General features: G+C 72.5%; 54 protein-coding genes and 1 pseudogene (1 of these 55 cut by a window edge). 26 read left to right on the top strand and 29 right to left on the bottom strand.

Going from position 1 to position 55,990, the window contains the following annotated elements; genetic code table 11:
* The 6 genes from ACTOQ3_RS39110 to ACTOQ3_RS39085 form a co-directional block, all read left to right on the top strand.
* A protein-coding gene (locus ACTOQ3_RS39110; RefSeq protein ID WP_440088774.1) for a cation transporter dimerization domain-containing protein crosses the window boundary here: on the top strand, positions 1-238 show its 3' portion. It extends 56 nt beyond the left edge of the window; 238 of the gene's 294 nt are visible here — the last part of the coding sequence; the start codon falls outside the window, past its left edge; it ends in the stop codon at positions 236-238.
* Positions 239-419: 181 nt separating this feature from the next.
* Entirely contained in the window at positions 420-1,019 is a 600-nt protein-coding gene (locus tag ACTOQ3_RS39105; RefSeq protein ID WP_440088772.1) for a hypothetical protein, read from the top strand.
* A gap of 71 nt (positions 1,020-1,090) precedes the next feature.
* Entirely contained in the window at positions 1,091-1,318 is a 228-nt protein-coding gene (locus tag ACTOQ3_RS39100) for a hypothetical protein (RefSeq protein ID WP_350974245.1), read from the top strand.
* A gap of 40 nt (positions 1,319-1,358) precedes the next feature.
* Positions 1,359-1,901, top strand: a complete 543-nt coding sequence (locus ACTOQ3_RS39095; RefSeq protein ID WP_440088771.1) for a hypothetical protein — start codon at positions 1,359-1,361, stop codon at positions 1,899-1,901.
* A gap of 161 nt (positions 1,902-2,062) precedes the next feature.
* On the top strand, positions 2,063-2,392 hold the full coding sequence (locus ACTOQ3_RS39090) for a CGNR zinc finger domain-containing protein (protein WP_440088769.1): 330 nt from the start codon (positions 2,063-2,065) through the stop codon (positions 2,390-2,392).
* 279 nt (positions 2,393-2,671) lie between these two features.
* Positions 2,672-3,250, top strand: coding sequence for an HAD-IA family hydrolase (locus ACTOQ3_RS39085; RefSeq protein ID WP_440088767.1), 579 nt, complete (start codon positions 2,672-2,674; stop codon positions 3,248-3,250).
* Here ACTOQ3_RS39085 and ACTOQ3_RS39080 read toward each other — a convergent pair.
* The 10 genes from ACTOQ3_RS39080 to ACTOQ3_RS39035 all read right to left on the bottom strand — a co-directional run bounded on the left by ACTOQ3_RS39080 (position 3,201) and on the right by ACTOQ3_RS39035 (position 13,039).
* On the bottom strand, positions 3,201-4,499 hold the full coding sequence (locus ACTOQ3_RS39080; protein WP_440088765.1) for an MSMEG_0565 family glycosyltransferase: 1,299 nt from the start codon (positions 4,497-4,499) through the stop codon (positions 3,201-3,203). The genes ACTOQ3_RS39085 and ACTOQ3_RS39080 overlap by 50 nt on opposite strands.
* Positions 4,496-5,323, bottom strand: coding sequence for a carbon-nitrogen hydrolase family protein (locus ACTOQ3_RS39075; RefSeq protein WP_440088764.1), 828 nt, complete (start codon positions 5,321-5,323; stop codon positions 4,496-4,498). The genes ACTOQ3_RS39080 and ACTOQ3_RS39075 overlap by 4 nt, the downstream gene beginning before the upstream one ends.
* Before the next feature lie 3 nt (positions 5,324-5,326).
* A complete protein-coding gene (locus ACTOQ3_RS39070) occupies positions 5,327-6,169 on the bottom strand; it encodes a carbon-nitrogen hydrolase family protein (RefSeq protein WP_362691360.1) in 843 nt (280 codons plus the stop codon).
* A gap of 91 nt (positions 6,170-6,260) precedes the next feature.
* Entirely contained in the window at positions 6,261-7,796 is a 1,536-nt protein-coding gene (locus ACTOQ3_RS39065; RefSeq protein ID WP_440088762.1) for an MSMEG_0567/sll0787 family protein, read from the bottom strand.
* 7 nt (positions 7,797-7,803) lie between these two features.
* Entirely contained in the window at positions 7,804-8,856 is a 1,053-nt protein-coding gene (locus ACTOQ3_RS39060) for an MSMEG_0568 family radical SAM protein (protein WP_440088760.1), read from the bottom strand.
* A gap of 10 nt (positions 8,857-8,866) precedes the next feature.
* Positions 8,867-9,379, bottom strand: a complete 513-nt coding sequence (locus ACTOQ3_RS39055; protein WP_362691351.1) for an MSMEG_0572/Sll0783 family nitrogen starvation response protein — start codon at positions 9,377-9,379, stop codon at positions 8,867-8,869.
* Positions 9,380-9,392: 13 nt separating this feature from the next.
* The gene (locus tag ACTOQ3_RS39050; RefSeq protein ID WP_440088759.1) at positions 9,393-10,208 is read right to left on the bottom strand and encodes an amidohydrolase family protein; all 816 of its coding nucleotides are present in this window, start codon (positions 10,206-10,208) and stop codon (positions 9,393-9,395) included.
* A gap of 1 nt (position 10,209) precedes the next feature.
* Entirely contained in the window at positions 10,210-11,517 is a 1,308-nt protein-coding gene (locus ACTOQ3_RS39045) for an MSMEG_0569 family flavin-dependent oxidoreductase (protein WP_440088757.1), read from the bottom strand.
* The gene (locus ACTOQ3_RS39040; protein WP_440088756.1) at positions 11,514-11,795 is read right to left on the bottom strand and encodes an MSMEG_0570 family nitrogen starvation response protein; all 282 of its coding nucleotides are present in this window, start codon (positions 11,793-11,795) and stop codon (positions 11,514-11,516) included. Before ACTOQ3_RS39040 ends, ACTOQ3_RS39045 begins: the two co-directional genes overlap by 4 nt.
* 317 nt (positions 11,796-12,112) lie before the next feature.
* Positions 12,113-13,039, bottom strand: a complete 927-nt coding sequence (locus ACTOQ3_RS39035) for a sugar phosphate isomerase/epimerase family protein (protein WP_440088755.1) — start codon at positions 13,037-13,039, stop codon at positions 12,113-12,115.
* 245 nt (positions 13,040-13,284) lie between these two features.
* Here ACTOQ3_RS39035 and ACTOQ3_RS39030 point away from each other — a divergent pair, with 245 nt between their 5' ends.
* Positions 13,285-13,959 (top strand): pyridoxamine 5'-phosphate oxidase family protein, encoded by a 675-nt coding sequence (locus ACTOQ3_RS39030; RefSeq protein WP_440088753.1) that lies wholly within the window; start codon positions 13,285-13,287, stop codon positions 13,957-13,959.
* Between the two features lie 135 nt (positions 13,960-14,094).
* Here the strand turns inward: ACTOQ3_RS39030 and ACTOQ3_RS39025 are convergent, their stop codons facing one another.
* Positions 14,095-14,982 carry a helix-turn-helix domain-containing protein gene (locus ACTOQ3_RS39025; protein ID WP_440088752.1) on the bottom strand — a complete coding sequence of 296 codons (888 nt, stop codon included), beginning with the start codon at positions 14,980-14,982 and terminating at the stop codon, positions 14,095-14,097.
* Between the two features lie 313 nt (positions 14,983-15,295).
* Between ACTOQ3_RS39025 and ACTOQ3_RS39020 the strand changes: the two genes are divergently transcribed.
* Both ACTOQ3_RS39020 and ACTOQ3_RS39015 read left to right on the top strand, forming a co-directional pair.
* Entirely contained in the window at positions 15,296-17,284 is a 1,989-nt protein-coding gene (locus ACTOQ3_RS39020; protein ID WP_440088751.1) for a serine/threonine protein kinase, read from the top strand.
* Entirely contained in the window at positions 17,281-19,227 is a 1,947-nt protein-coding gene (locus tag ACTOQ3_RS39015) for a protein kinase domain-containing protein (protein WP_440088750.1), read from the top strand. The genes ACTOQ3_RS39020 and ACTOQ3_RS39015 overlap by 4 nt, the downstream gene beginning before the upstream one ends.
* Before the next feature lie 119 nt (positions 19,228-19,346).
* Here the strand turns inward: ACTOQ3_RS39015 and ACTOQ3_RS39010 are convergent, their stop codons facing one another.
* Positions 19,347-20,246: a LysR family transcriptional regulator gene (locus tag ACTOQ3_RS39010; RefSeq protein WP_440088749.1), complete on the bottom strand. Its 900-nt coding sequence runs from the start codon at positions 20,244-20,246 to the stop codon at positions 19,347-19,349.
* A gap of 108 nt (positions 20,247-20,354) precedes the next feature.
* Here ACTOQ3_RS39010 and ACTOQ3_RS39005 point away from each other — a divergent pair, with 108 nt between their 5' ends.
* Positions 20,355-21,215 carry an aldo/keto reductase gene (locus ACTOQ3_RS39005; protein WP_440088748.1) on the top strand — a complete coding sequence of 287 codons (861 nt, stop codon included), beginning with the start codon at positions 20,355-20,357 and terminating at the stop codon, positions 21,213-21,215.
* Between the two features lie 169 nt (positions 21,216-21,384).
* Here the strand turns inward: ACTOQ3_RS39005 and ACTOQ3_RS39000 are convergent, their stop codons facing one another.
* Positions 21,385-23,226: a discoidin domain-containing protein gene (locus tag ACTOQ3_RS39000; protein ID WP_440088746.1), complete on the bottom strand. Its 1,842-nt coding sequence runs from the start codon at positions 23,224-23,226 to the stop codon at positions 21,385-21,387.
* Between the two features lie 466 nt (positions 23,227-23,692).
* On the opposite strand from ACTOQ3_RS39000, the gene ACTOQ3_RS38995 reads away from it, so the two are divergent.
* Positions 23,693-25,279 (top strand): serine hydrolase domain-containing protein, encoded by a 1,587-nt coding sequence (locus ACTOQ3_RS38995; protein WP_440088745.1) that lies wholly within the window; start codon positions 23,693-23,695, stop codon positions 25,277-25,279.
* Here the strand turns inward: ACTOQ3_RS38995 and ACTOQ3_RS38990 are convergent.
* The gene (locus ACTOQ3_RS38990; RefSeq protein WP_440088744.1) at positions 25,264-25,908 is read right to left on the bottom strand and encodes a response regulator transcription factor; all 645 of its coding nucleotides are present in this window, start codon (positions 25,906-25,908) and stop codon (positions 25,264-25,266) included. The genes ACTOQ3_RS38995 and ACTOQ3_RS38990 overlap by 16 nt on opposite strands.
* Positions 25,905-27,164, bottom strand: coding sequence for a sensor histidine kinase (locus ACTOQ3_RS38985; RefSeq protein WP_440088743.1), 1,260 nt, complete (start codon positions 27,162-27,164; stop codon positions 25,905-25,907). Before ACTOQ3_RS38985 ends, ACTOQ3_RS38990 begins: the two co-directional genes overlap by 4 nt.
* Positions 27,165-27,455: 291 nt before the next feature.
* Here ACTOQ3_RS38985 and ACTOQ3_RS38980 point away from each other — a divergent pair, with 291 nt between their 5' ends.
* Both ACTOQ3_RS38980 and ACTOQ3_RS38975 read left to right on the top strand, forming a co-directional pair.
* Positions 27,456-27,965, top strand: coding sequence for a hypothetical protein (locus ACTOQ3_RS38980; protein WP_440088742.1), 510 nt, complete (start codon positions 27,456-27,458; stop codon positions 27,963-27,965).
* Positions 27,966-28,380: 415 nt separating this feature from the next.
* A pseudogene (locus tag ACTOQ3_RS38975) lies at positions 28,381-29,343 on the top strand (RNA polymerase sigma factor); the annotation flags it as partial.
* Positions 29,344-29,406: 63 nt separating this feature from the next.
* On the opposite strand, the gene ACTOQ3_RS38970 reads toward ACTOQ3_RS38975, so the two are convergent.
* From ACTOQ3_RS38970 to ACTOQ3_RS38960, 3 genes are all read right to left on the bottom strand, one after another.
* The gene (locus tag ACTOQ3_RS38970; protein WP_440088741.1) at positions 29,407-29,595 is read right to left on the bottom strand and encodes a hypothetical protein; all 189 of its coding nucleotides are present in this window, start codon (positions 29,593-29,595) and stop codon (positions 29,407-29,409) included.
* Positions 29,596-29,711: 116 nt separating this feature from the next.
* Positions 29,712-30,485 carry a class I SAM-dependent methyltransferase gene (locus tag ACTOQ3_RS38965; RefSeq protein ID WP_440088740.1) on the bottom strand — a complete coding sequence of 258 codons (774 nt, stop codon included), beginning with the start codon at positions 30,483-30,485 and terminating at the stop codon, positions 29,712-29,714.
* Positions 30,486-30,656: 171 nt separating this feature from the next.
* Complete coding sequence (locus tag ACTOQ3_RS38960) at positions 30,657-31,145, bottom strand: hypothetical protein (RefSeq protein ID WP_440088738.1); 489 nt, start codon at positions 31,143-31,145, stop codon at positions 30,657-30,659.
* Between the two features lie 132 nt (positions 31,146-31,277).
* Here ACTOQ3_RS38960 and ACTOQ3_RS38955 point away from each other — a divergent pair, with 132 nt between their 5' ends.
* Both ACTOQ3_RS38955 and ACTOQ3_RS38950 read left to right on the top strand, forming a co-directional pair.
* The gene (locus tag ACTOQ3_RS38955; protein ID WP_440088737.1) at positions 31,278-32,528 is read left to right on the top strand and encodes a sensor histidine kinase; all 1,251 of its coding nucleotides are present in this window, start codon (positions 31,278-31,280) and stop codon (positions 32,526-32,528) included.
* Positions 32,525-33,193, top strand: a complete 669-nt coding sequence (locus ACTOQ3_RS38950; protein ID WP_440088735.1) for a response regulator — start codon at positions 32,525-32,527, stop codon at positions 33,191-33,193. Before ACTOQ3_RS38955 ends, ACTOQ3_RS38950 begins: the two co-directional genes overlap by 4 nt.
* Positions 33,194-33,218: 25 nt before the next feature.
* Here ACTOQ3_RS38950 and ACTOQ3_RS38945 read toward each other — a convergent pair whose 3' ends face one another.
* The gene (locus tag ACTOQ3_RS38945; RefSeq protein ID WP_440088734.1) at positions 33,219-33,659 is read right to left on the bottom strand and encodes an Lrp/AsnC family transcriptional regulator; all 441 of its coding nucleotides are present in this window, start codon (positions 33,657-33,659) and stop codon (positions 33,219-33,221) included.
* A gap of 34 nt (positions 33,660-33,693) precedes the next feature.
* Here ACTOQ3_RS38945 and ACTOQ3_RS38940 point away from each other — a divergent pair, with 34 nt between their 5' ends.
* The gene (locus ACTOQ3_RS38940) at positions 33,694-34,581 is read left to right on the top strand and encodes an SMP-30/gluconolactonase/LRE family protein (RefSeq protein ID WP_440088733.1); all 888 of its coding nucleotides are present in this window, start codon (positions 33,694-33,696) and stop codon (positions 34,579-34,581) included.
* A gap of 155 nt (positions 34,582-34,736) precedes the next feature.
* Here the strand turns inward: ACTOQ3_RS38940 and ACTOQ3_RS38935 are convergent, their stop codons facing one another.
* Positions 34,737-35,153, bottom strand: coding sequence for an SRPBCC family protein (locus tag ACTOQ3_RS38935; RefSeq protein ID WP_440073599.1), 417 nt, complete (start codon positions 35,151-35,153; stop codon positions 34,737-34,739).
* Between the two features lie 341 nt (positions 35,154-35,494).
* Between ACTOQ3_RS38935 and ACTOQ3_RS38930 the strand changes: the two genes are divergently transcribed.
* The 6 genes from ACTOQ3_RS38930 to ACTOQ3_RS38905 all read left to right on the top strand — a co-directional run bounded on the left by ACTOQ3_RS38930 (position 35,495) and on the right by ACTOQ3_RS38905 (position 40,758).
* A complete protein-coding gene (locus ACTOQ3_RS38930; protein WP_440088731.1) occupies positions 35,495-36,553 on the top strand; it encodes a lysostaphin resistance A-like protein in 1,059 nt (352 codons plus the stop codon).
* Positions 36,554-36,750: 197 nt separating this feature from the next.
* Positions 36,751-37,065, top strand: a complete 315-nt coding sequence (locus ACTOQ3_RS38925; RefSeq protein WP_440088729.1) for an ArsR/SmtB family transcription factor — start codon at positions 36,751-36,753, stop codon at positions 37,063-37,065.
* Between the two features lie 43 nt (positions 37,066-37,108).
* The gene (locus ACTOQ3_RS38920) at positions 37,109-38,053 is read left to right on the top strand and encodes an SRPBCC family protein (RefSeq protein ID WP_440088727.1); all 945 of its coding nucleotides are present in this window, start codon (positions 37,109-37,111) and stop codon (positions 38,051-38,053) included.
* 287 nt (positions 38,054-38,340) lie between these two features.
* Positions 38,341-38,649 carry a hypothetical protein gene (locus ACTOQ3_RS38915; RefSeq protein WP_440088726.1) on the top strand — a complete coding sequence of 103 codons (309 nt, stop codon included), beginning with the start codon at positions 38,341-38,343 and terminating at the stop codon, positions 38,647-38,649.
* Complete coding sequence (locus ACTOQ3_RS38910) at positions 38,646-39,770, top strand: bifunctional WXG100 family type VII secretion target/C40 family peptidase (protein WP_440088725.1); 1,125 nt, start codon at positions 38,646-38,648, stop codon at positions 39,768-39,770. The genes ACTOQ3_RS38915 and ACTOQ3_RS38910 overlap by 4 nt, the downstream gene beginning before the upstream one ends.
* A gap of 223 nt (positions 39,771-39,993) precedes the next feature.
* Entirely contained in the window at positions 39,994-40,758 is a 765-nt protein-coding gene (locus ACTOQ3_RS38905; RefSeq protein ID WP_440088723.1) for a VOC family protein, read from the top strand.
* A 134-nt stretch (positions 40,759-40,892) separates the two neighbouring features.
* Here ACTOQ3_RS38905 and ACTOQ3_RS38900 read toward each other — a convergent pair whose 3' ends face one another.
* The 5 genes from ACTOQ3_RS38900 to ACTOQ3_RS38880 form a co-directional block, all read right to left on the bottom strand.
* Positions 40,893-41,066, bottom strand: coding sequence for a hypothetical protein (locus tag ACTOQ3_RS38900; protein WP_440088722.1), 174 nt, complete (start codon positions 41,064-41,066; stop codon positions 40,893-40,895).
* 55 nt (positions 41,067-41,121) lie between these two features.
* Positions 41,122-41,808: a maleylpyruvate isomerase family mycothiol-dependent enzyme gene (locus ACTOQ3_RS38895; RefSeq protein WP_440088721.1), complete on the bottom strand. Its 687-nt coding sequence runs from the start codon at positions 41,806-41,808 to the stop codon at positions 41,122-41,124.
* Between the two features lie 223 nt (positions 41,809-42,031).
* Positions 42,032-47,521, bottom strand: coding sequence for an ATP-binding protein (locus ACTOQ3_RS38890; RefSeq protein ID WP_440088719.1), 5,490 nt, complete (start codon positions 47,519-47,521; stop codon positions 42,032-42,034).
* 398 nt (positions 47,522-47,919) lie between these two features.
* The gene (locus ACTOQ3_RS38885) at positions 47,920-48,537 is read right to left on the bottom strand and encodes an SRPBCC family protein (RefSeq protein ID WP_440088718.1); all 618 of its coding nucleotides are present in this window, start codon (positions 48,535-48,537) and stop codon (positions 47,920-47,922) included.
* Positions 48,538-48,603: 66 nt separating this feature from the next.
* On the bottom strand, positions 48,604-49,107 hold the full coding sequence (locus tag ACTOQ3_RS38880) for a DinB family protein (protein ID WP_440088717.1): 504 nt from the start codon (positions 49,105-49,107) through the stop codon (positions 48,604-48,606).
* 164 nt (positions 49,108-49,271) lie between these two features.
* Between ACTOQ3_RS38880 and ACTOQ3_RS38875 the strand changes: the two genes are divergently transcribed.
* The 3 genes from ACTOQ3_RS38875 (at position 49,272) to ACTOQ3_RS38865 (ending at position 52,712) form a co-directional block, all read left to right on the top strand.
* Positions 49,272-50,489, top strand: a complete 1,218-nt coding sequence (locus ACTOQ3_RS38875) for a cytochrome P450 (RefSeq protein ID WP_440088716.1) — start codon at positions 49,272-49,274, stop codon at positions 50,487-50,489.
* 86 nt (positions 50,490-50,575) lie between these two features.
* Positions 50,576-51,238, top strand: coding sequence for a TetR/AcrR family transcriptional regulator (locus tag ACTOQ3_RS38870; RefSeq protein ID WP_440088714.1), 663 nt, complete (start codon positions 50,576-50,578; stop codon positions 51,236-51,238).
* A 121-nt stretch (positions 51,239-51,359) separates the two neighbouring features.
* Positions 51,360-52,712, top strand: coding sequence for a penicillin-binding transpeptidase domain-containing protein (locus ACTOQ3_RS38865; RefSeq protein WP_440088713.1), 1,353 nt, complete (start codon positions 51,360-51,362; stop codon positions 52,710-52,712).
* A 95-nt stretch (positions 52,713-52,807) separates the two neighbouring features.
* Here ACTOQ3_RS38865 and ACTOQ3_RS38860 read toward each other — a convergent pair whose 3' ends face one another.
* Entirely contained in the window at positions 52,808-53,467 is a 660-nt protein-coding gene (locus ACTOQ3_RS38860; protein ID WP_440088711.1) for an SRPBCC domain-containing protein, read from the bottom strand.
* On the bottom strand, positions 53,464-53,886 hold the full coding sequence (locus ACTOQ3_RS38855) for an ArsR/SmtB family transcription factor (protein ID WP_440088709.1): 423 nt from the start codon (positions 53,884-53,886) through the stop codon (positions 53,464-53,466). Before ACTOQ3_RS38855 ends, ACTOQ3_RS38860 begins: the two co-directional genes overlap by 4 nt.
* A 132-nt stretch (positions 53,887-54,018) precedes the next feature.
* Between ACTOQ3_RS38855 and ACTOQ3_RS38850 the strand changes: the two genes are divergently transcribed.
* Complete coding sequence (locus ACTOQ3_RS38850) at positions 54,019-54,477, top strand: hypothetical protein (protein WP_440088707.1); 459 nt, start codon at positions 54,019-54,021, stop codon at positions 54,475-54,477.
* Positions 54,478-54,541: 64 nt separating this feature from the next.
* Here the strand turns inward: ACTOQ3_RS38850 and soxR are convergent, their stop codons facing one another.
* Positions 54,542-54,997 (bottom strand): redox-sensitive transcriptional activator SoxR, encoded by a 456-nt coding sequence (gene soxR, locus ACTOQ3_RS38845; protein ID WP_440088706.1) that lies wholly within the window; start codon positions 54,995-54,997, stop codon positions 54,542-54,544.
* A gap of 47 nt (positions 54,998-55,044) precedes the next feature.
* The gene (locus ACTOQ3_RS38840) at positions 55,045-55,674 is read right to left on the bottom strand and encodes a TetR/AcrR family transcriptional regulator (protein ID WP_440088705.1); all 630 of its coding nucleotides are present in this window, start codon (positions 55,672-55,674) and stop codon (positions 55,045-55,047) included.
* Positions 55,675-55,990: the final 316 nt, after the last annotated feature.

Raw genomic sequence — 55,990 nt, 5'->3', positions numbered from 1 at the left:
CGGCGGCGTGCGGCGGGTGGGATCGGTGCGATTACGCTGGGTGGGCCACACGCTGCGCGCCGAGGTGGACATCGTGGTCGGCGAGGACCTGTCGCCGCTCCGGGCGCACGCCGTGGCGGTGGAGGCCGAGCACCGGCTGATCCACCACCTGCCCCGCCTGCGTGCCGCCACCGTGCACGCCGACCCCGACGGCCCGGAAGGCGCCGACCACCACGCCGTCCTGGCCGGACACCGGTAGGGCGGGGCCGTACCGGAAGGTCGCGGGACCGCCCCGCCTGCCATCGTCCGCGGACGCGTACCCGCACGGACCGGGGCGTGGGAGAGGTAGTCTCGCGTGATCACCATCGCGGCCCGCGGACCGGATCGCCCGGCCCGCAAGCCGTGGCGGATCGCCCCCCGATCCAGGAGAAGCGGCTGCGTTGGCCGACCACAGCAGAGGACGCCCCGGCTGGCTGCACGTCGGCCCACTGGAGGTGCGGCTGACGCGCACCGGGGAACCTGGCACGTTCCCACCGGCGGAGACACTCCTCGCCATACTGACGCTGGCGGCCGTGCCGCAGGCTCTCGCCACCCGCCTGACCACCCACCTGAGCGGCGGCATCGTGGTGGGGCCCGGATCGGTGCCCGACCTTCCCGGCTTCGAATGGCTGCGCGGCGTCGCGCTGCCCCTGCAGGCGGGCCTGTGGGAACGCAGCGCGGGCGTCTACGACCCCCGGCGGCGGCGGATCGGGGTGGGGAGCGCCCCCTCGCCCTCGGTGTCGGTGTGCGGGCACGAGATCGGCCACGCCACCGACCACATGGACCGGCTGCCCTCGCACTCCCCGTTCTGGACCGACCTGCACGCTCGCACCCGCGGCCGTCTCCGGCCGCCCTACCGCGACGACGTCACCGAGCTGTTCGCCGAGGCCTTCGCCTGCGTGCTCACCCGGAGGGCGACCCGGCTGCTCCACCTGATCGGCACGGAGGCGGAGGCCGAGCGGGTGTATCACCAGCTGTCCGGGCAGTACGGCATCGGCTGACCGTGGGCGTGCCACGACCCCCGGAGCTATGCTGGGCCGACAGCGGTCAGAGACGACGGAAAGGCCACGCCATGAACGTGACCATGCTGCCGGGAGGCACCCTCCGCGTCCCCGCGACGACCACGCTGGCCAACGGCACCAAGATCGACGGCACCCGCGACATAGGCCGCGACGATCCCGAATACTCCGAATGGCTCGCCCTGGCACAGGACGAGGACGAGCAGCGCCGCCGCGACGTCGAGGAGCGCGACTCCGATCGTGAGATCCTGACCCGCTGGCGCACCCGCCGGAGCGCGTGACCGCGCTCTCCTGTCGTCCGGAGCATCCTGTGACGCCGGCGTGAACGGCCACGTGCCGCGCATCTCGCGCTGGCTGCGCACCCGCCCCGCCCGGGCGGGCCGCACCCGTGTCCTGGCGGTCGAGGGACGCTCGGGGTCGGGCAAGTCCACCCTCGCCACCGCCCTGGCCGCGGAACTGGCCGCGCCCGTCGTACGGATGGACGATCTCTACCCGGGGTGGGACGGCCTGCTGGGAGGAGTCGACGCGCTGGTCGAGTGGGTCCTGCGACCGCTGAGCCTGGACCGGCCCGCGCGGTGGCGACGCTACGACTGGACGGAGGGCGCCTACGCGGAGTGGCACGAGGTCCCGGGCACCGGGGTCCTGGTCCTCGACGGCACCGGCTCCGGCGCCCTCGCCGCCGCGCCGTACCTGAGCGGCCTGCTGTGGCTGGAGGCGGCCGACGGAGTGCGCAAGGCCCGCGCCCTGGAGCGCGACGGTGATCTCTACGCCCCGCACTGGAACCGCTGGGCGGCTCAGGAGGAGCGTTTCCACGCCCGCGACGACGTCCGTGCCCGCGCGGACCTGACGATCGCCACCGGCTGAGGGCCGGACGGGGAAGGCGAGACGGCGGAGCGGGCGGGGGAACGGCCCGGGGTCGGGCGGCGGACCCGCGCGAAGCGGCCCGGTGGCTGGGCGAACGCGACCTGCCCCGCTCACCGGCCGCCGTCGCCTCGGCCCGCCGCGTCAGGGACGCGATCGCCCTCGTGGTCAGGGGCGAGGAGCCCGCCCGGACGCTGGAGACCTTCCTCGAAGGGGTGTCGCAGACCCCGTCGGTCGGCGACGACGGCGTGCGCTGGGAGCTGAACACCGGTTCCGCGGACCCTTTCGGCGTCCGGTGCGTGCTGGCCTGGGCGCATCTCCGGGAAACCCTGCCCGGCCGCCTGCGCCCGTGCGCCAACGACGACTGCCGCCTGTTCCTCGTGGACCACAGCCGGGCCAACTGCCGCCGCTGGTGTTCGATGGCCGCCTGCGGCAACCGGCTCAAGGCCCGGCGGCACCACCGGCGCGCGACGAACCGGGGCGACGACGACTGACCGGCGACGGGACCGGACAGGCGTACGAGACCGGTCAGGCGTGCGGCGGAGGCGCGCCGGGATCCGTTCCCGCCGTGGCGACCGAGATCTCCATCTTGAAATCACACACGAAGTACGATCGAATGAACACGAAAGGGTTTCGGAACGGCGTCGAACGATCGTTGATCATTCTCATCCCGCCGAGCGCGGGACGCGCCGGGGCCGGGCGTGCGAGGCCCCACCCGCCACATCGGGGGTGACACCGGAACCGTCGGCGCAGGACCGATGCGAGGAGAACCCGTGACCACGTGGATGCTGCTGGACTACGGCGAGGTCATCTCCATGCCACAGCCCTCCGACGCGACGGCCTCCATGGCGAAGCTGATCGGCCAGGACGAGGCGACCTTCCACGACCGCTACTGGCGCCACCGCGAGGCCTACGACCGCGGTCAGGCCTCCCACCTGTACTGGGGCTCGGTTCTCGGCAGGACGCTCGCCGACGACGATCCGCTCGTCGCCAAGCTCGAGGCGGCCGACGTCGAGAGCTGGTTCCACCTGAACCCGGAGACCCTGCGCGGCATCGAGGACCTCGCGGGACGTCACAGGCTCGCCCTGCTGTCGAACGCCCCCGAACCGCTGGCGGCGGCCATCGACGACGCCCCCTGGGCGGCGGCGTTCAGCCATCGCTTCTACAGCTGCCGCATGGCCCTGACCAAGCCGGACCCCGCCATCTTCGAGGAGGTCCTGCGCCGCCTCGACGCCGCCCCCGGCGACGTCACCTTCCTCGACGACCGGGCCGCCAACGTCCGCGCCGCGGCGGCGCTCGGCATCAACGCCCTCCTCTACCCGGAGTGGCCGCCTTTCCCGCGCTCGGGCTGACGGGGTCGCGTAAGGCCGCGTACAGGGCGATGTGCCGCTCGGCGGCCGACCGCCAGGTGTGGCGGGCGGCGAGCAGGCGGCCCGCGGCCAGGCGCGCGAGGTCGGTTCCGGCCAGTGCCGCGCCGATCTGGGCGGCGAAGCCCGCCGGGTCGCCGGCGAAGCGCGCGGCGGTCCCGAACACCTCGCGCAGGACCGGCAGGTCCCGGGTGACCAGCGGCACGCCCGCCGCCAGCGCCTCCATGGCGGCCAGGCCGAAGCCCTCCTTGAGCGAGGGAAAGGCGAAGACGGCCGCGGAGGCGACCAGCGACGGCAGCTCCTCGTGGCCGACGGGACCCAGGACGACCGGTTCCACGCCGAGGACCGCGGCACGCTCGGCCCACCGGGCCCGGTAGTCGCGATAGTCGAACAGGGTCTCGCCCCCGGCGATCACCAGCTTCAGGCCGGGGTCTCCGGCGGCCAGCGACGCGTACGCCTCCAGCAGGTCCAGCGAGCCCTTGCGGGGCTCGATACCGCCGACCGTGAGGACGTAGCGTCCCAGCCGGTCCCTCCAGCGGCCGTCGCCGCGCGCGGCGGCGTCCGCGAACCGGTCCGCCTCGACGCCGTTGGGGATGACCGTCGCGGTGATGCCCCATCCGGCGGCGAGCTCGGCGGCGACGGCACGCGAGACGCAGACGTGCGCGCGGGGTTCGACGATGGCGCGCTCGTGACAGGCGGCCAGCTCGGGGGTGGTGAAGTGGTCCAGGTGGTGGACGGTCCGCACGCACCGCTCGACCGCGTTGGCGCTGATGCAGTCCTGGGCGTGCACGATGTCGTAGCCGCCGGGGGTGAACGCCTCGCGCAGCGCGGAGATCGAGCGCAGCACCCGCTCCCCCACCGTCTCGCCCGCCACCTCGCCGAAGGGCACCACCACCTGCCGCACCGCGGGCGCCACGGGCCGGAAGAACCCCGCGTCACCGCCGCGGCCGAGCGTCCAGACCGTCACGTCCTGGCCCGCCTCGGCCAGCGCCTCGGCGAGGTTGAGGGTGTGCACGACCCCGCCGCGCGGCTTGGTGGAGTACGTCAGCAGCGCGATGCTCATCACCGGGAACGCCCCTGGGGCGTTTCCCGCGCCTACCGTGCCGACCGGGCCGACCGGGCCGACCGGGCCCGTAGTGCTCCCGGTGCTCCCGGTGCTCATCGCGCCCGCCGCATGCGCGGGGTGCGCAGTGCGTCCGGCGCTCACCGCGCCCGGCGTGCGCGCGTCGCTCATGAGGCTCCCCGGTAGCTGCCCGGCCTGCGCTCGCCGAGATGGCTCAGCACCCGCCGCGCGGTGGCGATCTCGGCGGCGACGTCCACCTCGGCGACCGCCAGGCCCGCCTTGGACCAGGTACGGGCGAGGATGTCACCCCCGGGACCGACCACCTTGGCCTGACCCAGGAAGCGCATGCCGCCCATCGCGCCGGTCTGGTTCGACGAGGCCAGGATGACCTGGTTCTCGGCGGCACGGGCGCAGTCGTAGAGGTCGAACAGGCGCGACTGGCGGTCCTGGGCCATCCGGGGCGCCCGGTTGGTGATGCTGGTCGGCCAGGCCGACAGGCAGGCGACGATCTGCGCCCCGTCCAGGGCGAGGCTCCGCGCCGACTCGGGGAAGGTCTTGTCGTAGTCGATGAGCATGCCCACGCGGCCCACCGGGGTGTCGAAGGCGTCGAAACGCTCGCCGGGCGCGTACGCCGCGATCTCCCCCGCGGGCAGGTGCACCTTGCGGTGGCGTCCCAGCACCCCGTCGCCGCTGACGCACGCGGCGCTGTTGTATCTGCGGGTGCCGTCGGCCTCGCAGTAGCCGACGCACACCACCATCTCGGCGGCCAGCTCGCCGACCCGCTTGATCAGCGGGTCGTCGGGGCCGAGTGCCGGGGGCAGCGCGTCGGGGTCGGGATGGCGCAGGTCGGCGAGGTAGCCGCCCAGCGCGGCGTCGGGCAGCACCAGCAGCCCCGCCCCCGCCCTGCGGGCGTCGTCGATCAGTTTCGCGATGCGCCGCAGGTCGAACTCCAGGTCCCGGCCGAAGTGCGCGGAGGCCGCGGCTATGCGGATCACGGTTCAGGATCCTCCCACGGCGAGCGCGGGACGGTAGGCGTCCGGGCGGCGGTCGCGCAGGTGGCCCATGGAGCGGCGGGCGGCCTCCAGCGCCGCCCGCACGTCCAGTTCGGCGACCGCGACACCGCCCGGCACACCGGTACGGGCCAGGATCTCCCCTCCGGGGCCGACGACCTTGGCGCTGCCGACGAACCTGAGGGCGCCGAAGACCCCCGACTGGTTGGCCGACAGCCATACCACCTGGTTCTCCAGCGCCCTGGCCTGGTCGAAGAGGTCGAACCTGCGGGTCCAGCGGTCGTCGGCGAGGTCGGGCGCGGGATCGGTCCTGCTGGCGGGCCAGGCCGACACGCACACCACGATCTCGGCACCGTCCAGCGCCAGCGCCCGCGCCGACTCGGGGAACGCCTTGTCGTAGCAGATCATCATGCCGAGACGGCCGACCGGGGTGTCGAAGGCGGAGAAGGAGTCACCGGCCGCGAACAGCGCGTTCTCGCTGAGCGGCTGGTGGACCTTGCGGTGGTGACCGAGCACGCCGTCGCCGCTGAGGCAGACCACGCTGTTGTACCTGCGGGGGCCGTCGGCCTCGCAGTAGCCCGCGCAGACGACCATGTCGCCCGCCAGAGCGGCCAGCCTGCGGATCTCGGGCCCGGCGGGGTCCAGGGCGGGCGGGGCGTCCTGCGGGTCGCCGTCCATGCTGAGCAGATAGCCGCCCAGGCATGCCTCCGGCAGGGCGAGCAGCCCGACCCCTTCGGCCCGCGCCGCGGTGATCAGCTGCTCGATGCGGGCGAAGCCGCCCTCCACGTCGCGGTCGAACGGCGCCGCGACGGCGCCCATGCGTAACTTCACGTTTCTCCTTCCCCGGGTTCTGCGGGTTCTGCGGGTCCTTTGGGTTCCCTACGGCTCCGGCGGCTCCCGGGGCTCCGTTGGATCAGGTGGCTCAGGTGACGCCGGATCTCCCCGCCGCGTACCCGCCGGCCGCTCCGACCCCGTGACGACCGCCGGGATCGGCCCTGCCCAGCCCGGTCACCGGGCCGGTGATCACCTCGGTCAGCTCCCCGTCCGGCCAGCGCAGCCGCACTCCCCCGCCGGGAACGAACTCGCCGCACGCGGCACCGGAGGCGGGCCCTGCGTCGAGGCCGGGACTGCCGGGACGCTCGGCGGTGAGCATCGCGAAGCCGGGAAAGCAGGTCAGCCAGTCGCCCATGCTGGCCGCGCCGGGCCTGGGCAGGGACGCGACGTCCAGTACGGCTCCGCAGCCGGAGGCCTCGGCGAGCATGCCGAGGGTACCCGCGACGCCCGCCATGGACACGTCCTTGGCGGCGGCCGGGCGGGCGGCGGCGACGGCTCCCAGCATGGCCCGCAGCTGCGGGGTGCGGCGGTGCGTGGTGGAATCCCACTGGCGGCCCGTGTAGCCGGGCCTCCACCCGCCGCCCAGGTCCGCGGTGAGCCACACCCGGTGTCCGGGACGCGCCCCGCCGCCGGGAACCGGCTTCCGGGCGCGGCCCAGCGCGGTGACCGACAGCGCCGCCGGTACGCCGAGCTGGGTATGACCGCCGAGCACCGGCACCCCGTACGCGTCGGCGGCGCGGCGCAGGCCCGCCAGGACCCTGGCCACCGCCGAGGTGTCGCGGGCGCCCACCGCGTCCAGCAGTCCGACCGGTTCCGCGCCCATGGCCGCCAGGTCGTTGAGGTTGACCAGTACCGAGCACCAGCCCGCCCACTCCGGGTCGCGCTCCACCATGGACGGCAGGATCGCGTCGCAGGCCGCGACCAGGTCGCTGCCCGGCACCGGGGCGCCGTCGTCGCCGACGAAACCGGGACCGCCGGGCGCGAGCCCGGCCAGCAGCGCCCCGAGGTCGCTCTTGGTGGCCGCGACCAGCGCGGCGATCCTGCCGACGGGCCAGCGCATCAGCACGTGCGGTACGCCGGACACGGCCAGGGGGCGTACGGGCCGCCAGCCGAGGCGGGTGAACATGCGCTCGGCACCGGCCCGTACGGTGGCCTCGAAGCGCAGCGCCCCGGCCGCCTCGGCCCGCGCGCACGCGGCGCGCACCAGCGCCGGGCCGATGCCCGCGCCGTTGCGTTCGGCCGGGTCGACGGCCAGCCGCCCGCCGCTCCACCACCCGATGTCGGGGCCGTCACCGGCCGGCCCGAGCCGGACGCCGCCGACCACGGCGCCGCCCCGGTCCCTGGCGACCAGGACGACGGTGCGCGGGTCGTCGTCGCGATCGTCCAGGTCGTGGCCGCTGAACACGCGCTGCTCGGTCACGAACACCCGGTGCCGCAGCGTCCGGTAGGCGGCCAGCCCGGACGTGTCCGCCTCCTCCACGATGAAGGAGGGTGCGCGGGTGCCGAGCAGCACGTCGCAGACCGGCTCGGGGAGCCGCGACCCGCGGCCGGGAGAGGTACGGCCGCCCCGCCCCGAGCCGCCGCTCAGGGCGGAGGCGACCGGGAGATCGGAGGTGAGGCTCACGGGCGCCTCACCCGCCCGCGGCCTGGAGCGCGCTGCACGCGCCGCACGCGGCGCAGCCCGCGCGCTGATCGGCGCCCGCCATGCCCGCGTCCCGCAGCAGCGCGGCGACACTCTCGGTCACCCGGCGGACCACGGCCGGGTCGGGGCCCGGCACACCGTCGCGGCCCGCGAGGGTGTCGCGCATCGGGCGGAACGGCACGACGAACGGGTACACGCCGCGCTCGACGAGCCCCGCGGCCCCGGCCACCAGCTCGTCGGGATCCTCACCGAGACCGACCAGCAGGTAGGTGGAGACGCGGTTGCGGCCGAAGACGCGCACGGCCTCGTCCCAGGCCGCCTCGTAGGCGGACATCGGCACCTCGGACTTACCCGGCATCCAGCGGCGGCGCACCTCCTCGTCGAGGGACTCCACGTGGATGCCGATCGCGGACGCGCCCGCCCGCCTGAGCTCGCCGATCCAGGCCAGGTCGGCCGGCGGCTCGCACTGCACCTGGATCGGCAGGCCGGGTACGGCCTCCAGCACGGCCCGCACCGAACGGGCCAGGACGCGCGCCCCCCGGTCGGGGCCGCCGGTGGTGCCGGTGGTCATCACCATCTGCCGCACCCCGTCCAGGCGCACCGCCGCCTCGGCGACCTCGGCGAGCTGCGCCGGGGTCTTCGCGGCGACGGTGGCGCCCGAACTCAGGGACTCCTCGATCGAGCAGAACCGGCACCGCTCCGCCTCGCCGTAGCGGACGCAGGTCTGCACCACGGTGGTGGCCAGCACGTCGGCGCCGTGCAGCCGGGCGATCCTCTCGTACGGGACGCCGTCGGCGGTCGCCAGGTCGTAGAAGCGAGGACGGCCGACCGCGTGGACGGAGGCACCCAGATCGGTCTCGCCCAGCCACAGCCTGCCGTCCCTGACGGCGTACGGGCTGGCCGGGTTGAGCGGGATCGCGGCGTTGGCGCCGTCGAGGACCAGGTGCCCGTCGTCGCTGGGTCCCGCACCGCCCGCCCGGCGCACCGGGGCGTCCACGCGGACGCCCATGATGGCCACGTCGACTCTCGTGCCGACACTCACCGGTGCCCCCTCAGAACATGTAGGTCGAGTTGATGATCGCGCCCTTGCGGCCGTAGTGGATCAGCGCGTCCTGCACGTCCAGCGGGTGCGTGGGAATGACGCCCTCGATGAGGTCCTCCTCGCGGGCGCCGTGCAGCGACAGGCCGAACCGGCAGCAGTAGACCTTGCCGCCCTCCTCGATGAACGTCTTGAGCGAGTTGTTGATGTTGTGCTCGCCGGGGAAGGCGGAGTTGCCGGTGGTCGGGAAGCCCCGGGTGGCCAGGCAGTTCAGCGAGCCGGGACCGTAGAAGTAGATCGCGGACTCGAAGCCCTTGCGCAAAGCCCGGGTCGCCTGCAGGATCGCCACGAAGCTCACCGACGACTCGTGGGCGATGCCGTGCACGAGCGTGAAGTACGACTCGCCGTTCTCCGCCTGATAGTCGGGGAAGACCTTGGTGCCGCCGTACAGGCTGGAGCCCTCCGGGAGGGAGGGGTGCGGGATCTCGGTGAGGCTCTGCTTCTCGAGGTCGGTCAGGTCGGTCATGGGTCTCTCCTTGTCAGCCGTACAGTTTCTCGAAGGTGTCGCGGAAGGCCAGGCGGGCCAGTTCCCCGTCGCCGGCCGCGGCGGCGAGGCGGGCGCGCTCGCCCGCGTAGTCGCCCCACGGCTCGTCGCTGGCGAACAACACCCGGTCGTGGCCGATGCCGCGCCGGTCGATCTCCTGGGCCAGCCAGCGCGGCGTGAATCCGATCGCCCAGGACAGGTCGGTGTAGACGCGCTTGCCGGCGGTGATCCAGTCGAAGAACCGCGCCCCGGCGAGCTTGATGTGGCCGCTCATGCCGCCGCCGAAGTGCACCAGGTGGACGGCGACCTCGTCGCCGTACCACTCGACCAGGTGGCCCACCTCGTCGATGTCGGAGGCGGCACCCGGCGAGGTGTGCACGTGCACCACCAGGCCGTGCAGGCGGGCCGCGGTGAAGATGCGGTCGAGCGCGGGCCGGCAGGCCGGGTCGGTGGGGCGCCCGCCCAGCAGGAAGCTGAGCTTCAGCGCGCGCACGCCGCTCTCGGCGGCCAGCGCCAGCGCCTCGGCCGTGCGCCGCTCGTCCTCGGGACGCGGCGAGACCCACAGGCCGCAGCGGATCCGGTCATCGCGGTCCGCCGCCTCCAGGCAGAGCTCGTTGAAGGCGAACGCGACCCCGGGATCGGGCACTCCGTAGTTGGGCATCACCAGGGCGCGCTCGGTGCCCTCGGCGTCCAGGTCGGCCAGGAGTCGTGCGACGCTCGCGCGAGCGGTCGTGTCGGGGTTGACCGGAGGGCCCCCGTAGAACGGGTGGGCGGGCAGGACCCCGAGGTGGCGGTGGGCGTCGAAGACCATGTCATGTTCCCAGCAGCTCGGGGTGGACGAAGTAGCCGAGCGGCGCCGGTCCCGCGGCGCGCGGGGCGGGTACGGGACCGCCCGCGGCGGCGATGTGCCGGGCCAGGTGCTCGGCGTCGGCCGCCACTCCGGAGAAGCGGCCCGAGCCCCAGGTGTGTTGCCAGGGCAGCCCGAGGAAGTACAGGCCGGGGACCCGGGTGACGCCGCGCTCGTGGGTGGGGTAGCCGGTGCCGTCGAAGACCGGCACCCTGATCCAGCCGTGGTCGCGGCGGAAGCCGGTGCACCAGACGACCGAGGTGATCCGTCCCAGGTCCAGGGTGTCGGGCTCGAAGGCGGGCTGCCAGGGCGGTGTGTAGCGCTTCTCGGCGGGGGCGGAGATGCGGTGGAGGTCGACGAAGGCGTCGATGGAGTCCTTGACGCTCTCGCAGACCGCGTCGGCGTGGTCGAGGTTGCGTCGCAGGTCGGGGGCGAACCGCGCTGTGCCGCTTCCGGCGCCGTTCTCGACCGTGACCAGCCTGCCGTACAGGCTCATCCCCTCCAGGGCGAAGACTCGCAGGTCGATGTCGCGTCCGCCGTCGCGGCCGGTCACGTAGTGGTTGGCGCGGGCGCGGACGGCGTCGCGGTCGTCGAAGGAGTCGATGGGCCGGTCGTAGTGGCCCATCAGGTCCAGCCAGGCCACCACGTCCCTGCCCCGGTAGAAGCGGGCCACCCGGGGCGCGCCGCCGACCGACAGGTGCACGCGCCGCCCGGACAGATGCAGGTCCTCGGCGATCTGGCACCCCGACTGGCCGGTGCCGACGACCAGCACCTCGCCCGGAGGCAGCTGCTCGGGATTGCGGTAGTCACCGGAGTGGATCTGCGTCATGTGCGACGGGAACCGCTCGGCCACCCGCGGGATCACCGGGACCTGGTAGGGGCCGGTGGCGACCACGACCTGGCCCGCGGTGACCGTGCCCCGGTCGGTCTCCACGCGAAAGCCCCGCCCGTCGGGGAGGAGGCGGGTGACGTTCACCCCCTCCAGCACCGGCGGGGAGAAGGAGGCGGCGTAGTCCTCCAGGTAGGCGACGATCTGGTCTCGGAGCATGAAACCGTCGTGGTCGTCGCCCGCGTAGGGGAACCCCGGCAGGCGGCACTGCCAGTTGGGCGTGACGAGGCAGAAGGAGTCCCAGCGCCGTGCGCGCCACTCGTTGCCCACGCGATGACGCTCGAGCACCAGGTGGTCGACGCCGTCCCGGCGCAGGCAGTGGCTCATCGACAGGCCGGCCTGGCCCGCGCCCACGACGACCACCTCGTGGTGACGGCCGTTCACCGCTCGAACCTCTCGACCGTCACCATGCCGGCACCGGCGAAACCGGCCGCCTTCCTCTCGATCTCGGCGAGCTGGCCGGCCGCGGCCGTGCACCCGAACCCGTACTTCTCGCGTACGCGCCCGCCGGCCGCCTCCAGAGCCTTGCTGCTCAGCGAGACGAATTCGGCGATTGGGTACGATTGTTCGGGACGAAGAAAGTCCTCGATGACGAGCGATGGAGAATAACAGCGTTGTCGCGAGCCATCGGGCCATCTGACCTGGAAGTACATCTCAGGCATGCGAATCTCCACAGGTGAAAGCGGCCTTATCCGAATCGGCGGGCCTTTACCGCTGACGCCAGTTCAACCGGCGGACGTTGCCGACCTGTTTCATCCGGAACAAAACGCGATTGCCGTGGTCACACCAACTTCTTCACCGGTTGACAGTGAGGCGGAACGGGGTCCCGAAACAGGAACATCCTGATCTCGGGGCCCGGCGCCGGCGTACCGGGCCGCCGCCCGCTGCCCGGCGCCGCTCTCCGGGCACGGCCTCACCACGACCCCGCCCGCCGGGCCCGCCTGACGGATCAACCGGGAGGGGACGGCGCGGAGGACGGTCACGCCGAGAAGCGGGCGACCCACTCGCGGGCTCCGGGGAGGATCTCCTCCACCGGCGCCACGTGCGGATACCAGGTGCGCTCCCACTCCAGGGAGACCCAGCCCCCGAAACCGCGCAGCAGCTCGCCGCACTCGTCGAGGGGGACCCCGCCCGCCCACATCGGCACCGGGGTCGTGTCGGCGGCCGAGACCGCGTCCTTGATCTGCACGTACGCCAGGTGCCCGGCCAGCGCCGCCAGGGTCTCCGCGGGCTCCTCGCCGTGCCGCCACGGGTGCAGCACGTCCCACAGCGCGCCCGCCGCCCCGGGAACGCCCGCCGCGTCCAGCAGCCGCCCGACCGCGGCGCCGGTCGGCATCGCGTCATGGGTCTCCACCAGCACCCGTACCCCTGACTCCACGCACAGGTCCGCGACCGCGCGCAGCCGCCGCGCCCCCGTCTCGACGTCATCCCCTCCGGGGAACACCCGCACGGCGGGCGCGCCCAGGTCGGCGGCGAGCGCCAGATCGTCCCGCAGCGCCCGCACGACGGGTTCGTCCGGGCCCGCCGCGGCGATCCTGACGTATCCGGCGAGGGCGGAGACCTCCGGCCGGGCGATCCCGGACGAGCCGCCACCGGCGGGGCGCGCGGCGCCCGGCGTGCCGTCCCCGCCGTCGCCCGGCGACCCGGCCTCTTCCGGGCGGCCGCCCGGCGACCCGGCGTCCTGCCGGTGGGCACCCGGCGCCCCCGCGACTGCCGGGTGCCCCTCCGGCGACCCGGCGAGGACCGCGCGGACCTTCGCGCGCCGTGCCGGGGAGAGCCCGGCATGGACCCCGGTGTCGGGGTGAAGGCGGAGTTCGAGGCCGGCGCAGCCGTACTCCACGGCCGTCGCGACGGCCTCGCGCAGGCCCTGCCCCGGCATGCCGAGCGTGCTGAACGCCAACTTCATCGAGGCTCCCTCGCCACCGCCGTCCGGAAAGCGCTTCCCAGGCGAGTCCATCGTAGACGCCCCGCCATCTCGCGCGTGCCGGGATGGCGGGGCTCCGGCGGGCGAGGCCGCGGGGCGGGTCATCCGCCGCACCGGATTAGGGGCGAGCGAGTGGGGGGAGGCCTCAGGTGATGCCGATCGGGGGGCGCGGAGCCGGAGGAGCCCCGGACTCGCAGCGACATCGATCTTCTCAGCTGGAGAATCCCATGACTGGACGCGTATCGGCCCCGGGCGACCTCGGCCGCCGGATCGCCAGACGACGCGAGGACCTCGGCCTCACCCGGGACGAGCTGGCGAGGCGCGCCGGGATCGATCCGGGCTATCTCGCCTATCTGGAGGACGCCGTGGCCTCGCCGAACACCGGCACCGTGAACCGCGTGGCCACCGCCCTGGACACCAGGCCCGAGGACCTGCTCGGCGGGAACGTCGATCTGCCGCCCGGCCGGGGCCGGCCGGGCTCCCGGCCGGAGCTGGAGAAGCTGGACCGGGACGAGTGCCTGCGGCTCATCACCCCCGGCGGGGTGGGGCGGATCGCCTTCGAGGAGATCGACGGCCCGGTGATCCTGCCGGTCAACTACGCCCTGCACGGCAGCTCGGTGATCTTCCGCACCGCCTTCGGCGGCCCGCTCGACGACGCCCTGCGCACCGGGGTCCAGGGGGTCGAGTCCAAGGTGGCCTTCGAGGTCGACCGGATCGACGACGCCGGCCGCGAGGGCTGGAGCGTGCTGGTGCGCGGCGGGGTCCACCACGTCTCCTCGGACGAGGACCGTGCCGCCCTGGCGGCGCTGGGCGTCCGGCCGTGGGCGGGAGGTGAGCGAGAGCTGTACGTGAGGATCGCCGCCACCGAGGTCACCGGCCGCCGCATCCGGCGCGACCCGTGATTCCCGCGGAGACGGACGCCCGGGTCGTCACCCGCCCCGGGCCGGTCTCCCCGCGCTCCCGCGGCCGGTCCGCGTCCCGGTTCCCTCCCCCGGGGCCGGGAGGCCCGGGTCTCCTTGAGGGGCTCGGGGAGAACCTCAGATCTCCTTGATGAGGCGGTGCAGGAGAGCCGTCGTCGCGGCCGGCCGTTCGGCTTCGATCCCCAGCCGGTTCATGACGTGCCAGTAGCGCTCGACGTCGGCGACCTTGTCCAGGTAGAGGGCTCCGGTGAGCTGTTCGAGGTAGACCAGGTCGGGCAGTTCCCCCTCGGGGAAGCGCAGGATGGTGGCGGGGCCCGTCGCCGCGGCGGCCGCGCCGGCGCTGAACGGCATGACCTGGAGGGTGACGTGGCCGAGCTCGACGATCTCCGTGAGGTGCCGGAGCTGGTCGCGCAGCACCCGGGGGCCTCCGACGGGACGGCGCAGCACCGCCTCGTCGACGACGGTCCAGAGCGTGGCGGGCTCGGGCCGGGTGAGGAGCCGCTGGCGCCCCATCCGCAGGGCGACACGGCGCTCGACCTCTGACTCGGGGGCGCCGGCGCAGGCGGGCCGGATGAGGGCGCGGGCGTACTCCTCGGTCTGCAGCAGCTCGGGGACGAACTGGACCTCGTAGCCGCGGATGAGGGAGGCGGCCTGCTCCAGCCCGAGGAAGGCGTCGAACCAGGGGGGAACCACGTCGCCGTAGGCATGCCACCAGCCGGGCCTGTTGGCCTCCGCGGCCAGGGCGAGCAGCGAGGCGCGCTCGTCGTCGTCGACGACCCCGTAGAGGGTGAGGAGATCGGCCACGTCGCGCTGCTTGAAGCCGGTCCGCCCCAGCTCCAGGCGGCTGATCTTGGAGTGCGAGGCGCGGATCGCCTCTCCGGCCTCCTCGCGCGTGATGTGGCCGTTCTCGCGCAGCCGCCGGAGCTGCGCGCCCACCAGCATGCGGACCACGGTGGGCCCGGCCTGCCGGTGATCCGGGTTCTGGCCATCGGCTTGTTCGCTCATCGCCCGAACAACGCGCAAGTTCGCCCCCTTCGACCGCGACCGGTCGCCCAGTGAATGGTCGAGCTTTTCACGTCAGGCCCGTTCCCCGCAGTGAGACGAGGACACCGCGACCCGAATTTAGGCCATTCCCATACGGAACAGCAGGTTCACCGGAACCCGGACCACGCCTCGGGCGGGTGACATCCGTCCGGCCGTACCCGTGAGCGCGGCGCCCGGAGAAGTCCGCATCTCTTCTCCTGAATTCTCCACTTTGTGGTGCCGAATCCTCATAATTAGTGATCTCGAATGGACTCCTCGGAGAGGAAGCCAGACCATGCCCGATATCGACCCCGTACGGGCGGGGGATCCCGAACGCGTGGGCGAGTACCAGGTCACCGGGCGGCTCGGGGATGACGTCTACCTCGCCACGGCCCCCTCGGGAGACCGGGTGGTCGTGCGTCTGCTCCCCGCGGACGTGAGTCCCGAGCGGTTCCGGGAGGCGATGGAGCCGCTGCGGGAGATACCCGCCTTCTGCACGGCGCAGGTGCTGGACAGCGGGCCGGACGGCGGGGTGAACGGCGACAGGCCGTACATCGTGAGCGAGTACGTCGACGGTCCCACGCTGCAGGAGACGGTGACCTCCGAGGGCGTCCTGGGCGCGTCCGCGCTGCACCGGCTGGCCGTCGGGACGATGACCGCCCTGGTCGCCCTGCACCAGGCGGGTACGGTCCACGGCGACCTGCGCCCCGGCAGCGTGGTGTTCGGCCCCGACGGGCCACGGGTGATCGACCTCGGCATGGCGCGAGCGCTGGAGGCGACCGCGTCCAGCACGACCCGCAAGGTCGACGTCCCCGCATACAGCGCGCCGGAGAGGCTCATGGGCACCTCCCCCGGGCCCGAGGGGGACCTGTTCTCGTGGGGGGCGACCGTGGTCTTCGCCGCCTCGGGCCGCTCCCCCTTCGACGCGGGGACGATGTCGGGCACGGTCAACCGCATCGTCAACGACGAACCCGACCTCGGCGCGCTCCCCGGCGACCTGCGCGAGCTGGTCACGACCTGTCTCGCCAAGGATCCCGCGCGGCGGCCGACCGCGAGCGACGCCCTGCTCCGCCTGGTCGGCGGGTTCCTCACCTCCGACCAGGCGCCCCTCGGCCCCTTCGCGTCCTCAGCGTCCTCAGCGTCGTCAGCGTCGTCAGCGTCCTTCGTGCCCGGCACTCCCGCCACCCGGCCGCTGCGGCGTGCCCGCCCCGCGCTGCTGGCCGCGGGCGCGCTGGCCGTCGCCCTCGTCTCCGGCGGCGCGGTCTACCTGGCGGTGTCGGGAGACCCGGCGCCCGCGGCCGCTCCGCGCCCGGCCCGGAGCACCGCGCAGGGCGCGCTCGCCCCGGCCTTCACCCCCCAGCCCCAGCTCAGCCCGAACGTGACCACGGCGCCCTGGGAGTCGGCGGAGAAGGCCACCAGGGACATCAAGCTGCCGGGGACGGGCATCACCCTGCACGAGAACCCGAAGGACACGGTCAAGCTGGGCGGCTACGTGAACATCAAGCTGCCCTTCGCCTCGTTCGTCAGGGAGAAGGGGAAGGAGACGTTCAAACAGGTGGCCAGCGCCATGCAGCCGGTGTTGTCGCCGCAGGGCGACCTGGTGGCGCTGAACCCGATCGGGAAGTTCGCCGACTCGTCCTTCGACTACCTGAGGGTCCGCGACCTGAGGAACGGCACCCAGTTCGACGTCCCGACCGTCGAGCGGCCCAGGGAGGGGCACAACCCCGTGTGGTCGAAGGACGGCTCCAAGGTCCTGCTGTCGGTACGGGACACGGACGAGGAGCAGTCCGACGGGTTCGTGGTGGTGGACGTGGCGGCGCGCAGGGCCACCCACGTGCGCACCGAGTCCGTCGGCTCCGACACGTTTCCCGTCACGTTCGCGCCGGACGGCTCGGTCGCGCGGGGATATTACGACGGCAAGGGCCACGGGGTCGACTTCTACGGCCCGAACGGGCAGTCCATCCGGACGATGCACTGGGTCGGCCAGCCGCGCAACACCACCTGGTTCTCCCCCTCGGGCGCGCTCTTCGCCACGATATGCCCCAAAGGGAAGACCATGTGCGTGTGGGACACGGTGAGCGGCCACCGGCGCTACACGATGAACATCGGGGAGAACGCCCGCTTCGTGGGCTGGTTCAACAACAACCACCTGCTCCTCCAGAACCCCGTCAAGAAGGGCTCCAAGATCGAGGTGGTCGACCTGTACGGCAAGACCGTCCGGGTCCTCGCCGACCTCAAGAAGGGCGACACGGCCCTCCTGAGCTTCACCGTGACGGCCGGATGACCAGGGTCCTCCCCCCGGCTCCCGGCGATCCCGACCGGATCGGGCCGCACCGGGTCACCGGCAGGCTCGGCCGCGGCGGGCAGGGCACGGTGTACCTCGCGGAGTCCCCCGCCGGGGCGCGGGTCGCGGTGAAGGTTCTCGGCAGGGGCGGCGGCGAGCAGACCCTTGCGCGCTTCCACCGTGAGATCGAGCTGGCCCGCCGGGTGGAGGCGTTCTGCACCGCGCAGGTGCTGGAACACGGCGAGGCCGGCGGCATGCCGTACATCGTCAGCGAGTACGTCGACGGGCCCAGCCTGGCCCAGGTCATCGACGAACGGGGACCGCTGCGCGGGGCCGAGCTGCGCAGGCTCGCGGTCGGGACCCTCACCGCGCTGGCCGCCATCCACCGGGCGGGCGTCGTGCACCGCGACTTCAAGCCCGCGAACGTGCTGCTCGCCCGCGACGGCCCCCGGGTGATCGACTTCGGCATCTCCCGCGCGCTGGACGCCGTCTCCACGGCCTCCGACCACCTGGTCGGCACCCCGCCGTACATGGCGCCCGAGCAGTTCGACGGGCGCGAGGCGGGGCCGTCGGCCGACCTGTTCGCGTGGGCGTCGACGGTGGTGTGCGCGGCGACGGGGGAACCGCCCTTCGGCACGAGCCCGCTGCCCGCGGTGATCCATCGGATCCTGAACGCCGAGCCCACGCTCGGTTCCCTGGACGACGAGCTGCGCGAGGTGGTGGCCGGGTGCCTGGCCAAGGACCCGCGGGCGCGCCCGGCGGCCATGCCGGCGCTGCTGCGGTTGCTGGGCCATCCGGCGGAGCGGCCGTCGTACGAATCGGGTCACGAGGTGCTCGGCGAAGGCCGCAAGCAGGCCGCTCCCCCGCCGGCCCGGCGGCGCGCCTCGCGCCCGGTGGTCGCCGCCCTCGCCGCGCTGGCGCTCGCGGCGGCCTCCGGCGTCGCGGTCCTCGCGGTCCGGGCGGCGGGGACGGAGGAGCCCGCGAAGGTGGTCGCGAGCGGTCCGGAGGGCACCCCCTCCCCGCCCGCGAGACCGCCGATCGGGACGATGCCCACCACCTCCACCACCGACCTGCGGATCCCCGGAACGAAGATCACCCTGAGGGAGAACCCCGCGGACACGGAGCGGGTCACCACCTACCGGGACTCGCGCAAGAGGGCCGGCGGCTCCCCCGTCTTCCTTCGGCGGGGCGACACCGCGGAGTTCACGTTCCTGGGGACGTTCATGACCGCCGTGTCCGCGCCGGGAGGAGCGCGCGTCGCCGTCAACCCGGACAACAAGTTCACGCTGGAGGGGTTCGACCTGATCCGGCTGGTGGGTCCGGGGGGAGAACCGGAGACCCAGATCAGGACCGTCGACTCCCCGCTGACGACCTTCAACCCGCACTGGGACCGGAACGGGACGAGGATCCTGCTGACGATCTACGAGGGAATCGAGGAGGAGCAGCGCTCCCGGGGCTTCGTGATCGTGGACGTGGCCTCGCGCACGGCCCGCGTCTTCCGGGTGCGGGACGACGACCACCGCTCCGACTACGTCTGGGGCGCCGACGCGGCCTCGGTCCTGCACACCGGGCCGGACGGGTCGGTTCGCTTCTACCGCCTGGACGGCACGCCGCTGCGGACGGTCCCGAAGGTGGGCCGGCTGGTCACGGACGACGTCCGGGCCACCTCACTCGGGACGGTCTTCACGACCCGCTGCCGCGACAGGCCCCAGGACGTCTGCGTGTGGGACGCCGCCACGGCGGAGCGCAGGGCCGTCGTCCCGATCAGGAAAGGGATGAGCTTCAGCGGCTGGCTGGGCGACCGCCACTTCCTCGGCACCGTGACCGAGGGGAAGACCATGAAGGTCGTCATGCTGGACCTGCGCGGGAAGGTCGTGCGGGTCCTCGCGGACGGCCCCGCCACGGAACTGAGCAAGATCGGCCTCTACTACACGCTCAGATGACGGGCGAGGAGGACCGGCCACACACTTGGGTGAGAGACGCGGGAGACGGCCACACGCTTGAGTGACGGGCGAAGGAGATCAGTCGGGCGGCGGGCCGGGGGACCGGCCTCCGCCGCACGTCAGGTGACCGGCTCCGCCGCGACCGGGCCGCTCCTCGCCTCGTGGACCTCGCGCAGCAGCGCGGCCGCCGCCGCGCTCGTCGGGTCACCCGTCACGGTGACGGTCTCCCAGGCCGGCACGGCCCCGGCGAGCCCGACGAAGCGCACCCGGTCGGTCTTGACCGCGAAGGACTGCGGCACGAGCGCCACGCCGAGCCCGAAGGTCACCAGGTCGAGCAGCGAGTGCACGTCGTTCACCTCCAGCGAGACGCGGCGTTCGACGCCCGCGGCGGCGAACACGTCGTCGGCCAGGTCCCGGGTGCCCCAGTCCGGCTGGAAGTCCACGAACCGCTCCGCCCGCAGCTCCGGCAGCTCGACCTTCTCCCTGGCCGCGAACGGGTGATCGGGCGCGCAGGCGAGCACGAGCGGCTCGTCCGCGAGCGGCCCGACCACGATGTCGTCGGGGCACCGGGCCGGGCGGGAGACGAACGCCAGGTCCAGCCGCCCGGCGCGCACCTGCTCGATCAGCTCGCCGGATCCCCCCTGGCGCAGCCGGATCTCCAGGCCGGGGTAGGCGGCGAGGAAGCGGGCGAGCACGGCCGGCAGGTGCACCGCGTGCAGGCACTGCAGCGAGCCGATGGCCAGGCTTCCGCGGAGCAGGCCCTGCACCGCCGCGACGGCGTCCCTGGCCGCGTCGGTCGCCGACAGCGCCCGCCGGGCCTCGACCAGCAGCGCCCTTCCGGCGGGGGTCAGCTCGACCTGCCGGGTGCTGCGCAGGAACAGCGAGGCGCCCAGCTCGCGCTCCAGCGAGCGGATCGAGGCCGACAGGCCCGACTGGGCGACGCGCAGCCGGTTGGCCGCCCGGGTGAAGTGGCACTCCTCGGCGACGGCGACGAAGTACTCCAGCTGCCGTAGTTCCATGATTCATCACCGAAATCGCTGAAAGGCATCAGTTTCTTCTATTGGACAGCTTAATCGGGGCAGGAGAGGGTGAAAGCCGTACCAACCGATCTCCGAGGAGGAACTCCCATGCAGACACGCCGCATCGGCGACGTCCAGGTCAGCGCGATCGGTCTCGGCGGCATGCCGATGTCGATCGAGGGGCGCCCCGACGAGCAGCGTTCGGTCGCGGCGATCCACGCCGCGCTGGAGGCGGGCGTGACGCTGATCGACACCGCGGACGCCTATCACGTGGGCGCGGACGAGGTCGGCCACAACGAGTCCCTGATCGCCCGCGCGGTGGCCGGCTACGGCGGCGACACGTCCGACGTGCTGATCGCCACGAAGGGCGGCCACGTGCGCCCCGGCGACGGCTCGTGGACTTTGGACGGCTCGCCGGACCACCTGAAGAAGGCCTGCGACGCGTCACTCCGACGCCTCGGCGTCGAGGCCATCGGGCTCTACCAGTTCCACCGCCCCGACCCGAAGGTCCCGTACGCGGAGTCGGTCGGGGCGATCCGCGACCTGCTGGACGCGGGCAAGATCCGTTTCGCGGGCATCTCGAACGCCGATCCCGACCAGATCCGGCAGGCCAACGAGATTCTCGGCGGGCGGCTGGTGAGCGTGCAGAACCAGTTCTCGCCGTCGTTCCGCTCCAGCGAACCCGAGCTGGAGCTGTGCGCGGAGCTGGGGATCGCGTTCCTGCCGTGGAGCCCGCTGGGCGGGATCCCGCGGGCCGGCGAACTGGGTTCGCGGTTCGCCGTGTTCGAGGACGTCGCGCGGGCCCACGGGGTGAGCCCGCAGCGGGTGTGCCTGGCGTGGATGCTCGCCAAGGCGCCGGTGGTGATCCCGATCCCGGGCTCCTCGCGCCCGGAGACCATCCGCGACTCGGTCGGCGCGGTCGACGTGAAGCTGTCGGCCGAGGAGCTGTCCCGCCTCGACGCGGCCTGACCCACGGGGCCCTCCGCGCTGCCTGACCGCAGGGCGGTCCGGCAGCGACGCGGCCCTTCACGCGGCCGGACCTCAAGGCGGCCCGACCTCGACGCGACCTGACGAGGCGCGCTCCGGCCGGGCCGGCACCGCTCCGGTGCCGGCCCGGCCGGCCGCGTGCGAGGGGTGTCTAGGAGGAGTAGACCTCGAACGAGGACAGCTGCCCGGCGGGCCAGCCGGTGTTGCCGGTGATGTTCAGCCGCACGTACCTCTTCGTCGTCGCCGGGAAGGTGACGGTCGCGGTGTTGCCGGTGGCCGGGTCGAAGGTGAGGCCCCGCGACGACACGAGGGTGCCGAAGGCGGCGCCGTCGGACGAACCGAGCACCGACAGCGTCTGGGTGCGCGCGCCCCAGGCGCTGGACGGCGGCAGCTTCAGCACCAGGCGCCCGACGGCGGCCTGCGCGCAGAGGTCAACGGTGATCGACTGGGGGAAGGCGTGGTTGGCGCTCTCCCAGTAGGTGTTCGCGTTGCCGTCGACGGCGTTGGCCGCCACGTAGTTCTGCGTGGTGCTGCTCGCGGTGATCGACTTGCCGCGGGCCAGGTCACCGGTGCCCGGGGAGCACCCGGGCGGGGGCCAGGTCGTCGCGGTCACCGTGCCGGAGGGCGGCGAGGTGTTCTGCGCGGCGTCCCTGGCGACCACGTAGAAGCTGTAGGAGGTCGACGGCGTGAGACCGGTGACGGTGAACGACGTTCCCGCTGTGCCGCCCACCCTGACGTCGGTGGCGCCCGCCTCGCGGTAGACGTCGTAGCCGGTCACCCCGACATTGTCGGTGGCCGCGTTCCAGCCCACCGTGATGCTCGTGCTCGACGCCGGGACGGCGCGCGCGGCGCCCGGCGCGGTCGGGGGCTGGGTGTCGCGCGTGCCGCCGGCCCTGCGGGTCTCGAACTCCGTCGCCCAGTACTTCGTCCGGTCCAGGTACGCGGTCTCCGCCGCGGTCCCCGTCCTGCCGTACGCGCCGTCGAACGTCTGGTAGCCGAACCCGGCGGGCGGGGTGGAGTCGGCGGGCTCGATGGAGCTGCCCTCGTGCCACTCGTTGAACGAGGTGATGGAGACCCAGGTGGGCAGGCCGCCCTTGGCCGGGTCGAGGGCGTTGGACCACTCCAGGTCGTAGGTGGCGCCGTCGGCGCGGCCGAGGGTCGGGGTGGTGTTGCCGGGCACCGCGCGGTCGTCGATGTAGCCGGGGGCCACCGAGGGCGCCCAGATCAGGTTGTTCTGCTTGGCGTACGCGCCCGCCTCGGCCCAGCCGGGCGCGGTGGCGCCGGCGATCCCGTCGTAGGTGTACATGCCGGAGAAGTGCGCGATCTTTGACGTGTCGGTGGTCTGGGCGAGCACGATGTTGCCCGCGGTGACCTGGTCGAGCGCGGTCCAGTCGGTGATCCTCAGGCTCTCGAACACGTAGAAAGCCGCCCTGTTGCCGTGCTCGGCGTCACGGTAGAAGGCCGGGTGGGAGCCGTAACGGGTGTTGATGTAGCGGATGTCCTCGACGGTGGAGGCCGCCGTGCGCCCGCCGTACGGCTCCAGGTGCCAGGCGACCTTGACGCCGTACCGCGCGGCGGCGTCCATCACGCCCTGGGTGAGCCTGTCCTCGAAGCTGTCGCGGCCCCACCAGCTGTAGACGATGACGCCGACCCCGGCCTGCTTGATCCACTGCATGTGCCTGGTGACGGCGCCCGCGTGGTCGCCCGAGTCGTAGGCACCCAGGCTGGGGTACAGGTCGGCGCCCACGTCGTCGGGCGGGGTGTGGCCGCCCTGCTGCCAGTGCCGCCATTCACCGCTCGTCTGGGGATTGCCGTACCAGGAGTAGTAGAACAGGTGGACGTTGGAAGACTGCTCGGGGACGGCCGCGCCGCGCGCCGGGAGCGGTGCCTGGGCTCCGGCCCAGCACAGGGCGGCCAGCAGGAGCGCGAGGACGATCTGGGCGCGTCGCCCGGTATGGCGTAAGCGGCTGACAGATTGATCGGATGTCTTCATCGGCTGACCCTTCGTCACGCGGGGCCGGATCGCCGCGGCCGGCGGAACGTACGGTCACCGCGATCCAGCCGGGTGGGGGGCGGAGAGGATACCGCCGTCGCCGGGGGGATCGGCGAACGGCGCTGTGCACACCATAAGATGGCGGACAGATGTCCGCAATGTTTCTACTTCTTTTCGCAAAAATATGCTTATAGTATGGCTTTGCACGATATATAGGCCGACAGAGACCGACAGGTGACTCGACCAGGGCCACGAACAGGCACACTCTCCTGGAACGGTCCGATGTTTCTTTTCCAGTGCCGAAGGGTTTCCCACCGCCACGAAGTCTCCCGGCGTCGCGGGCCTCCCGCGGTCCGGAGGTGCGGGGCGGCATGGTCCCGGCACCGGGGAACCTGTGGTTTTTCGCAGGGGAACGCGGAGGGATCTCACGATGGTCCGGGCGGAGCGGTGTTCGTAACGTCGACTGGTGCCCGAATTCAAGATCACAAATGGTCCGCTCTCCCGGCGCCCCGCCGGCCGCCGCCCGGTGGCCCGCCCCGTCATGTTCGCGACGGCCCTCCTGACGGCGGCCTCGTTCGCGCCGGCCCCGTTCGCGACGGCGTCGTCGGCGCCGGTGTCATCGGCGGGGACGAATACCGCCCTCCGGGACATCGATCCCGCGTCCGTCGACCGTTTCGTGAAGGCCTACCGGGAGGCGACCGGACTGCCGGGGGTCGCCGTCGCCGTCACCAGGGGGAACGAGGTCGTCCACGTCGCCGGCTACGGCCGTACCTCCTCCGGCGATCCCGTCACGGCGGACACCCCCATGGCGACCGCGTCGCTCAGCAAGTCCTTCACCTCCCTGGCCGTCATGCAACTGGTGGAGAAGGGAGTGGTCAGGCTCGACGAACCGGTGCGCGTCCGGCTCCCCGAGTTCGTGATGGCCGATCCGCGGGCGGCCCGCATCACCGTCCGCCAGTTGCTTGACCAGACCTCGGGCATGGCCGACCAGGCCTTTCCCGAGAGGAGCCTGCCCCAGCCCCGATCGCTCCGCGAGGCCGTGGCGCGGCTGAGGGGGGCGAGGCTGGCCGCCGACCCCGGCACGCGGTGGAGCTACCACAACACCAACTTCCAGGTCGCCGCGCGACTGGTCGAGGTGGCGAGCGGCGTGCCCTTCGCCGGTTACCTCGAAAAACACGTGTTCGGCCCGCTCGGCATGCGGAACAGCACCACGATCGACACCGAGCGCGACCTCCCCGCGAGCGCGCGGGGCCACCTCCACCTGCTCGGCGCCACGCTCGCCCTTCCCGAGCCCCCGGGGTTCGGGAACGGCTCCGGCGGGGTGGTCAGCACTGCCGGGGACATGGCCCGGTGGATGATCATGCAGAGCGGCGAGGGGGTCGGACCGGGCGGTGTCCGCGTCGTCTCCGCCGCGAGCGTCGCGGAGATGCGCGCCCCGTCCAAGATCAACGACTCCTACGCCCTGGGGTGGTCGATCGGCACGACAGGAAACGGCTCACCGGTCGTCGGGCACGGCGGCGACCTGCTCACCGCGACGGCCCAGCAGAAGCTCCTGCCCCGGTCGGGGTACGGCATCGCGGTGATGGCCAACACCGGCACGGCGTACGCCGACAGCGACGCCGTCGCGGACGCGCTGGTCGCCATGGCCGAGGGACAGGAGCCCGAGGCACCCCCCTCGATCCCCCCGCACCTGATCATCGACCTCGCCATCGCGGCGGCCGCCGCCGTGACGCTCCTGCTGGCGGGCCGCGGGCTGGCCCGCTCCCGCCGGTGGGCGGCGCGGCGTGCCGGTCACCCGGTGTGGCGCGCGGCGGCGCGACTGCTGCCGTACGCGCTGCCGGGGGTGCTGTGCCTGACGATCACCGACGTCTTCGGGATGCTGGCCAGGGGGAAGGACATCACCTGGACACAGGTGGCCTACATCTACCCGTCCTTCATGATCTGGCTCGTCCTCGCCACCGGGGCCTGCGCGGTCCTGGTCCCCGTACGGATCGGCCACCTGGTCCGGGCGCGCCGGACGCCCGCGCCCGGCGCCGCTCAGCCGTCCAGATAGCGCAGGATGGCCAGGACGCGCCGGCTGTAGCCGGGGGTGCGCGACAGCCCGAACTTGTCGAAGATCGCGTTGATGTGCTTCTCCACCGTGCTCTGCGACACGTGCAGACGCTCGGCGATCGCGGCGTTGACGAGCCCCTGGGCGAGCTGCTCCAGCACCTGGGACTCCCGCCGGGTGAGCCTGCTCAGCGGGTCGGTGCGGGTGGTGCGGGCGAGCAGCCGCCGGACCACCTCCGGGTCGAAGACCGTCCCGCCCGCGCGGACCCGCTCCAGCGACTCCAGGAACTCGCCCACCTCGGTCACCCGGTCCTTGAGCAGGTAGCCCAGCCCCTCGGGGGCTCCGGCGAGCAGCCGGGCGGCGTAGGCCGTCTCGACGTACTGCGACAGTACGAGCACGCCCACGCCCGGCTGGCGCTCCCGGATAGTCAGCGAGGCCCGCAGCCCCTCGCCCGCCTGGCCCGGCGGCATGCGCACGTCCACGATCGCCACGTCGGGGCGGTGCCCGTCCACGGCCTCGAGCAGCCCCGCGGAGTCGCCCACCGCCGCCACCACCTCGTGACCCGCGTCCTCCAGGAGACGGACCAGGCCCTCGCGGAACAGTACGGAGTCGTCGGCGAGGATCAGCCTCATGACGGCTCCGGGCGTTCGGACCCGCCGCGGGGCAGCGTCGCCGTGACCCTGGTCGGGCCACCGGGGGGACTGTCCACCTCGAAGGCGCCGTCCAGCGCCAGAACCCGCCGCTCCAGCCCGGACAGCCCGCCACCGGCGGGATCCGCCCCGCCCCGGCCGTCGTCGGAGATCTCCACGGTCACCGCGTGCTCGTCCTCGCTCAGGACCACCAGGACGCCGCCGGCACCCGCGTGTTTCGCGGCGTTGGCGATGGCCTCGCGGGCCACGAAGTAGACGGCCGTCTCGATCTCGGACACCGGGCGTTCCGCGAGGCCGTAGCGGACGGTCACCGGCACGCCCGCCCGTTCCGCCACCCCGGCCAGGGCCGCGCGCAGGCCCAGCTCGTCCAGCGCGGCCGGGTAGATCCGCCAGGCCACGCCGCGCAGCTCGTCGAGGAGGCGGCGTGACTCCGCGTACGCCTGGTCCACGAGGGCGGCGACCGCGGCCGGGTCGGCGCCGTGCCGAGCCCGGCCCAGCAGCATTCCCAGGGCCACGCCCCTCTGCTGGACGCCGTCGTGCAGGTCACGCTCGATGCGCCGCCGCTCGTCGTCGACGGCCCGCACGATGCCGCTGCGGGTGGCGGTCAGCTCCGCGATGCGGCGGCGCATCGCCTCCCGCTCCCCGGGACCGGCGAAGTACGCGGCCAGCCGCCGCTCGGCGGCCACCGTCGCCGCGCCGCACAGCGCGGCCAGCCCCAGCAGGACCAGCCCGTAGGCGGTGCCCAGCGGCCCGCTGTCGACCGTCAGGCGCACGCCGGGATACCGCAGCGGGACCGGGGATGACGCGCCGGAGAGCAGTTCCCCGGCGCCGCCGGCCAGGAACAGCAGGCCGACGAAGAGACCGGTGAAGGTCAGAAGGCTCGCGAACGTGCCGAACGCCGCCCGCAGCGCGAGGTAGCCGTACGCGCTCCTCGCCGGCCCCCCGCCGGAACCGTGGCCGGACCACACGCCGGTGCCGTGGTCGAAGCACGCCGCCAGCCGGGCGTGTTCCAGCGCGACCAGCCGCGCCGTTCCCGCCGCCGCGAAGCGCCGGGCGGCGCGCCGGCCCGCGGGCCACGCCGCCAGGACCGCGAACAGCCCGCCCGCGACGCACAGGAAGCCGAGCTCGGCGACACCCGTCACGCCCCCCGCGATCAGGCCCGCGCCACGCCGGACGGCCCGCGCGACCGGCGCCCCGGCCCGCGCGGATCGAGGCACCGGCCACGGCATGACTTTCATCCTCGCGATCCTCGCGATCCTCGGGGTATCGGGGTCATCGGGGTCATCGACATCAGACGAATTGTATTGACCTTCCTTCGCCCCTCGAAGACCACCAGAAAACGATATTGACCGCCGAAACCGGGCGGTGCCGCGACTCGGAGCCTGCGGGGCCCCGACCGGAGGACCCCGGATCCCGCACACCGCCCGAGCGCTCGCCAGAGGACCTAAATACCCATACAAATCACCCAAAGAGTCAGTGCGGTCGCGAATTGCTTTGACCGGCAACCAGGAATTAGCCATATTTACGCAATGATTCGTTTACGCCACCTCGCGGGAGCCACCCTCGCGTCCGTTCTGCTGGCCGGCTCCGTCGCCGCCCCCGCGGCCGCCTCGGCCCGGGAAACCGTCGCCGTCTCCTCGACCGAGGCCGCCGCGCGACCGGGTAACGGAAAGATCCTCTACGACCGCATCAGCGGTGGGCGGGGCACGCTGAAGGTCAAGAACGGCACCGGCAGGGACGCCGTCGTCACGCTGGTCCGCGGCAGGTCCAAGGCGATCAGCATCTACGTCCGCGCCCGGTCGACGGCCTCGGTCCGCGATGTCAGGGACGGCACCTACACGATCTTCTTCACCTCCGGTCACCGGTTCAGCACCTCCCGGGGCAGGTTCACCGGCTCCCCCTCCTACCAGCGCTTCACCAGCAAGCTGAGGTTCACCACGACCTCGTCCAGCTCGACCATCTGGACCCTGACCCTCAACCCGGTCAGGGGCGGCAACGCCCGGACGACCGGCGTCAACCCGAACGACTTCCCGGCCTGATCCGGCCAGATACGGCCTAATCCAGCCTGATTCGTCCTGACCCGGTGGGGTCCGGCGGGGCTCGGCGAGATCCCGCCTCCGCTCCCCCTCCCTCCCCCGTACGCCCACCATCACGGCAACGCCCGCAGCGTCGCCGGAAGATCCGCCGGGCCGCCTTCCCCGCCGGGAAGGCGGCCCGGCGGCCGCTCGGCGTCGAACGGGACGGCCGCGCCCTCCGTGAGAGTTCCCGGCGGCGGAGCTCTCCGCTCCCAGCGAAGGACGCGACGGCGAGCCAGGCGCCGCAGCACACCGTCGCGGGACGTACCTTGAACTGCACGGGTTGTTGTATCTGACCAGACCTGGGGAAGGTGTGAACGCCATGGAAGCCGCCACCGTGGAAGGCACCGTTGAGGTTGTCGAGGTTGAGGAAGAGGACCTGGTCCTGACCGACGACGACGAGGCACCCGCAGCCCTGGAGGCGACCGTCGGGGCGAGCACCGACCCGGTCAAGGACTATCTCAAGCAGATCGGCAGGATCCCCCTCCTCAACGCCGAGCAGGAGGTCGAGCTCGCCAGGCGCATCGAGGCCGGGCTGTTCGCCACCGAACGGCTCAACGACGGCGACCGGCTCCAGCCCGACGTGCGCGCGGAGCTCGAATGGCTCGCCGAGGACGGCCACCGGGCCAAGAACCACCTGCTGGAGGCCAACCTGCGCCTGGTGGTGTCGCTGGCCAAGCGTCACACCGGCCGGGGCATGCTGTTCCTGGACCTGATCCAGGAGGGCAACCTGGGGCTGATCCGCGCCGTGGAGAAGTTCGACTACACCAAGGGATTCAAGTTCTCCACGTACGCCACCTGGTGGATCAAGCAGGCGATCACCCGGGCGCTCGCCGACCAGGCCCGCACCATCCGCATCCCCGTGCACATGGTCGAAGTGATCAACAAGCTGGCGCGCGTGCACCGGCAGATGACGACCGACCTGGGCCGCGAGCCCACCCCCGAGGAGCTGGCCGTGGAGCTGGAGATGACCCCGGAGCGGGTCGTCGAGGTCCAGGGGTACGGGCGAGAGCCGATCTCCCTGCACAGCCCGCTGGGCACCGAGGGCGACAGCGAGTTCGGCGACCTCATCGAGGACTCCGAGGCGATCACCCCCGAGGACGCGGTGGCCTCCGCGCTGCTGCAGGAGCAGCTGCACACGATCCTGGAGGCGCTGTCCGAGCGTGAGGCCGGGGTGGTGGCGATGCGGTTCGGGCTCGGCGACGGCCGGCCCAAGACGCTGGAGGAGATCGGGCGCGCCTACGGGGTGACCCGCGAGCGCATCCGGCAGATCGAGTCCAAGACCATGACGAAGCTGCGCCACCCCTCGCGCTCGCGGGCCCTGCGCGACTATCTGACCTGATCGGTCTTCCGGCCCCGCCGTCACCCGGGCCGATCGCCGTCGGGGCCGCTCGGCCGACGCCGCTCAGCCGGCCGTACGCGCGATGAGGGCGCCGACCGTCTCCTCCGGCCCGGACGGCGGCCGGTCCAGCAGGCGCGCGAGGTCGGGGCCGGTCTCGGCGAGGGCCCCGGCGCGCACCGCGGGGAACACGCCCCCCGGCCAACCGGCCTCCGCGTCGGTGACCTCCCGGTGCTCGACGGGCCTGCCCAGCACGCGGGTGAGGACCCCCGCGAGCTCCGGGAAGGTCCCTCAGGCCCGGCGCCGCCACGAGGCGCGACCGGGCGAACGGGGCGTTCGAGACACGCGTGCGGCAGCCGTCACGACCCGTGTCACGACCTGCGCGCGACGACTATCTCGGTGACGACCTCCTCCTGCCACTCCCCCGACGGGTTCGCCGCGGCCAGCGCCTCGCGCACCGCCTCCGTGAACGCGGGCAGGCGCTCACCGAGTCGCGCGGGCGAGGAGTAGGAGAACGACAGCTGCAACCCCACGATCTCGTCGACGGACTGCCGGACCGTGCGGGCGAAACACCGGGACTCCAGCCGGCGGAACGCCGACTCGCGCAGCACCTCCTGATGGTGCCGCCCGCTCTGGGCGTACTCCTCGCTGTTCGCCCGCCACTCCAGGCCGAACGTCTGCCGTACGGCCTGCACCACCGGCTCCCAGGGCGGCTCGACCGGGTCGGTGGTGGGACCGGCGAGGACGACCGCCCCGTGCGCGGGGAGCAGCCCGTCGAAACGCCGGAGCACCCGCTCGCGCTCCATCCAGTGGAAGGAACGGCCCATGACGACGTGGTCGACCGGGCCGAGCGGCAGCTCTCCGAGCGTCGAGGAGTCGCCCCGCAGCCAGCGGATGCCGGGCGTGCCCCACCGGACCCCCTCGGCGAGCATCTCCTCGCTGGGGTCCACGGCCAGGATCTCCCCGGCCCGGGACGCGAGGGGGATCGCCAGCGTGCCCGGACCGCACCCGAGGTCCAGCACCCGTACCCGGTCGTCGAGGTCCAGCATGTCCGCGATGTAGTCGATGATCTCTGTTTCGTAGCCGTGCCGGTAACGCGCGTAGTAGGTGGCGGCACCCGCGAACAGTTCGCTCCGAGAGATCATGCGAACCAGTTTAGACACGCTTTTCCGGGAACCGGAGGCCTGCGGCAGGGCCGGTAGGGGCCCCTGAACAGCGGAAGACTCCGCTCGTCGCGCACTGTCGGAGACACGCACGCGTCCGGCGGACCGGGAGGGTCACGCCCGGTCCGGGGCACCGGGAGGGCCGCGTCCCGTTCAGGGCCTCCGGGGGCTGGAGGGAACGACCTTGCCGAGTCCCCAGGCGACGAGGCCGGTGATCGCTCCGACGATCACACCGGTGAAGACGCTGCTGATCGCGGCGAAGAGCCGCAGGACGGCGGACTGCGTGGCCGGGTCGAGGTCGCTCAGGTTTCCGCCGAGCGCGGGCGGGTTGCCGCCGAACGCGGAGTTCCAGAGCAGCTGATGTCCCGCGGCCAGGAAGACGCCGTAGAACAGGCCCACGACGAGGAGGGTGAGGAAGGGGTTGGGCACCCGTTTCCAGAGGGCGACCGCGATCCAGACGACCGGAGGCACGAAGACGAACAGGGCGTTCACGAAGGTACCCTCGTGGATGACGTCCAGGTCGTGGAGCACGACCCGGGGCGCCGCGAGAAGAGCGAGTCCGATCACGGCGAGCACGGGCAGCCCGAGGACCGGGCGTCCGGAGGCGAGCGGTTGACGCGGCCGGGTGTTTCGAGAGGTCATGGCCTCACGCTAGGAAGCGCCGGGGACGCGGCACATCCGTCTCCGGTCTCGATGCCGGTACGTCGAGAGGCGACCGCCGGCGTCGCCTCACGCGGGACGCGGAGCGACGGGACGGCGCCATAGGGTGAATTCATGATCGAAGAGCGGTACGGGCAGGCGCTGAGGAGACTTCCGCCCTGGGCGGTCGACGCCCTGATCGGTGCGGGCGTCGCTCTCATCGTGTCGATCGTCATCTCCGCCGGCCAGGGAGGACGGCAGAGCCCGGACGTGATCGCCCACCTGTGGGCCGTGGGACTGGGAGCACTGATGCTCGCCCGGCGACGCCACCCGGTGACCGTGCTCGCCGTCACCGCCCTGGGACTGTTCGCCTACTACGCCGCCGGCTATCCGGCCGTCGGGATCGCGGTCCCCGTCGCCGCGGCGCTGTTCTCGGCGGCCGAGTTCGGCCGTCTCGTCCATGCCGTCGTCACCGCCACCGTCGTGATCGCGGTCTCGCTGTTCTTCCGCCTGGCCGAGGGAGATGACTTCTCGTTCGTCGTCGGGTACGAACTGGCCGGGCACATCCTGCTCATGGCCGCTGCGATCGCCCTGGGAGACAGCCTGAGGTCGCGGCGAAACGCGCAGGCGGGAGCGAGACGGATCGCCGAGCTCACCGCCCAGCGGTACCGGCAGGAAGCGGACGCCCGGCTGCACGCAGAACGCCTGGCCATCGCGCGTGACCTGCACGACTCGATCGGCCACACGACCTCCGTGATCTCCCTGCACGCCGATGTCGCCCGCGAGTCGCTCGGCCGCGACGAGTCGCAGACCCGGGCGGCTCTCGACCTGATCAAGTCCACCACCACCCGCACGATGAGCGAGCTGCGCAGGACCGTCGCCCTGCTCCGTACCCCGGACGAGGACGCGAGGTCGGTCGTCTCGTTGTCCAGCGTCGGCACACTCCGCGAGACCGCCGCGGCCGCGGGGATCGACATCGACATCGAGATGCGCGTCACCGCCGAGCTTCCCGCGACGGTGGACGCCTCGGCGTTCAGGATCGTCCAGGAGGCGGTCACCAACATCGTCAAGCACTCCCGCGGCACCCGTGCCCGCATCACCGCGCTCGACGACGGCGCGGTCCTGCGCCTGTCCGTCGTCGACGACGGTCCCGGACAGGTCCGTGACGGCGGCCCGGGACACGGCGTCGGCTCAGGTCACGGCGTCGGTCCGGGACACGGCATCGGTCCGGGACACGGCATCGGTCCGGGACACGGCATCGGTCCGGGACACGGCATCGCCGGGATGCGCGAGCGGGCCGAGACCCTCGGCGGCACCCTGACGGCCGGACGCGAGTCCGCGGGATTCGCGGTCCGGGCCGTCCTCCCTCTGGAGAGGACGTCATGATAGGCGTGGTCATCGTCGACGATCAGGAGCTCGTGCGCGCGGGACTGCGGACACTCCTCGAGAACGATCCGGGCATCACCGTCGTCGGCGAGGCCTCGGAGGGGCGTGCCGCGCTCTCCCGCGTCCGGGAGCTCCACCCGGACGTCGTGCTCATGGACATCCGCATGCCCGGCATGGACGGGCTCGCGGCGACCGCGGCCATCCGCGCCGACGAGTCCCTGAGGGGCTCGCGGGTGCTGATCCTGACCACGTTCGACGACGAGGAGGACATCGTCGAGGCCGTCACCGTGGGAGCCGCCGGCTACCTCCTCAAGGACACACCGTCGGAGGACCTCCGCAAGGCGGTGCGGACGGCCGCGGGCGGCGGCAACGTGCTCTCCCCCGCGATCGCCCGGCGCGTCATGGAACGTCTCGCCCAGACCCCGCGACCGCCCGAGCCGGACCCGCGGCTGGCCACGCTGACCGAACGGGAACTCGCCGTCCTGGCCCGCATCGGTCATGCCGAGACCAACGACAGGATCGCCGCCGCGCTCTTCATCAGCCCGGCCACCGTACGCACCTACGTCAGCCGGATCCTGACCAAGCTCGACGCGCGGGACCGCACGGCGCTGGCCGTCATCGCTCACCGTTCCGGGCTCGGTACCGGCGAGGACCTCCGCCGGTAGTGACCGGCGGAGGCCTTCTCGCACCCTAGTGAGGGACATGCAGGCCACGCTCGAAGAAGCTCTCCAGCACCATGACGGTCTGCGTCCCGGTCACCCCCTCGATCTCGAAGATCCTGCGCAGCACCTCCTGCAGTTCCCGGGTGCTCGCCGTGCGCACCTTGACCAGCAGTGACGCCGGGCCCGCGATGACGTGCGCCTCCTCGATCTCGGGAATCGCCAGCAGTGCCTCGCCCGACGCGCCCATCCACGCCCCTCCCTCCACGAGCACGAACGACAGCACGCCCCTGCCCGCGGCGATGGGATCGACCTCGATGGTCGTCCGCCGGATCAGCCCCCGTTCACGCAGTTTGCGCACCCGCTCGTGCGCGGCGCCGCTCGACAGCCCCACCGCCGCGCCGAGCGCGGCGTAAGACTGGCCGGCATCGACCTGAAGGAGGCTGACCAACGTCTTGTCAATCTTGTCCATCGCCGTATCATATTCTGTGATCAAGGAGGATTGCATGATGGAATCTATCGCGGCGGAGTTCGAGGTGCTCGACGAACGGTTCGTCGGCGTCGGGGGCGACGAGCGGATCGAGCGGATCCACCACGGTTGCCGCTGGGCCGAAGGTCCCACCTACGTCGCGGCGGGCCGCTATCTGCTGTGGAGCGACATCCCCAACGACAGGATGCTCCGATGGGATGAGATGACCGGAAACGTCGGTCCCTTCCGCGTCCCGGCCGGCTACACCAACGGTCACACTCTCGACCGGCAGGGCCGGCTGATCTCCTGCGAGCACGGCAACCGGCGGGTGACCCGTACCGAGCACGACGGCTCCATCACCGTCATCGCCGACAGCTGGCAGGGCAGGCGTCTCAACAGCCCCAACGACGTGGTGGTCAGGTCGGACGACTCCGTCTGGTTCACCGACCCCAGTTACGGCATCACCAGCGACTACGAGGGCCACCGCGCGGAAAGCGAGATCGGCAACGACCAGGTCTACCGTCTCGACCCCGCCACCGGAGAGGTCACGGCGGTGGCCGACGACTTCGCCCGCCCCAACGGCCTGGCCTTCTCGCCGGACGAGTCCCTGCTCTACGTCGCCGACACTCACCGCGGGCATCTGCGGGTCTTCGACGTGCGCGGCGCCGCGCTGGAGAACGGCAGGGTGCTCGCGGAATGCTCGGCGGGCGGCCTCGACGGGATCAGGCTCGACATCGCCGGCCGGATCTGGGCGGCGACGCACGAGGGGCTGCACTGCTTCGCCCCGGACGGCACCCTGATCGGCAGGCTCAGGCTTCCCGAGAAGACCTCCAACCTGGTCTTCGGCGGCCTCAAGCGCAACTGGCTGTTCATGACGGCCTCCAGCTCGGTCTACGCGATCATGACCAACGTCCGCGGAGCGTGATCTTCCGGGACGTGACGCGGGCCGGCTCGGGGACGCGGCCGGTACGCCGGGAAGCCCGGCCGGGACGGTGTCGTGTACCCGCCGGGCCGCCGGAGCCGGGACCGGCCCGGCGTACGGTCGCGTACGGCCGCCCGCACGCGGCCACCGGAGGGGGATCAGCCGCCTCGCCGGTCGACCTGACCGGCCAGCCGCTCCAGGCTGTCGCCGAGCGCCCGGTCGACCGCGTCGCCCGGCGGGGCGTGCGCCTCGTCGAAGAAGGACAGGTGGATCGTCACCTCGCTCTCGGCGTCGCCGATGCCGGCCACCTGGAGCCACCCGGCGTAGCTGCCGTCGTCGCGGGTGCCCCACTCCATCCGGAGCTGGTCTCGCTCGGTGCGCAGCAGCGCGCGGAAGTCCTGCCCGGTGGAGTCCTGCCCGCCGGTGTCGTCGTGCACCGTCACCGCGGGCAGGTCTCCCGGGTGCACGTGCAGGTCGTGCGGGAGCCACTCGTCAAGGTTGTCCAGATCGCCCGCCCGGTCGAACACCACCTCCGGCGGTGCGGCGATCGTACGGGAACGCTCGTATTCACTCATCTCGATCCCTCCGGTGTGGAGACCCGGCCTCGGCCCCAAGGGGGTGCCGGCCGGTCGTGGACGTTGATCGACGACCTACCCCACCCCGCGAGATCCATCCACGAAACACCAGCTCAAACCGGATTCCGAGAGCTCAGGGCCGGGGCCTCCACCGGGACCGCCCGCCGGGACCCCGTGACGTCCCCGAAGGGAACGGCGCGGAACCGAACGGCATCGGGTGTCGTTGTGCCGGAAGGGGACCGGGATCCCGGGTGGAGCGTCGAGCTCGATGAGGCGCGCCCCGCCCCCTGATTTCATGAACCCTCATGAACTCCGCGAATCCATCGGAACGGAACGAATCCATGCACGTCCCCCAGGACCCTCGGCCCGCGGCGGAGCCCCTCCAGCCCCCCGCCCAGCCTCCCGGCCCGCCGCCCCACCGGTTCGGCGTTCCCGGTGCTCCGGACGCGCCCGGCGTACCCATGGAGCACTCCCCGCCCCCGCCCCGGCGCGACCCCTGGCTGGTGCCGGCACCGCCCGGCAGCCGCTACGACCGGCTGGCGCGCACCCGCCTGCACGCCTGGTGGCGGCCGGTGCTGGGCACGGTCGCGGGCCTCGCGGGCCTCATGCTGGCCGGGCTCGCCGTCATCCTCGGCGGTGCGACGGCCGGCGTGATCGCGGGCGTCGAGATGGGCGGATCCGACGGGCAGATCTTCACCGATCCGGTGTTCGACCTGGGGATCAACCTGCTCTCGATCGCGGCCGTCCTGCCCGTCGTGTACGGCGTGGTGGCGTGGATCCAGCGGCGCCCGCCCGGCACCCTCTCCTCGGTCGTGGGCCGCCTGCGGTGGCGGTGGATGGCGCGGTGCACGGCGGTGGCGATCGGCGCCGTGGTGCTGGGCCAGGCCGCGGTCGCCGTCACCTACGTCGCCACCGGGAAGAACCTCGGCGACATGTTCGGCTGGGTGGGCTGGGAGCGCTTCCTGCCCGCCCTGGCCGTCACCCTGCTCCTGGTGCCCTTCCAGGCCGCCGCCGAGGAGTACGTGTTCCGGGGATGGCTGATCCAGGCGTTCGGCGCCTTCCTCTCCAACCCGTGGCCCGGCATCCTGCTGAGCGCCGCCGGCTTCACCGCGGTGCACGCCTACGTCGACTGGGGCGTCATCGACGTTTTCGCCTTCGGGGCGCTGATGGGCTGGCTGGCGGTGCGGACCGGCGGCCTGGAGGCCGCCATCGCCCTGCACGTGGCCAACAACGTGCTGGCGTTCGGGGTCAGCGGAGCCGACGGGAGCCTGCCGGAGGCGCTGAAGCAGGGGTCGGTGCCCTGGCAGACCCTGGCGGGAACGGTCGTGCAGCTCGGCCTCTACGCGATCGTGGTGGTGGTCATGGCCGGGAGGCGAAGGATCGAGACCGTCTCCCGCTGAGGCTCCGGCGCCACGGCTCGAATCGCCCCGGGCGGCCCGGGGTGGCCGCGCGGGTCACCCACCTTCCGGCGCCGGCATCTGCCGCCCGCGCGGAAACCCGCGAACCACGCACTCCCCTCCCGTACGCCGGACGCGACGCCTGGCTCGCCCTCCATGCTCCTTGACATCTTATATGCCAATCCAGCTATATTGCCGAAGTGGCAACCACATTCGAAGTACTGGCCGAGCCCCGGCGCCGGGAGATCCTCGACCTGCTCCGCACCGGCGAGCGTCCCGTGGGCGACCTCGTCGAGCGGCTCGCGCTGACCCAGCCGACGGTGTCGAAGCACCTGAGGATCCTGCGCGAGGCGGGCCTGGTCGAGGTCAGGCACGACGCGCAGCGCCGGTGGTACCGGCTGCGTCCGGAGCCGCTCGCCGAGATGGCCGCCTGGCTCGAGCCCTACCGGAGCATGTGGGAGGCCGGCCTGGACGCGCTCGAACGCCACCTCGACACCATGCCGGAAGAGGCCTGACGAGACATCAGTAATCCGACAAAACCTGAGAAAGGGCAACATAATGGAGGAACAACAGGCGACCCTGCGGACCGTCGACGACCGGCCGGTGCTGCGCTTCGAACGGCGGCTGGCCCACTCCCCGGAGAAGGTCTGGAAGGCCGTCACCGACCCGGCCGAGATGGTCCACTGGTTCCCGGCGACGGTGGAGACCGAGCAGGTGGTCGGCGCCGCGATGCGCTTCACCTTCGAGGGCGGGGACGACCTCACCCACGGCCGGATCCTCGAGTTCGACCCCCCGAAGGTGTACGCCTTCCGCTGGAACCAGGACGTGCTGCGTTTCGAGGTGCTCCCCGACGGGCCGGGGTGCCGGCTCGTCTTCACCCACACGCTGGGAGGCGGGTGGGCCGGTCGGCTGACCGCGGGCCGCACCGCGGCGGGCTGGGACGTCTGCCTGGTCGCGCTGCTGGCCACGCTGGACGGCGAGCCCTCCGAGCAGCCCTCGGACTGGGCCGACCGCATCGGGGCCTACGTCGAGGCCTTCGGGCTGGCCGAGGGCGAGACGCGGGAGAGCGGCGACGGCCACCTCGTGAGGTTCGCGCGCGACCTGATGTGGAAGCCCGTCGAGGAGGTGTGGGACATCCTCGCCGAGCGGGACGACCCCCGGCCGGGCGCGGAGCCGTCGGCGTGGTTCACGAACCCGTACGTGCCCACGGGCCCGGTGACGGAGGCCGGGGCGCCGCGCGTCCTGGAGTACGACTGGCTCCATGACGGCGAGCCCGCGGGGCGGGTGCGCTGGGAGCTCGCGCACGATCCCGCGCGGGGCACCCGGGTGGTGCTGACGCAGACGGTTCCCGCGCGACTGGCCGATCTCCGCGCGACGGCGCTCGCCGCCTGGCAGGCGCACCTGGAGGCGCTCTTCGAGGCCGTCGTCCAGGGCGAGCCCCGGCGCCGGCCGGAGGGCCGCGTCGAGGAACTGCGGAAGCTGTACGAGCACCGCCTGGGCTGATCGCGCCCGGAACGCCCCGCGGCACGATCGACGGGCAGCGGGCGGACCGCGCGGATTTCTCGTCCTCACCGTGTCATCACAATGCAGGGCGACGCCATGGTTGCCGGCGGGACCGCGACCAGCGAACCACGGGGACGGATAGGTTTTTGTACTGCGATGATCACGGTTCGCTGGATATGATCGCTTCTTGGTAGATATGGCCGGACGGTGGGCAGGCAACCGGCCAACGCGCCGAACCGGTGTCCGAGCGGGTGGTATCTCGGCGACGGCGGAGGGAGTCGGCTCCGGTGGGAAACCTCGATCTGAATCGCGAGGCGCTGGCCAAGCTGCGCGTCACGGTGAACACCCAGGGGGGAAGGCTCGCCACCGTCGGCGACGACTTCCCCGCCAAGGGCGGCGCGAGCTCGTCGCTCTTCGGGACCCTGACCGGCGCCCGGGAGCTGGCCGACGCGATCGGCCGGGTCGAAGGGTACGCGGACGGCGAGCTGGGCACGGTGAAGAGCCGTCTTGACGGCGTCGAACGTGCCCTCGACACGATCGAGGACAACGTGACCGCGGCCGAGCGGGGCACCACGAGTCATCTTCCGGTCATATGACCGACATGGACTCCGTGGCGGCGCTGCCCGGAGGGCAGGCCCTGGCCGCGCTGGTGAAGAAGACGGACGGGGACCCCGCCGCGATCCGGGCGATCGCCACCCGGTGGCGCAAGGCGGTCAGCTCGTCCGCCGATCCGTTCAGGCTCCTGAGGAACGCGGTCAACCAGGTGGACACCGCCTGGAGGGGCGCCTCCGCCGACGCCTTCGTCGCGTACATGCGGCGGTACGACAAGGCCGGCGGTTCCCTGCGGGACGCGCTGGGCGACTGCGCGAACTCCCTGGACACCGCCGCCGGCGCCGTCGAGACGGCGAGGTCGGACGCCGAGCGCGTCTGCGGCGACCTGCTGACGTGGGTGGCGGAATACCGGCGCCGCAACCCGCACGCCACCGAGGAGCAGCTCAAGCCGGGCATCGGCCGGCAGGTCGAGATGGCGGTGTCCCAGGTGCGGGGGCACATCGACTCGGCCGAGACCGCGCTGTCCACCGCGCGGCGCGAGATCGACAAGCATCTCGGCGACACCACGGTGTTCTCCGCCATCCCGGCCGCGGGCGACCAGGACTTCGTCCCCGGCCCCGGGCACACCACCCGGTGGGTGCCGGTGCCCGAGGAGGAGCTCCGCACCACGCTCGCCGGTACGGAACCCGGCTCGCGGGGCGGCGGTGGACAGGGCGGCGGCTCGTCGTCCGGGAACGACGGCGGCGGCTCGGGCGGTGGCAGTGGAGGCGGTGGAGGAGGGGGCGGCCAGGCGATCCCGTACACGGTCACCGGCGACGGCACCGGAGCCGACGTCGTGGCCGCCGCGAGGAGCCACATCGGCAAGCCCTACGTCTGGGGCGCCGACGGGCCCAACGCGTTCGACTGCAGCGGTCTGGTGCACGTCTCGCTGAACGAGGCGGGCATCAAGATCGGGGACAACACCGCCGCCGGATACCAGGCGAGCGGCCGGCCGATCACCGGCCCGCCGCAGCCGGGCGACATCGTCTTCTTCGGCGATCCGGCGACCCACTGCGCCGTCTACATGGGCGACGGCCAGATGATCGCCGCCCCGAAACCGGGCGACCACGTCAAGATCCAGACGGTGGCCGGCGCGTCCCCCATCACCTACCGGCGCTTCACCTGAACGTCCGTACGGAGCTCGCACGACGCCGGCCGGCAGGTCCGCTCGCCGGTGTTCACGGTGGCGGGGCCGGTGGTTCCCGGGCTTCCCGCGCATCGGGTACGCGGGAGAGGGAAATGTCGGTGGACTCTGGCAGGCTGAGGGGCGACCGGCCCACTGGTTTCGCCCCCGCGCGCGGAAGCCCGGAGCCGGGTCACCGCCACGTGAACGCATCGAAGGAGAGGCCATGCTCACCACCCGATATGTCCCCGGCGCCCCCAACTGGATCGACCTGGGCACGCCCGACACCGAGGCCACCGCCGCCTTCTACTCCTCCTTGTTCGGCTGGCATTTCCAGGAGGCCGGTCCCCAGGCGGGCGGCTACGGCTTCTTCCAGCTCGACGGCAAGACCGTCGCCGCCATCGGGCCGCTCAGCGAGGAGGGAGCGGTTTCCGCGTGGACGCCCTACTTCCACACCGCCGACGCCGACGCCACGGCGAAGGCGGTCGAGCAGGCGGGCGGGACCGTGCGCATCGCGCCGGACGACGTCTTCACCAAGGGCCGGATGGCCGGATTCACCGATCCCGGCGGCGCCGAGTTCGCCGTCTGGCAGCCGGGCACCATCGAGGGTCTGGACCTCGTCACCAAGAACGGCTCCCTGGCCTGGCTCGAGCTGTACGTCCCCGACACGGAGGCCGTCCGCCCCTTCTACCAGGCCGTCTTCGACTGGAAGGTCCAGGACATCACGTTCGGCGACATGCCGTACCTCCTGCTGTCGACCTCCGGGGACGACAGCCAGGACCTGGGAGGCGTCATGTCGCTTCAGGAGGGCGACAGGCCGCACTGGCTGGCGTACTTCGAGGTGGCCGACTGCGACGCCTCCGTCGTCCGGGCGCGGGAGCTCGGCGGCGACCTCGTCGCGCCCGCCGCGGACATCGAGGGCGTCGGCCGTTTCGCCGTGCTCTCCGACCCTCACGGCGCGCGCTTCGCCGTCATCGCCAGCGTCGGCTGACCCACGCGGGGCGCCCCGCCGGCCCTGCCCGCGCGGGGCGCCCGGCCGGTCCTGCCCGCCGAGCAGGCGTGCCGGCCGCGTCGCGTGCGGTCGCCGGTCCGGGCCCTTGTCCCGTGCCCGGGCGTCATCGGGGGTCAGGCGGCGGGCGGGGCGTCATCACGGCTGTCGACCTCGGCCGCGATCCGGTCGGCGCGCCGGCCGACCAACGAAACGAGCAGGAGCGCGAGCGCCGGGAGTGCCAGGTCGGAGGCCACGATCACCGGTTCCATGTTCGGATGCCACCCGCGCGAGATCTCCCGCGTCGTCATGATCATCGCTTCCCGGGGCCGCCGGAAACGGGACCGTTCAAACCGGACGATCACGTCATCCCATGCGGTCGCGCAGGATCGCGACGCCGTCGCCTTCGAGGTCGTCGCAGTACGCCGCGCGCCCGGTCATGGCCATCGTGAGCGCCAGGGTGGTGCCGGACACGAGCGCGCCGGAGCCGGCCCTGAAGGGGCCGTCGTCGGCGGCGAGTCGCAGGCCGCCGATCCGTCCTTTGGCGAGGACCACGAGGTCGGAACCCCGGTAGTAGTCGGCCAGCCGGGTGAGGGCGGTGATCGGGTAATCGCGGCGGATGCCCAGCGGGCGCCGTATGTCCTCCGCGTGGACGATCGTCTCGCCCAGCATCGCCACGGTCGGCAGGGGTGGTTTGGTGGTGCTCGTGACGACGCGGCGGAAACTGTCATGCGTCTCGGCCGCGGTCGCCCCCAGCTGCTCGGCGAGCCGCATGGCGACCTGCCTGTCGAAGTCGAAGCGGCAGCGGATCACGCCCGCCAGCCACCGCACCGGGGTGAGGCTCGCCGCCGAGGTGAGGTGCGCCAGCACCTCACGCACGGTCAACCCGGTGCACAGCGACGGCGTCGTCCACTGCTCGCCGGTCAGGTTCGCCAGGTCCGCCGCGAGGGCCGCTCGTTCGGCGTGGATCAGCGGCCAGATGTCGGACGCGCGGCGGAGATCCGCCTTCGGTTCCGGATCGGTCGTGTCGGGCGGCGTTCCGTCGTGGGCCATGGGAGTCCTCGCAGCGGTCGGTGAGGGGTCAGAAGGTGAGACTCCCGCCACGAGGCGGAATCGTCGCTCGCGAACCGTCTTCTCGCGGACGATCCCGTTCGTGGGGCGGCACGACGCGTGCCGCCCCACGACTCCCCGTTCGAGTCGGCGGCCGGAGAGCGCGGCCTCTGCCGGCCGGAGGACGGCAGAGGCGAAGGCGTGGGCCTCCGGCTCCGGGACCGGGTCAGACCTGCCGGGCGAGGCCCCTCTCGACCGCCTCAATGATCTTCGGCCGCAGCTCGGCGCAGCTGATGATCATGTCCACCGAACCGACGTCGACCGCCCGCTGGATGCTGTGCACGCGGTCGAACTCGGTGGCCACCTCGGTGAGCTTCTCGGCTCGCACGGACGACCGCAGCTCGGCCAGCTCGGTGGCCAGCGCGGCCCGCGTGGCGGCCGGTGCCTCCGCGACACGGGCGGCGAGCGCGAGCACGCGGGGGTCGTTGCCGGTCCGCTTGTCGACGTCGCGCGCGAAGACCACCGCGGCGGCCGGAGCACCGCCGAGCACCGAGGCGAACGAGCCCTCGACCGCGAGCACGGTCATGTTCGGGTTGAGCGCCTTGGAGAACACCACGAACGCGCCGCCGTGGTACCGGGAGATCACGCAGAACACGATGGGGCCCTTGAAGTTCACCACCGCGCGGCCGATCTCCGCGCCGTACTCCAGCTGCAGCTTGCGCATCGACTCGGGCGACCCGTCGAACCCCGACAGGTTGGCCAGCACGACCAGCGGGCGGTTCCCGCTGGCGGCGTTGATGGCCCGGGCGGCCTTCTTGGACGACCTCGGGAACAGGGTGCCCGCGGTGTAGGTGTCCGGGCCGTCGGTGGGCGGGAACCCGCGACGCGGCACGGACCTGGACTCGATGCCCAGCAGGCACACCGGCCGGCCGCCGAGGTGGACGTCCCAGGTCGCGGCGGTGTCCGCGTCGGCCATGCCCGCCCACCGCTCCAGCACCGGGTGGTCCTGATCGGACAGCGCGCGCATGACGGTGCGGATGTCGAACGGCTTCTTGCGGTCCGGGTTGGACTCGACGGAGAAGATCTGGCCCACCGTCGTGAAGTCGCTGTCCGGCACGCTGTGCGGGAACGTCGACACGTCGCGGTCCACCGGGTCGCCGGTGACCGTCCTGCGCGGCCCGCTCTCCCCCGGCGCGATGTAACTGTGGTCGTAGTGCGACATCAGGATCTCCCGAGCGCCGCGGATGTCCGGCGCCCAGTACTGTGCCTGGCCGTTCGGGCCCATGATCCGGTCGTACCCGCCGATGCCGTGGTTGTCCTCGGCCGACACGCCGCCGGAGAAGTCGAGCGACTGCTTGCCCGTCAGCACCATCGCGGAGTCCGGCGTCATCACCAGGATGCCCTTGGTGTGCATGAGCATCGTGGCCTCGGCGTTCCAGTACGGCTGGGCGCCGACGTTGATGCCCGCGACCACGATGTTGATCTCACCGCCGTCCTGGGTGAAGTTCACGATCCGCTTCAGCGCGGCCGCCACCCAGTCCATGTTCTCGGTGCCGGACGACATCGAGATCCGGGCGCCCGCGGAGAGCGCGAACCACTCCAGCGGCACCCGCATCCGCTCGGCCAGGTCGAGCGCGGCGATCACCCGCGCGCACTCGGGCTCGGACAGCGCGCCGAGCGCCTTCGTCGGGTCGCCCAGCAGCACGACGCGGGTCATGCCCTCCGGGTGGCGCGACGTGGGCGTGCTGACGACGCCCGCGACGAGGGCGGCGGTGTTGCGCCCCTTGGGCCTGTTCACCGGCACCAGCTCCGACCGCTCGTCCAGGTCGTACTCGGTGAACGAGCCGAACGGCCCGGCGAGCATGGCGGTCAGCTCGTACGGGTGGTGCGTGCCTCGGCTGTGCGCGCGCAGCACCTCCTGGCGGTAGTCGTCCAGCGGCTCGATGGGCTCGGTCGGCGGCGGCACGACGGACAGCTGCACGCCGGAGCCTACGTCGTAGCCGATCCGCACGGCGATGTCGACGAGCTCGCCGGTGGCGCCGTCGCGGCGCCTGCCGAGGAAGAGCACCTCCTCCAGGCCCGCGCCCGCCGTCGTCGGCAGCACGCGCTTCGCCACGGTGTTCAGGTCCTCCGGCGAGAGGTCGTTCGGCGGCCACACGTAGATGACGATCCGGTTGGTGGCGGACGTCTTCGCGCCGGGCTTCTTGGCCCGGCGGATCGCGTCGAGGCACGTGGCCAGGATGTTCTCGGCCGCGGGCAGCGCGACGAGCCTGCCCTCGTCGTCGCGCAGCGGGGTCAGGTCGCGGACCTGCCCCAGCGCGACGAGGCGCTCGTCGGACGGGTTCTGCCGCGCCGTGGCCCGGAAGAGGTAGACCTCCTCGTCGGGGGCGGGCAGCCGGGTGAGGTCGAAGTCGCGCAGCCGTTCCAGCTGCATGCGCTCGGCGATGCGCGGGTGCAGGCCGCGCAGCAGCCGTTCCTCCGCGAAGCCGTCCGCGGACGGCCGGAAGGTGAAGTGGTGGTGCATCACGGCGCCGCTGTTGCCCGCGACGGTCGTGACGATGCGGCCGACCCGGTTCGACGGCTGCTGCGCGACAATGACCTCGCGCAGGCACTCGGCCATCTCGTCGGGGTCGCTCGGGCCGTCCGACCAGGTCAGGTAGATGTCCGCCACCAGCTCGCCGTCACCGGCGAACTCGTCGACCGCCTTGACCGCCTCGGTCAGCGCCAGGAAGTCGACCGCGGTGGCCACGACGCGGCCGTTGCCGGTCGTGGTGCGGTGGTCGGCGACGACGAACGTGCAGCCCGCCATCTTGCTCACCCGGATGTCGCCGAGCGCGCGGTTGCCGTAGTAGCGGCGGCTCAGCACCTCGAGCAGCGGCACGGGGTCCGCGCCCTCGCGGCCGATCCGCTGGCCGACCAGCCGGACGAGCGGCTCGGCGCTGGCGACCATGGCGGAGATCCGCTCGGCGCGGTCGGGCGCGTCCGGGTGCCGGTCGAGGTGGCGCAGGTGCTTGCGTACGGCCGTGTAGACCTTGGCGCGGGTGCGGCGCAGCAGCGGCTGGGCGAACCAGGCGAACACCACGCCGCGCGCCAGGTCCGCGACGGCCGGGAACCGGACCTGGGTGGCGGCGACCAGGTGCTCCAGCGCCAGGCCGACGGTGACGCGGTCCGCCTCGGCGGGCGGGGACTCCTTGACCCACTGGCGCAGCAGGGTCGTCACCACGGCGACGTCGGTGGACGCGCGCCGCTGGGCCAGGAAGATCCGGAAGACCGCGTCCTCCAGCTCCGGCGTGCGCTCCAGGCCCTCGACGCCGTAGCGGGACAGCACGTGCGCGAGCCGCTGCCGGAAGCTCTCCGACAGCCCGGCCCGGTCCGGGTCCAGGTACTGCAGGTAGGTGTGGAAGTACTCGCGGGGGCTGTGCACCGAGGAGTCGGGCTTCGACTCCTCCCCGGCGGGCCGGTTGCGGCTCAGCTCGCTCAGGTCGGCGAACAGGCGCAGCAACTCGACCTCGCCGGCCGGCTCGTGCTCGCCCTTCTCGGCGAGCTCGGCACGCGCGGCCAGATAGCCGGTGAGCAGGCGCTTCTCGTCCCGCGAGTCGATGTCGAAGCCCAGCAGGAGGCTGCGCAGGTCCTGCAGCCCGCGCGCGGCCCGCTCGGCCGCGGGCACGTCCGCCGGCTCGGCCGGCAGATCCAGTTCGACCTCCCGCACCTCGGCCACGGGACCGGCCGCCTCGTCGCCGTCGCCCAGCGGCTCCAGGCGCAGCAGGCGGGCACCCGCCTCCACCTGGCTGCCGACCGACACCGCGAGCTCCCGCACGCGGCCGCGGAACGGCGCGCGCAGCACGGTCTCCATCTTCATGCTCTCGACCACGAGCAGCGGCGCGCCGGCCTCGACCTCGTCGCCCGCCTGCAGCGGCGTGGCCACCACGAGCGCGGGCACCGGCGAGCGTACGATGCCGCCCTCGTCGCGGCTGATCCGGTGCGTGACGCCGTCGACCTCGACCAGGTGGATCGGGCCGTGAGTGCTCGTGACGACCTTGAAGCGGACGCCGTTCACGGTGATCTGGCCGCTGTGCTCGTCGAAACGCTCGATGTCGACGTCGGCCGCGTGCTGGGGGCCGCCCGCCGAGATGCCGATGCGGAACCGGTGGCCGCCGGTGCGGGCGACCTGGACGCGGTAGCCGACGTCGCGGAGCTTGAGCTCCAGCGCGCGTCCGCTCTCGTGCTGCGACTGCGGGCGGCCGCCGTGCGCGGCGGCCAGGAAGCGCTGCCGCGTCACGGCCTCCTCGTCCTCGTAGGCCTCGATGGCGGCGGCGATCAGCGCGATCGCGGAGTGCCGGTGCGCGACGAGGGCGCCCTGGGCGCGCACGCGGTCGATCCAGCCGGTGTCGGCGGACCCGTCGATCACCGCGGGCTCGTCGAGCAGCGTGCGGACGAAGCCCTTGTTCGTCACGCCGCCCTCGATGATGACGGTCGTCTGTGACATCGCGCGGCGCAGGCGGGCCAGCGCCTCCGTACGGTCACGGCCATGCGCGATGATCTTGGCGATCATCGAGTCGAAGTCGGCGGGGATCGTGTCGCCCTCGCTGAACCCGGTGTCCACCCGGATGCCGGGGCCGCTGGGCAGTGCCAGCCGCGCGATCCGGCCGGGTGAGGGCGCGAAGTCGCGGTCGGGGTCCTCGGCGTTGAGGCGCGCCTCGACGGCGTGACCCCACTCCTGTGGCGCGTCCCCCTCGAGCCTGCCGCCCGCCGCGACGTGCAACTGGGCCTTCACCAGGTCGACGCCGGTGGTGATCTCGGTGATCGGGTGCTCGACCTGCAGACGCGTGTTGACCTCGAGGAACGCGAACAGCCGCTCACCGGGGTGGTAGAGGAACTCGATGGTGCCCGCGCCCCGGTAGTCCACCGCGAGCACGAGCCGCTCGGCCGACGCCTTCAGCTCGGCGACCTGCTCGGCGCCGAGGACCGGGGAGGCGGACTCCTCGATGATCTTCTGGTTGCGCCGCTGCACGGAGCAGTCGCGCACGCCCAGCGCCCACGCGGTGCCCTGCCCGTCGGCGATGACCTGCACCTCGACGTGCCGGGCGCCCGTCACCAGGCGCTCCAGGAACACGACGCCGCTGCCGAACGCCCGCGCGGCCTCCTGGCGCGTCAGCTCGTAGGCCTGGGACAGCTCGTCGGCGTCGGCGACCATCCGGATACCGCGGCCGCCGCCGCCCGCGGTCGCCTTCAGCATCAGCGGGTAGCCGATCCGCTCCGCCGCCGCCTTCGCCTCCTCCAGCGTCTCCACCGGACCCCGGCTCCACGGCGCGACGGGCACCCCGACCTCTTCGGCGATCAGCTTCGAGCCGATCTTGTCGCCCAGCCTGCGCATCGCCTCGGCGCTCGGGCCGACGAACGTCACGCCGATCTCGGCGCACAGGTCGGCGAACGCCGGGTCCTCCGCCACGAAGCCCCAGCCGACCCAGGCCGCGTCCGCACCGGTCTCGACCAGGGCCTTTCTGAGGACCGCGTGGTCCAGATAGGGCCGGTCCGCGGCGAGTCCCAGGTCGTAGGCGATGTCCGCCTCCCGGACGAACGTGGCCGTCCGGTCGGAGTCCGTGTACAGGGCGACGGTCTCGATCCGTGTGCCCGTCTCCGCGGCTAGGTCCTGAACGGCGTGGATGAGCCGCATGGCGGCTTCACCGCGGTTGACGATGGCGACACGACTGAACACTGAGCGGGCCTTTCGAAGACGGTGAACACGGCGGTCGTCCCCGCCGTAACCGGGGTACATCCTCTCGACTGCCTCCGGATACCGGAATGGCGGGGACTAAGCGTGTTTCGCGGCCGGAGTTGTGCGGCTCGCACAAACGCGCCCATCGGGATGGTGTGACATCTGGCGGGTATGACATGTGACTGATGTGATCTTGGTCGCGCGACGGCTCGTGGACTCGAAGGTCCGTTCGGACCGGTCACGGGCGAGGGTAGTCCGTTTGCCGGGCGGCGACAAAGATGGCAGCTCGCGCCCGTGCCGTCCGCGTGGCGTGCCCGTGGGAGCGATGAGTGACGCGCCGCCGATCTTCGAAAACGACGGTCCCCCGGGGGCGGCGCGGGGAGAGCGCCCGTCCCGGGTCATGGCGGCTCCTCTTGCGGGGCGTAGAACGCGGTGGTGGCGGCGACGGCGGCGGCGACCTGGCCGGGCGGGCCTCCGGCGGCCTCGTGGGCCCGGCCCCAGGCCTGGCTGCCGGCCGCGATGAAGCGCCGGCCCTCGTCGGTCAGGTGGAAGGTGTCCTCGTCGACCTTGGGCGCGCCCGACAGGTGCAGGCCGAGGCCCAGGAAGGCGAGGTCCCAGCCCACGCCGACGGCGCCGGGGCCGTAGCCGGTCCACATCTCCGGCGGCACGTCGGCGGTGTGGCGCAGCTCGAACAGGGTGCCGCCGCCCTCCCCCGACAGGCGCACCTCCACCTCGGAGAAACCGGGGTCATCGCCGTACAGCCAGCTGATCCTCAGCAGGCGGGGCGGCTCGCAGCGCAGGATCTCGCCGCCCGCGTTGCCCTCGATCCGGTACGTGCCCCCCGGCCGCAGGTCCCCGGTGACGGGCTGGAACCAGCGGCTCAGCCGTTCGGCGTTCGTGCAGGCGTCCCACACGTCCTCGGGCTCCGCGTCGTAGCGCCGCCGCAGCGTCATGACCTTGCGCTCGCCGTCGAGCAGCTCGCGGTGCGCCTGGTTGATCTCGTCAACGATGTCCATCGGGTGTCCTCCGTGTCCTCCGTCGTGCGTCGTCCGTCGTGCGGCGGGCCTCGCCGGGAAGGACGCCTATTCGCCGGTGAAACCGTCGATCCGCTCGCGCAGCAGGTCGGCGTGGCCGTTGTGCCGGGCGTACTCCTCGATCATGTGGACCAGGATCCAGCGGTGGGAGCAGTCCTGCCCGTGGCGCTGCCGCTTCGCGACGGCGTCCAACGGCACCTCGGCCGAGAGCTTGCGGGCAAGCTCGATCTCGGCCCGCCAGGTGGCGAAGGCCTCCTGGGCGGAGGCGGTGTCCACGTCGTTGAAATCCGCGTCGGGGTCGTCGGTCTTGTACAGCAGGGGGACGTCCTCGTCGTTCAGCACGCGGCGGAACCAGACGCGCTCCACGTGCGCCATGTGGCGGACCAGGCCGAGGAGCGACAGGGTCGACGGCGGCACCGAGCGCTCTCGGAGTTGCTCCTCCGAGAGCCCCGCGCACTTGACGGCCAGGGTCTCGCGGTGCCAGTCGAGCCAGTTGTTCAGCATGGCGCGCTCGTCACCGATGAAGGGAGGAGGGATGCGGTTGTCAGTCACGGCTCACGATTATCGCACCGCGAAGTACCGTCCGGTCATGGCCGATGATCGGCTGGAGCCGCCGCGCTCGGGAGGTTCCGGTGAGAAGCGAATTCGAGTCGCTTGACCTGAATAAGTCGAGCGACTTAAATGACGCCAACCGTGGTCTCCGAGGGAGAGTGATCTTGAGCGAGCTCAGCGCCGAGGCGCCCGAATACCCCTTCCGCAACCCCAGCGCGCTGGAGCCGCCGCGGGAGTGGGCCGAGCTGCGGGAGGGCTGCCCGGTCGCGCCGATCCGGCTGGCCAGCGGGGACACCGCGCTGCTGCTGACGCGTTACCAGGACGTCAAGGAGGTCCTGTCGGACCCGCGTTTCACCCGCCGGCTCGACGCCGAGGGGGCGGCGCGGGTGACGGCCAACGAGTCGGGCGGCGTGTTCGGCCGCAGCGGTGACGGCGGCGGCGACATGACAGGCGACACCCACCGGGCGTGGCGGCAGTTGGTGGGCAGGGCGTTCACCGCCAAGCGGGTCATCGCGATGCGGCCCAGGATCCAGGCGATGGCCGAGCGGCTGGTCGAGCGGATGGTCGTCCAGGGCGAGCCCGCCGACCTGGTGAGCGCGGTCGCCTTCCCGTTGCCGGTGTGGGCGATCTGCGACCTGCTCGGGGTGCCCGACTCCGACCGGGACAGGTTCGCGTACTGGTCGGACACCATGCTCAGCATGACCAGGTTCGGCCAGGAGGAGATCGACGCCGCCCAGGGCGAGTTCGACGCCTACCTGATGGCACACGTCGACACCAAGCGGGCCGAGCCGGGCGACGACCTGCTGAGCGAGCTGGCCTCGATGGTGGAAGGGCTGGACGGGCGGCTGACCGAGCAGTTGCTGGTGATGACGGCCAAGGGCCTGCTGGTTGCCGGGCACGAGACCACCGCCAACATGATCGGCAAAATGGTGTCGATGCTGCTGGCCGACCGTTCTCGCTGGGAGGCGCTGCTGGCCGACCGCACGCTGATCCGCTCGGCGGTGGAGGAGGTGCTGCGTTTCGACGCCAATCCCGGCTTCGGTATGCCGCGGTACCTCAGCGAGGGGGTCACGGTGGCGGAGGAGGAGCTGCCCGCGGGCACGACGGTCGTGTGCAGCATGGCCTCGGCCAACCGGGACGAGAGGCAGTTCGAGGGCGCCGGCGAGATGCGGCTGGACCGCTCGCCCAACCCGCACGTGACCTTCGGTGCCGGCCCGCACTCCTGCCTGGGGCAGGCGCTGGCCCGCACCGAGCTGCAGACCGTGCTGAGCGTGCTGCTGGAGCGGCTGCCCACGCTGGAGCTGGCCGTCCCGGCCGCCGAGCTCAGGCGCCGCGAGGGTCTCGTGGTCGGCGGGCTGGAGAAGGTTCCGGTCCGATGGTGACCGTGCCCGGCCGGACGGATCACGGAAAGACGGAGCACGACGAGAGGGAGCGTGGAAAGACCGTCCCCAGCAGGACCGCGTCCGGCGTGACGAAGCGCGGGAGGACCGTGCCCGGCAGGACGGAGCGGGCGCGGGAGACGCGCGGAGCCATCCTGGACGTCGCCGAGCGGCTGTTCGCCGAGCACGGGGTCGGCGAGGTCTCCAACCGGCAGATCGGCCAGGCCGCCGGGCAGGCGAACAACTTCGCCGTCGGCTACCACTTCGGCACCAAGGCCGACCTGGTACGAGCGATCATCCGCCGCTACACCACCGAGACCGAGGAGCGGCGGCTGCGCATGCTGGAGGCGATCGGCGACTCCGCCGACCTGCGCGCGTGGATCTCCTGCCTGGTACGACCCGCCACCGACCACCTCGACGCGCTGGGCGTGCCGAGCTGGCGGGCCCGCTGCCTGGCCCAGGTCACCGCCGTGCCCGCCCTGCGCCAGATCGTCACCGAGGAGTCCGTGGCGACACCGTCGATGCGGCGCACCCTGGACGGCATGCTGCGGTTGCTGCCCGACCTGCCGGAAGAGGTGCACCGCGAGCGCGGCGACATGACCCGCCTGCTCCTCGCGCACGCGCTGGCCGAGCGCGAGCGCGCCCTGCACGAGGGCGAGTCAACGACCCACGCGAGCTGGGAGGCCGTCGCCGTCGGGCTCGTCGACGCGCTGGCCGGCCTCTGGCGGGCTCCCGTCACCCCCTGCCCCTGACCGCGGAGAACGGATCCCTCATGCGTGGACCGAAGGGCAGGAGAGCCGTCGTGGCCGGTTGCCCGCGCCACGCCGTTCGCGGATGATCCATACACGGAGTGAGGCGCACCGAAGGGCGACGATGAGGGCACTGCTGGTTTTCCTGAGCATCACCGTGGCGGGGGCGTTGGTCGCGGTTCTCCTGTTGCTGCTGAACCCCGCGGACGGCGGTCCGGCTGAGGAGCACCTGGTCTCGGGGTCCGCCGCCGCCTCCGCCGCCTCCATCGCCTCCGCGTCCCCCGTGGCCGGAAAGAGCGTGCTGCTGGACGTCGAGGGCGCCGTCATCGAGGAGTTCTCCGGCGACTGCGCGAACAGCGGGTATCCCTCCCTGTGCCGGCAGATCAGGGAGCGGCTTCTCGCCGAGGACCCGCGGCTGCTCACCGGCGGCGGCCTGACGATCCGTACGACGATCGACCAGCGGCTCCAGCGGGCGGCGCAGCGGGCCGTCGACGCCCATGTCCACCGCGACGACCCGCAGGTCGTCACCCAGGTCATGATCGTCCCGGGTGAGGGCGCCATCAGGGCCATGGCCACCAGCCGTGAGACCGCCGGCGAGGTGGCCTTCCAGCAGGGCACGACGGCGATGCCCTACACCCTGGCCGCCGCACTCGCCGCCGGTCTGCGCCACGACGACGGCTTCCAGATCTCGGACGAGTACCGCGCCCCGGACTACGGGGCGTTCAAAAACTGTGCGAACGAGGCTGTCGCCGATCCGGCCCACACCGTCGTGAACCTGGAGAAGGGCGGGGACCGGTTCGTCACCCTGCGCTCGGGCACCCAGAAGGCGGTGAACACCTTCTTCATGCGCTTGACGGAGAAGGTCGGCTTGTGTGAGACCGTCAGGATGGCCGAGCGGCTCGGGCTCAGGCGCGCCGACGGGACGCCGCTCCGGGGGTTCGAGACGTTCACGCTGGGCGTCAACGAGGTCGACCCCGTCTCGGTGGCCAACTCCTACGCCAGCCTCGCCGCCCGCGGCCGCTTCTGCGAGCCGACGGTGATCACGGAGATCCGCGACGGCTCAGGGGTCCCACGTTCCTTCCCGCCTCGCTGCGGCCAGGTCCTGGATCCGGCGGTGGCCGACGCGGTCACCGCGGTGTTGTCGGAGGTCCTGGCGAAAGGCGCGCTCGGCGGCATCGGCCGCGAGGCGGCGGGCATGCCCGGCACGACCGCCGACTTCACCGCCGCCTGGTACGCCGGTTACACCCCCGGCCTGGCCTCGGCCGTCAGCCTCGGCGACCCGCGCGGCGCGTTCCGGCACCCGCTGATCGACGTCACCATCGGCGGCCGCCACTACCCGCGGGTGGACGGCACGTCGCTTCCCGGCCTGGTCTGGAAGGAGGCGATGTCCGAGGCGGTGCGGGGAACGCAGGAGACCGCCTTCACCCGGCCGGACGCCGATCGCTTCGGCGCCTGCCGCGACGCCTGTCCGAGCTGACCGCCACGGGCCCGGCCTCGACCCGGACGCGGCCCATGTCCTCGCTCATGGGCCGCGTTCTGGTCAAGGCCGGTGCGGCCCGCGTCCAGCGGCGATCAGCCGTTGTCGTCCCCCGGGGTCTCGGGGGCGAAGTGCCGCACCCCGAACGCGATGGCCGCGGCGAGGTCGTCGTCGCCGGTTCCCCAGGCGGCCTGGATCGCGGGCCCCCAGGCGTGGCAGCTACGGGTGGCGAACTCCTTCGCCTCGGGCGTGTCCTCCCAGCTCTCGGGGTCGAACGCGGTGCCGCGCAGGAACAGGTCGAGACCGAGCAGCGCGAGGTCCCAGCCACCGCCGATTCCGATCGTGCCGCCGGGCCCGTAGGTGCGTACCAGCTCGTCGACGATCTCGGCGGGAGAGGCGTGCTCCAGCTCCAGGACGGTGCCGCCGTCCTCGCCGCGCGCGAGGCGGACCTCGACCTCGGTGTTCATGCCCTCCCCGAGGGCCCAGGTCACCTTGATCAGATGGGGCTCCTCGCAGCGCAGGATCGTCCCGCCGGCGTTGTTCTTGAGCTGGTACGTGCCACCGGGCCGCAGGTCGCCGTCGACCGGGGCCAACCATCGGCCGATCCGGTCGGGGTCGGTGCAGGCGCTCCACACATCCTCGATCGAGGCGTCGTAGGTGCGGCGCAGGAGCAGCGACCGCCCTCGGCCGGTGGCGACCGGGAGGTCGCCGATCTCCCGGTGGGTGGCGTTGATCTGGTTGACGATGTCGATCACGTGTCTTCCTCGTTCCTCGTTGAGGGGTATCTGTCCGCGGGCGGTATCCCGGCGTCGTCCTCGCGCCGTTTCCGGGGCCCGCGTCCGCCGCGCGCGAGTTCGGCGCCCAGCGTGTCCAGGTGCCGGTTCCAGAACCGGCGAAAGCGCTCCAGCCAGATGTCGACCTCCTGCAGGGGTGCCGATTCGACGGCGTACAGCCGCCGGGTGCCGTCCGCGCGGACGGTCACGAAGCCGGAGTCCCTCAGCACCCGCAGGTGCCGCGACACCGCCGGCTGCGAGATCCCGAACTCCGTCCGGATGACCCCGCCGACCGCGCCCGCGCTCCGTTCACCGCCGGCGAGCAGCTCCAATATCCGGCGTCGCACCGGGTCACCGAGCGCCTCGAAGGCCTGCACGGCATCGACAATTTCATCTAACACTTATATAAGTCAAGTCTTAAATATTCGTGCGGCCGACCGCGATCCGTTCACCGCCGGCGAGCCCGCCCGGCGACCGGGACGCCTCGCCGAGCCCGGCCGACAAGGGCTTGAACAAAGGCCGAGCTCCTCACCGTGCCCGAACGCGGCTTCGCCGTCGTCGCGGTGTCCAACGCCGGCCCGGACGAGGGTCTCGCCTTCAACCGAGCCGTCGTGCGCTGGGCGCTTGCGCACCATCTCGGGGTGGTCGACCGGGACCCCGAGCCGCTCCCCTACGACGACGCCCGGGCCCGGGAGATCGCCGGGAGGTACGAGAACGACGCCATGACGCTCACCATCACCGCGGAGGGGGCGGTGCTACGGCTGGAGGTCCTCATCAAGCCGGAGATCAGGGCCTCGGCGGACATCGAACTGCCCGCCGACCACGCGCCGTTCGACTTCGGCCTGCTGCCCGGCGACGGGGACGAGTACGTCATCACCGGCGGCGCCTTCCAGGGGCAGCGCGGCTTCTTCACCCGCGACGCCGGCGGCGCGGTCGTGGGAGTCGACCTCGCCGGCCGGTTGTTCAACCGGGTCGCGACGGCCTCCGTGTGAAGCCCGGCGCCCGATGTCCCCGGTGCCGGCCGCCGGCTTTCCGCCCGTCGCCGCCGGGCCGGTGTCAGGGACCCAGCAGGCGGCGGGGACCCGGGCCGTGCTCGGCGAGCGTGTCCCCGGGGTTGATCAGCGCGCACTGCTCGAAGGACAGGCAGCCGCAGCCGATGCACTCGGTGAACCGGTCGCGCATCCGCTCCATCTTCTCGATGCGAGCGTTGATCTCCTCGCTCCAGCACGCCGACGCCTTGAGCCAGAACTCCCGGGTGGGCGGGACACCCTCGGGGAGGAAGCCCAGCACTCCCCCGATCACCGACAGCGGCATGCCGACACCCTGCGATGCGCGGATGAACGCCACCCGGCGCAGCGTGCTGCGGTGATAGCGGCGCTGGTTACCGGTGGTCCGGCGGCTGGCGATGAGCCCGCGCCGCTCGTAGAAGCGCAGCGCCGAGGCGGGCACGCCGCTGCGCTCGGACAGCTCGCCGATGGTCAGCTCCTCGGCGATCGTCGCGGGTTCCGGCATGGGCCAACCCTAACCTGAGGTGAACCTCGGTTCAGGTACGAGGCCGTTCACCCGGTGCCGCCGGGACGCCGGGACGGGGCATCGGGCGGCGCGACGGGCAGGACGCAGGACAGGGCGCGGCGCAGGGTGGTGGCGAAGGACTCGGTGTTGCCGGGCTCGAGCCAGTGCCGCCCCGCCACGCGGATGGCACCGGCGACCGCGGCGGCCGTGACGGCGGGGAACAGGTCGCGTCCGGGGTCGGTGCCGGTGCGCGTCGCGATCGCCTCGGCGAGCGGACCCTCCGCCATGGTGAACGCCTTCAGCGCCTCGCCCTCCAGCTCGGGCGTCGACATGATCATGCGCAGGCCGGCCTTGTCGGGCTCGGGGTCGCTGTAGAGCTCGATCACGGCCGCGGTGACGGCCTGGTCGAGCGGCTCGCCGGCGGGCCGCGAGCGCAGCGCCTGCCCCACGCGCCTGGACTGGTCGGCCTGGAAGGCGCAGATCGCCTCGGCCCTGCTCGAGAAGTAGTTGTTGTAGGTGCGGGGTGAGACTCCCGCGGCCGTGGCGATGTCATGGACGCGGACAAGGGCCAGCCCGTTGGGGCCTCGCTCGATGGCCAGGCTCAGCGCGGCATGGCTGATCGCCTCCCGGGTGGCCTGGCTGTTGCGTGCCCGGAGGTCCATCGCGTCGTCGTTCATGGGGCAACCCTATCGAAATTGCGCGCCACGCACTATGTGCGTGGCACGCAAGTTGTGGATAGAGTGCGGTGGAGCGCCTGGCACTCACGCCTGGAGAGTGCCAACCACACGGCGTGTGCCGGGACGGCGAGGTCCGTCGGCGGGTTGGCCGCCCGCCGGTGGGCCGTCCGTCGCGGGCGCCGTCCCGGAGAGCCCCGTCAAGAGCAGGAGCAGGAATGACATCGAAAATGATCGCGTTCAACGAGGACGCCCGGCGCGGTCTCGAGCGCGGCATGAACCAGCTCGCGGACGCCGTCAAGGTGACCCTCGGCCCCAA

Origin of the sequence: Streptosporangium sp. LJ11, assembly GCF_051918945.1 — a bacterium.
Taxonomy (GTDB): domain Bacteria; phylum Actinomycetota; class Actinomycetes; order Streptosporangiales; family Streptosporangiaceae; genus Streptosporangium.
This window is presented reverse-complemented; position numbering and strand designations above follow the sequence as displayed.

Coding starts and splice junctions, on each gene's coding strand:
- ACTOQ3_RS39100 (WP_350974245.1), top strand. CDS start 1,091: ATGAACGTGACCATGCTGCCGGGAGGCACCCTCCGCGTCCCCGCGACG.
- ACTOQ3_RS39080 (WP_440088765.1), bottom strand. CDS start 4,499: ATGAGCGACGCGCGCACGCCGGGCGCGGTGAGCGCCGGACGCACTGCG.
- ACTOQ3_RS39055 (WP_362691351.1), bottom strand. CDS start 9,379: ATGACCGACCTGACCGACCTCGAGAAGCAGAGCCTCACCGAGATCCCG.
- ACTOQ3_RS39050 (WP_440088759.1), bottom strand. CDS start 10,208: ATGGTCTTCGACGCCCACCGCCACCTCGGGGTCCTGCCCGCCCACCCG.
- ACTOQ3_RS39040 (WP_440088756.1), bottom strand. CDS start 11,795: ATGCCTGAGATGTACTTCCAGGTCAGATGGCCCGATGGCTCGCGACAA.
- ACTOQ3_RS39035 (WP_440088755.1), bottom strand. CDS start 13,039: ATGAAGTTGGCGTTCAGCACGCTCGGCATGCCGGGGCAGGGCCTGCGC.
- ACTOQ3_RS39030 (WP_440088753.1), top strand. CDS start 13,285: ATGACTGGACGCGTATCGGCCCCGGGCGACCTCGGCCGCCGGATCGCC.
- ACTOQ3_RS39025 (WP_440088752.1), bottom strand. CDS start 14,982: ATGAGCGAACAAGCCGATGGCCAGAACCCGGATCACCGGCAGGCCGGG.
- ACTOQ3_RS39020 (WP_440088751.1), top strand. CDS start 15,296: ATGCCCGATATCGACCCCGTACGGGCGGGGGATCCCGAACGCGTGGGC.
- ACTOQ3_RS39015 (WP_440088750.1), top strand. CDS start 17,281: ATGACCAGGGTCCTCCCCCCGGCTCCCGGCGATCCCGACCGGATCGGG.
- ACTOQ3_RS39010 (WP_440088749.1), bottom strand. CDS start 20,246: ATGGAACTACGGCAGCTGGAGTACTTCGTCGCCGTCGCCGAGGAGTGC.
- ACTOQ3_RS39005 (WP_440088748.1), top strand. CDS start 20,355: ATGCAGACACGCCGCATCGGCGACGTCCAGGTCAGCGCGATCGGTCTC.
- ACTOQ3_RS39000 (WP_440088746.1), bottom strand. CDS start 23,226: ATGAAGACATCCGATCAATCTGTCAGCCGCTTACGCCATACCGGGCGA.
- ACTOQ3_RS38990 (WP_440088744.1), bottom strand. CDS start 25,908: ATGAGGCTGATCCTCGCCGACGACTCCGTACTGTTCCGCGAGGGCCTG.
- ACTOQ3_RS38985 (WP_440088743.1), bottom strand. CDS start 27,164: ATGAAAGTCATGCCGTGGCCGGTGCCTCGATCCGCGCGGGCCGGGGCG.
- ACTOQ3_RS38980 (WP_440088742.1), top strand. CDS start 27,456: ATGATTCGTTTACGCCACCTCGCGGGAGCCACCCTCGCGTCCGTTCTG.
- ACTOQ3_RS38965 (WP_440088740.1), bottom strand. CDS start 30,485: ATGATCTCTCGGAGCGAACTGTTCGCGGGTGCCGCCACCTACTACGCG.
- ACTOQ3_RS38960 (WP_440088738.1), bottom strand. CDS start 31,145: ATGACCTCTCGAAACACCCGGCCGCGTCAACCGCTCGCCTCCGGACGC.
- ACTOQ3_RS38955 (WP_440088737.1), top strand. CDS start 31,278: ATGATCGAAGAGCGGTACGGGCAGGCGCTGAGGAGACTTCCGCCCTGG.
- ACTOQ3_RS38950 (WP_440088735.1), top strand. CDS start 32,525: ATGATAGGCGTGGTCATCGTCGACGATCAGGAGCTCGTGCGCGCGGGA.
- ACTOQ3_RS38945 (WP_440088734.1), bottom strand. CDS start 33,659: ATGGACAAGATTGACAAGACGTTGGTCAGCCTCCTTCAGGTCGATGCC.
- ACTOQ3_RS38940 (WP_440088733.1), top strand. CDS start 33,694: ATGATGGAATCTATCGCGGCGGAGTTCGAGGTGCTCGACGAACGGTTC.
- ACTOQ3_RS38935 (WP_440073599.1), bottom strand. CDS start 35,153: ATGAGTGAATACGAGCGTTCCCGTACGATCGCCGCACCGCCGGAGGTG.
- ACTOQ3_RS38930 (WP_440088731.1), top strand. CDS start 35,495: ATGCACGTCCCCCAGGACCCTCGGCCCGCGGCGGAGCCCCTCCAGCCC.
- ACTOQ3_RS38920 (WP_440088727.1), top strand. CDS start 37,109: ATGGAGGAACAACAGGCGACCCTGCGGACCGTCGACGACCGGCCGGTG.
- ACTOQ3_RS38910 (WP_440088725.1), top strand. CDS start 38,646: ATGACCGACATGGACTCCGTGGCGGCGCTGCCCGGAGGGCAGGCCCTG.
- ACTOQ3_RS38905 (WP_440088723.1), top strand. CDS start 39,994: ATGCTCACCACCCGATATGTCCCCGGCGCCCCCAACTGGATCGACCTG.
- ACTOQ3_RS38900 (WP_440088722.1), bottom strand. CDS start 41,066: ATGACGACGCGGGAGATCTCGCGCGGGTGGCATCCGAACATGGAACCG.
- ACTOQ3_RS38895 (WP_440088721.1), bottom strand. CDS start 41,808: ATGGCCCACGACGGAACGCCGCCCGACACGACCGATCCGGAACCGAAG.
- ACTOQ3_RS38885 (WP_440088718.1), bottom strand. CDS start 48,537: ATGGACATCGTTGACGAGATCAACCAGGCGCACCGCGAGCTGCTCGAC.
- ACTOQ3_RS38865 (WP_440088713.1), top strand. CDS start 51,360: ATGAGGGCACTGCTGGTTTTCCTGAGCATCACCGTGGCGGGGGCGTTG.
- soxR (WP_440088706.1), bottom strand. CDS start 54,997: ATGCCGGAACCCGCGACGATCGCCGAGGAGCTGACCATCGGCGAGCTG.
- ACTOQ3_RS38840 (WP_440088705.1), bottom strand. CDS start 55,674: ATGAACGACGACGCGATGGACCTCCGGGCACGCAACAGCCAGGCCACC.